The 57,671-nt window shown below is 70.9% G+C and carries 48 protein-coding genes (2 of these 48 running past the window's edge); 33 read left to right on the plus strand and 15 right to left on the minus strand.

Translation table 11 applies throughout. The annotated features are described in order from the left end of the window. From ACZ7L6_RS07850 to ACZ7L6_RS07860, 3 genes are all read right to left on the minus strand, one after another. On the minus strand, window positions 1–1,235 hold the 5' portion of the coding sequence (locus ACZ7L6_RS07850) for a carboxylesterase/lipase family protein (RefSeq protein WP_471921100.1). Its footprint begins 436 nt before the window's first position; only the first 1,235 of its 1,671 coding nucleotides appear in the window; the start codon lies at window positions 1,233–1,235; the stop codon falls past the left edge of the window. 109 nt (window positions 1,236–1,344) lie between these two features. Then, on the minus strand, window positions 1,345–2,250 hold the full coding sequence (gene surE / locus ACZ7L6_RS07855; RefSeq protein ID WP_471921101.1) for a 5'/3'-nucleotidase SurE: 906 nt from the start codon (window positions 2,248–2,250) through the stop codon (window positions 1,345–1,347). Window positions 2,251–2,356: 106 nt separating this feature from the next. Beyond that, window positions 2,357–3,604 (minus strand): MFS transporter, encoded by a 1,248-nt coding sequence (locus ACZ7L6_RS07860; RefSeq protein ID WP_471921102.1) that lies wholly within the window; start codon window positions 3,602–3,604, stop codon window positions 2,357–2,359. A gap of 470 nt (window positions 3,605–4,074) precedes the next feature. Here ACZ7L6_RS07860 and ACZ7L6_RS07865 point away from each other — a divergent pair, with 470 nt between their 5' ends. From ACZ7L6_RS07865 to ACZ7L6_RS07875, 3 genes are all read left to right on the plus strand, one after another. Beyond that, window positions 4,075–4,791, plus strand: a complete 717-nt coding sequence (locus ACZ7L6_RS07865; RefSeq protein ID WP_471921103.1) for a phosphatase PAP2 family protein — start codon at window positions 4,075–4,077, stop codon at window positions 4,789–4,791. Window positions 4,792–4,893: 102 nt separating this feature from the next. Further along, a complete protein-coding gene (locus tag ACZ7L6_RS07870; protein WP_471921104.1) occupies window positions 4,894–6,441 on the plus strand; it encodes a carboxylesterase/lipase family protein in 1,548 nt (515 codons plus the stop codon). Between the two features lie 161 nt (window positions 6,442–6,602). Beyond that, entirely contained in the window at window positions 6,603–8,477 is a 1,875-nt protein-coding gene (locus tag ACZ7L6_RS07875; RefSeq protein WP_471921105.1) for a glycoside hydrolase family 3 protein, read from the plus strand. A gap of 89 nt (window positions 8,478–8,566) precedes the next feature. Here ACZ7L6_RS07875 and ACZ7L6_RS07880 read toward each other — a convergent pair whose 3' ends face one another. Beyond that, window positions 8,567–9,934: a cytochrome P450 family protein gene (locus ACZ7L6_RS07880; protein WP_471921106.1), complete on the minus strand. Its 1,368-nt coding sequence runs from the start codon at window positions 9,932–9,934 to the stop codon at window positions 8,567–8,569. Window positions 9,935–10,046: 112 nt separating this feature from the next. On the opposite strand from ACZ7L6_RS07880, the gene ACZ7L6_RS07885 reads away from it, so the two are divergent. Next, window positions 10,047–11,054 carry a LacI family DNA-binding transcriptional regulator gene (locus ACZ7L6_RS07885; RefSeq protein WP_471921107.1) on the plus strand — a complete coding sequence of 336 codons (1,008 nt, stop codon included), beginning with the start codon at window positions 10,047–10,049 and terminating at the stop codon, window positions 11,052–11,054. On the opposite strand, the gene ACZ7L6_RS07890 is transcribed toward ACZ7L6_RS07885, so the two are convergent. Beyond that, a complete protein-coding gene (locus tag ACZ7L6_RS07890; protein ID WP_471921108.1) occupies window positions 11,042–11,785 on the minus strand; it encodes a phosphatase PAP2 family protein in 744 nt (247 codons plus the stop codon). The two genes, ACZ7L6_RS07885 and ACZ7L6_RS07890, sit on opposite strands and share 13 nt — an antisense overlap. A gap of 165 nt (window positions 11,786–11,950) precedes the next feature. After that, window positions 11,951–12,916 carry an alpha/beta hydrolase fold domain-containing protein gene (locus ACZ7L6_RS07895; RefSeq protein WP_471921109.1) on the minus strand — a complete coding sequence of 322 codons (966 nt, stop codon included), beginning with the start codon at window positions 12,914–12,916 and terminating at the stop codon, window positions 11,951–11,953. Between the two features lie 157 nt (window positions 12,917–13,073). On the opposite strand from ACZ7L6_RS07895, the gene ACZ7L6_RS07900 reads away from it, so the two are divergent. From ACZ7L6_RS07900 to ACZ7L6_RS07970, 15 genes are all read left to right on the plus strand, one after another. Next, a complete protein-coding gene (locus ACZ7L6_RS07900; protein ID WP_471921110.1) occupies window positions 13,074–13,691 on the plus strand; it encodes an ATP-binding protein in 618 nt (205 codons plus the stop codon). A gap of 124 nt (window positions 13,692–13,815) precedes the next feature. Then, a complete protein-coding gene (locus ACZ7L6_RS07905; RefSeq protein ID WP_471921111.1) occupies window positions 13,816–15,432 on the plus strand; it encodes a benzoate-CoA ligase family protein in 1,617 nt (538 codons plus the stop codon). A gap of 96 nt (window positions 15,433–15,528) precedes the next feature. Next, window positions 15,529–16,023, plus strand: coding sequence for an acyl-CoA thioesterase (locus ACZ7L6_RS07910; RefSeq protein WP_471921112.1), 495 nt, complete (start codon window positions 15,529–15,531; stop codon window positions 16,021–16,023). 97 nt (window positions 16,024–16,120) lie between these two features. After that, on the plus strand, window positions 16,121–18,511 hold the full coding sequence (locus ACZ7L6_RS07915; RefSeq protein WP_471921113.1) for a bifunctional salicylyl-CoA 5-hydroxylase/oxidoreductase: 2,391 nt from the start codon (window positions 16,121–16,123) through the stop codon (window positions 18,509–18,511). Window positions 18,512–18,524: 13 nt separating this feature from the next. Further along, window positions 18,525–19,565, plus strand: a complete 1,041-nt coding sequence (locus ACZ7L6_RS07920; protein ID WP_471921114.1) for a carbon-nitrogen hydrolase family protein — start codon at window positions 18,525–18,527, stop codon at window positions 19,563–19,565. Continuing rightward, window positions 19,562–20,674, plus strand: coding sequence for a cupin domain-containing protein (locus ACZ7L6_RS07925; protein WP_471921115.1), 1,113 nt, complete (start codon window positions 19,562–19,564; stop codon window positions 20,672–20,674). The genes ACZ7L6_RS07920 and ACZ7L6_RS07925 overlap by 4 nt, the downstream gene beginning before the upstream one ends. 182 nt (window positions 20,675–20,856) lie before the next feature. Then, entirely contained in the window at window positions 20,857–21,762 is a 906-nt protein-coding gene (locus ACZ7L6_RS07930; protein WP_471921116.1) for a fumarylacetoacetate hydrolase family protein, read from the plus strand. A gap of 46 nt (window positions 21,763–21,808) precedes the next feature. Further along, on the plus strand, window positions 21,809–22,594 hold the full coding sequence (locus ACZ7L6_RS07935) for a maleate cis-trans isomerase family protein (RefSeq protein WP_471921117.1): 786 nt from the start codon (window positions 21,809–21,811) through the stop codon (window positions 22,592–22,594). A gap of 82 nt (window positions 22,595–22,676) precedes the next feature. Further along, window positions 22,677–23,498: a PaaX family transcriptional regulator gene (locus tag ACZ7L6_RS07940; RefSeq protein ID WP_471921118.1), complete on the plus strand. Its 822-nt coding sequence runs from the start codon at window positions 22,677–22,679 to the stop codon at window positions 23,496–23,498. 320 nt (window positions 23,499–23,818) lie between these two features. Next, window positions 23,819–24,748 (plus strand): ABC transporter permease, encoded by a 930-nt coding sequence (locus ACZ7L6_RS07945; RefSeq protein ID WP_471921119.1) that lies wholly within the window; start codon window positions 23,819–23,821, stop codon window positions 24,746–24,748. Next, the gene (locus tag ACZ7L6_RS07950; RefSeq protein WP_471921120.1) at window positions 24,745–26,670 is read left to right on the plus strand and encodes a dipeptide/oligopeptide/nickel ABC transporter permease/ATP-binding protein; all 1,926 of its coding nucleotides are present in this window, start codon (window positions 24,745–24,747) and stop codon (window positions 26,668–26,670) included. The genes ACZ7L6_RS07945 and ACZ7L6_RS07950 overlap by 4 nt, the downstream gene beginning before the upstream one ends. Continuing rightward, window positions 26,667–27,671, plus strand: a complete 1,005-nt coding sequence (locus ACZ7L6_RS07955) for an ABC transporter ATP-binding protein (RefSeq protein WP_471921121.1) — start codon at window positions 26,667–26,669, stop codon at window positions 27,669–27,671. The genes ACZ7L6_RS07950 and ACZ7L6_RS07955 overlap by 4 nt, the downstream gene beginning before the upstream one ends. Window positions 27,672–27,680: 9 nt before the next feature. Next, window positions 27,681–29,249, plus strand: coding sequence for an ABC transporter substrate-binding protein (locus tag ACZ7L6_RS07960; protein WP_471921122.1), 1,569 nt, complete (start codon window positions 27,681–27,683; stop codon window positions 29,247–29,249). Between the two features lie 123 nt (window positions 29,250–29,372). Then, window positions 29,373–30,659 (plus strand): MFS transporter, encoded by a 1,287-nt coding sequence (locus tag ACZ7L6_RS07965; protein WP_471921123.1) that lies wholly within the window; start codon window positions 29,373–29,375, stop codon window positions 30,657–30,659. Window positions 30,660–30,841: 182 nt separating this feature from the next. Next, a complete protein-coding gene (locus tag ACZ7L6_RS07970) occupies window positions 30,842–32,557 on the plus strand; it encodes a hypothetical protein (protein ID WP_471921797.1) in 1,716 nt (571 codons plus the stop codon). 94 nt (window positions 32,558–32,651) lie between these two features. On the opposite strand, the gene ACZ7L6_RS07975 is transcribed toward ACZ7L6_RS07970, so the two are convergent. The 6 genes from ACZ7L6_RS07975 to ACZ7L6_RS08000 all read right to left on the minus strand — a co-directional run bounded on the left by ACZ7L6_RS07975 (window position 32,652) and on the right by ACZ7L6_RS08000 (window position 43,616). Next, the gene (locus ACZ7L6_RS07975) at window positions 32,652–33,293 is read right to left on the minus strand and encodes a cutinase family protein (protein ID WP_471921124.1); all 642 of its coding nucleotides are present in this window, start codon (window positions 33,291–33,293) and stop codon (window positions 32,652–32,654) included. A gap of 200 nt (window positions 33,294–33,493) precedes the next feature. Next, on the minus strand, window positions 33,494–34,714 hold the full coding sequence (locus ACZ7L6_RS07980) for a PucR family transcriptional regulator (protein WP_471921125.1): 1,221 nt from the start codon (window positions 34,712–34,714) through the stop codon (window positions 33,494–33,496). A gap of 122 nt (window positions 34,715–34,836) precedes the next feature. Continuing rightward, window positions 34,837–35,781: an alpha/beta hydrolase gene (locus ACZ7L6_RS07985; protein ID WP_471921126.1), complete on the minus strand. Its 945-nt coding sequence runs from the start codon at window positions 35,779–35,781 to the stop codon at window positions 34,837–34,839. Window positions 35,782–35,802: 21 nt separating this feature from the next. Then, complete coding sequence (locus tag ACZ7L6_RS07990; RefSeq protein WP_471921127.1) at window positions 35,803–39,903, minus strand: beta-ketoacyl synthase N-terminal-like domain-containing protein; 4,101 nt, start codon at window positions 39,901–39,903, stop codon at window positions 35,803–35,805. Continuing rightward, window positions 39,900–41,873: a fatty acyl-AMP ligase gene (locus tag ACZ7L6_RS07995; protein ID WP_471921128.1), complete on the minus strand. Its 1,974-nt coding sequence runs from the start codon at window positions 41,871–41,873 to the stop codon at window positions 39,900–39,902. Before ACZ7L6_RS07995 ends, ACZ7L6_RS07990 begins: the two co-directional genes overlap by 4 nt. Before the next feature lie 168 nt (window positions 41,874–42,041). Continuing rightward, window positions 42,042–43,616: an acyl-CoA carboxylase subunit beta gene (locus tag ACZ7L6_RS08000; RefSeq protein WP_471921129.1), complete on the minus strand. Its 1,575-nt coding sequence runs from the start codon at window positions 43,614–43,616 to the stop codon at window positions 42,042–42,044. 431 nt (window positions 43,617–44,047) lie between these two features. Here ACZ7L6_RS08000 and ACZ7L6_RS08005 point away from each other — a divergent pair, with 431 nt between their 5' ends. Next, window positions 44,048–46,030, plus strand: coding sequence for a CASTOR/POLLUX-related putative ion channel (locus ACZ7L6_RS08005; RefSeq protein WP_471921130.1), 1,983 nt, complete (start codon window positions 44,048–44,050; stop codon window positions 46,028–46,030). Between the two features lie 76 nt (window positions 46,031–46,106). On the opposite strand, the gene ACZ7L6_RS08010 is transcribed toward ACZ7L6_RS08005, so the two are convergent. Then, on the minus strand, window positions 46,107–46,514 hold the full coding sequence (locus ACZ7L6_RS08010) for a RidA family protein (RefSeq protein ID WP_471921131.1): 408 nt from the start codon (window positions 46,512–46,514) through the stop codon (window positions 46,107–46,109). 140 nt (window positions 46,515–46,654) lie between these two features. On the opposite strand from ACZ7L6_RS08010, the gene ACZ7L6_RS08015 reads away from it, so the two are divergent. The 5 genes from ACZ7L6_RS08015 to ACZ7L6_RS08035 all read left to right on the plus strand — a co-directional run bounded on the left by ACZ7L6_RS08015 (window position 46,655) and on the right by ACZ7L6_RS08035 (window position 50,299). Then, window positions 46,655–47,035 carry a winged helix-turn-helix transcriptional regulator gene (locus ACZ7L6_RS08015; protein ID WP_471921132.1) on the plus strand — a complete coding sequence of 127 codons (381 nt, stop codon included), beginning with the start codon at window positions 46,655–46,657 and terminating at the stop codon, window positions 47,033–47,035. 397 nt (window positions 47,036–47,432) lie between these two features. After that, a complete protein-coding gene (locus tag ACZ7L6_RS08020; protein ID WP_471921133.1) occupies window positions 47,433–48,173 on the plus strand; it encodes an SDR family oxidoreductase in 741 nt (246 codons plus the stop codon). 112 nt (window positions 48,174–48,285) lie between these two features. Beyond that, window positions 48,286–49,185, plus strand: coding sequence for an SDR family oxidoreductase (locus ACZ7L6_RS08025; protein WP_471921134.1), 900 nt, complete (start codon window positions 48,286–48,288; stop codon window positions 49,183–49,185). Window positions 49,186–49,257: 72 nt separating this feature from the next. After that, window positions 49,258–49,590 carry a nuclear transport factor 2 family protein gene (locus ACZ7L6_RS08030; RefSeq protein ID WP_471921135.1) on the plus strand — a complete coding sequence of 111 codons (333 nt, stop codon included), beginning with the start codon at window positions 49,258–49,260 and terminating at the stop codon, window positions 49,588–49,590. A gap of 88 nt (window positions 49,591–49,678) precedes the next feature. After that, window positions 49,679–50,299, plus strand: coding sequence for a TetR/AcrR family transcriptional regulator (locus tag ACZ7L6_RS08035; RefSeq protein ID WP_471921136.1), 621 nt, complete (start codon window positions 49,679–49,681; stop codon window positions 50,297–50,299). 43 nt (window positions 50,300–50,342) lie between these two features. On the opposite strand, the gene ACZ7L6_RS08040 is transcribed toward ACZ7L6_RS08035, so the two are convergent. Beyond that, on the minus strand, window positions 50,343–50,504 hold the full coding sequence (locus tag ACZ7L6_RS08040) for a hypothetical protein (RefSeq protein ID WP_471921137.1): 162 nt from the start codon (window positions 50,502–50,504) through the stop codon (window positions 50,343–50,345). Between the two features lie 206 nt (window positions 50,505–50,710). Here ACZ7L6_RS08040 and ACZ7L6_RS08045 point away from each other — a divergent pair, with 206 nt between their 5' ends. The 3 genes from ACZ7L6_RS08045 to ACZ7L6_RS08055 all read left to right on the plus strand — a co-directional run bounded on the left by ACZ7L6_RS08045 (window position 50,711) and on the right by ACZ7L6_RS08055 (window position 53,189). Further along, window positions 50,711–51,319 (plus strand): SMI1/KNR4 family protein, encoded by a 609-nt coding sequence (locus tag ACZ7L6_RS08045; protein ID WP_471921138.1) that lies wholly within the window; start codon window positions 50,711–50,713, stop codon window positions 51,317–51,319. A 328-nt stretch (window positions 51,320–51,647) separates the two neighbouring features. Further along, window positions 51,648–52,772: a PP2C family protein-serine/threonine phosphatase gene (locus ACZ7L6_RS08050; protein WP_471921139.1), complete on the plus strand. Its 1,125-nt coding sequence runs from the start codon at window positions 51,648–51,650 to the stop codon at window positions 52,770–52,772. Between the two features lie 39 nt (window positions 52,773–52,811). Next, complete coding sequence (locus ACZ7L6_RS08055) at window positions 52,812–53,189, plus strand: hypothetical protein (RefSeq protein WP_471921140.1); 378 nt, start codon at window positions 52,812–52,814, stop codon at window positions 53,187–53,189. 165 nt (window positions 53,190–53,354) lie between these two features. Here ACZ7L6_RS08055 and ACZ7L6_RS08060 read toward each other — a convergent pair whose 3' ends face one another. Beyond that, window positions 53,355–54,311: an AraC-like ligand-binding domain-containing protein gene (locus ACZ7L6_RS08060; protein WP_471921141.1), complete on the minus strand. Its 957-nt coding sequence runs from the start codon at window positions 54,309–54,311 to the stop codon at window positions 53,355–53,357. Between the two features lie 283 nt (window positions 54,312–54,594). On the opposite strand from ACZ7L6_RS08060, the gene ACZ7L6_RS08065 reads away from it, so the two are divergent. The 5 genes in view from ACZ7L6_RS08065 to ACZ7L6_RS08085 are tightly spaced (each overlapping or abutting the next) and all read left to right on the plus strand, a layout consistent with a single transcriptional unit that may run on beyond the window. Further along, on the plus strand, window positions 54,595–55,998 hold the full coding sequence (locus ACZ7L6_RS08065; protein ID WP_471921142.1) for an ATP-binding protein: 1,404 nt from the start codon (window positions 54,595–54,597) through the stop codon (window positions 55,996–55,998). Continuing rightward, window positions 55,995–56,408, plus strand: coding sequence for a roadblock/LC7 domain-containing protein (locus ACZ7L6_RS08070; RefSeq protein WP_471921143.1), 414 nt, complete (start codon window positions 55,995–55,997; stop codon window positions 56,406–56,408). Before ACZ7L6_RS08065 ends, ACZ7L6_RS08070 begins: the two co-directional genes overlap by 4 nt. Then, window positions 56,405–56,764: a DUF742 domain-containing protein gene (locus ACZ7L6_RS08075; protein ID WP_471921144.1), complete on the plus strand. Its 360-nt coding sequence runs from the start codon at window positions 56,405–56,407 to the stop codon at window positions 56,762–56,764. Before ACZ7L6_RS08070 ends, ACZ7L6_RS08075 begins: the two co-directional genes overlap by 4 nt. Next, window positions 56,742–57,380: a GTP-binding protein gene (locus ACZ7L6_RS08080; protein ID WP_471921145.1), complete on the plus strand. Its 639-nt coding sequence runs from the start codon at window positions 56,742–56,744 to the stop codon at window positions 57,378–57,380. Before ACZ7L6_RS08075 ends, ACZ7L6_RS08080 begins: the two co-directional genes overlap by 23 nt. Then, on the plus strand, window positions 57,377–57,671 hold the 5' end (the start) of the coding sequence (locus ACZ7L6_RS08085) for a cytochrome P450 (RefSeq protein ID WP_471921146.1). 1,064 nt of this gene lie beyond the right edge of the window; the window shows 295 of its 1,359 coding nt (coding positions 1–295); its start codon is at window positions 57,377–57,379; its stop codon lies beyond the right edge, outside the window. Before ACZ7L6_RS08080 ends, ACZ7L6_RS08085 begins: the two co-directional genes overlap by 4 nt.

Genomic DNA, 57,671 nt, shown 5'->3' on the forward strand with positions numbered 1-57,671 from the left:
TGCGCTGACAGGCTGCGCGCCGTGTCGAGCGTGGGGCAGGCGAATGTGGAATCGGTGAGGACCGTAGACATCGCGTCGTAGGGAGTCGAGTAGCCGGACAGCGGGTACCGCGCCAGGACCTGGGAAGCCGCTTGTCCGTACCTGGAGTCGATCTGGTCGATGTACTCCTGGGCGGTGAGATGCGGTTGGGACAGCGCGACGAAGAACCTGCCCTCGGCCCGGGTGCTGCCGATCAGGATCGGGACCTTGTTCCATTGCCCCGCGGCGATGGCCTCGGACGGCTGCACCGGCAGGACGCGGTCACCGAAGGCAGGTCCCGATGTGGGATGCGTGCGCGCGGCGGCGATGAGATCGGCGGCGGGCGCGTCACGAAGACAGGCGGCGCGGGTGGCGGGTTCCGGGCAGCCTGCGGCAGCCGAGAACGCCTGGGCCTCCTCGGCGGCCTGGCGGGAGCTGGGAGCGCGGAGCAGCGTGCAGGGCCCGCTCTGGAGGATGGCTCGGGCGAACAACCCCGCGGCTCGCGGTGAAGCGAGCATGGCGCAGATGGATCCGCTTCCGGCTGACTGGCCCCACAGAGTGATGTCGGCGGGATTCCCGCCGAACGCCGCGATGTTCTCGCGTGTCCATGTGAGCGCCGTGAGCTGGTCCATCAGCCCGAACGATCCGGAGCCGAACGCGTTGCCCCGGGTGAGTTCCGGTAGGGCGAGGTATCCGAGCCGGCCGAGCCGGTAGTTGATGCTCACCACGATGCTTCCGGTGAGGTCGGCCATGGTGCGACCCCCGAACTGGGTTCCGGTGCCCTGGCTGTATCCGCCACCGTGAACCCACAGCAGTACGGGCAGACGGTCACCGGGGCGCGTGTGGCGTGGCCGGTACACGTCCAGGTAGAGGCAGTCCTCGCTGACGTTGTGCGGGTCACGCAGTCCGAACGGTGAGAACTGCAGACAGGCGACAGCCTGGCGGGTGGCCTCCCGCGTCCCGCTCCATCGTGGGGCTGCCTGAGGCGGGCGGAACCGGCGGTCCGCCACCGGTGGCGCGGCGTAGGGAATCCCGAGGAACTCTTCGGCGCCGTCGTGGACTTGGCCGGCGAGTCGGCCCTGACCCGTGGTGACGACCGGGCGCGGGGTGGCGGGGGCCTCCCGGGCGGCGGCAGGAGCCGGCCACGCGAACAGTGCCGTGACGGCGAGGGCCAGAGCCAGGACCAGTGGGGGAACGGTCGCGCGCGATCGTTTCACTTCTCCTCCAACGTGCGGTGCCTGCAGGCGAGTCGGACGGTGCTGATGAGCCGAACGCCTCTCGCACGGGCCGCCTCGGCGGCCGGTACGAGAGGCGAGCAGGCGCGTCCTAGGGGCGGAGGCCGACAAGGAGCGATGCGGTCGTCGCGAAGTCCGCGGTGCCGGTGTTCCAGTTGGGGGAGATGGGCGTGATCGACACCTTGTCGTCGCCGATCGCCTCCACGTCGCCGCCCCGCTGGTCGGGCGCCGGGACGAGACCGACATTCACCTTCCAGGTCCCGTCCCCGGAGTCGGTGTAGTCCGCCTTGAGGATGGGCTGTGGATCCTGGGTGGTGACGGACGCGCCGCGCGCGGTTCCCTTGCCGTCGGCGCCGACCACCGGATGGTTGACGTTGAGGCCCACCCCTTGGGGCAGCAGCCTGCCGTCCCTGGCTCTGCCCTGCAGGCGTTCGATGAGCTTGACGACGAAGTCGTTGGTGGGACGCATCGCGTTGAAGATCGGCTCGGGGACGGGGACGGCCAGTCCTCCGGTGCTCACCGCGATCGCGGGCACCCCGTGCTCCAGAGCGGCCACCGCACCGCCGACCGTTCCGGAGTGGGTGGCGAGCACGGCCACGTTCGGCCCGAAGTTGGTGCCGGAGACCACCAGATCCGGCGCGCGGTCGGCGAACACCTCGGACAGCCCGAAGGACACCGAGTCGCCGGGCGTTCCGTCCACGGCCCACACGCGGGGCTCGGGATGCTTGACCGTGACAGTGGTGCCGCCCATCATCTTCGTCCCGGTGCCGCTCTGGTTGGTGAGCGGGGCGACGATGGTGACGTCGTGCCCGGCCGCGGTGAGCCGCTGGAACAGCATGCGGAGCCCGGGCGCGTCGTAGCCGTCGTCGTTGGTCAGCAGGATCCGCAGCGGGCCGTCCGACGCGGCCTGCGGAGCGGCGGCCGCCGGCAGCGTGCCGGAAAGAGCCGGCGTACAGAGCAGCAGAGCGGCCAGAGGCAGAACTCGCTTGCGTCTCAAGGAGTGCTCCTTCGATGAGGGAGTGGGCCGGGGGAAGGGGAAGGAAGCCGGCGGGCACATGACCCCCGGCACGCGCCCGCCGGGGCTTTGAGGACTCCGCGGCCGCTCAGCGCACTGAGCGGATCGGCAGGATGGCCAGTGCGCCCAGCAGGGACAGTGCGCCGCCGACGAGGAACAGCGGGGTGTAGCCGCCGAGTGCGGTCACGACGGCGGACGCCACGAACGGGGCGATGATCTGAGGTCCCGCGTTGGCGATGTTCAGCACGCCCATGTCGCGGGCGGCGTCCTCCGCACGGGGCAGCACCAGGGTGACCACTGCGGTGTCCACCGCCATGAAGCAGCCGAAGGCGAGACCGTTGAGCGCGCTGAAGGCGAGCATGCCGGACCACGTGGGACTGATGACCGGCACCACCATCACGACGCCCGCGAGCGCGGCCGACACACCGACGAAGACCTTGCGCCGGTCCCATCGGTCGGAGAGCAGACCTCCGAGCAGCGTGGACACGGCCATCGCGACCATCGAGACCGGTGTGAGGACGGCCATCGCCTCCGCCGGAGCCAGGCCGGCGGGCAGCTCGATGTGATCGTCGAGGATGTACAGCTGGTAGCCCACGACGGAGAAGTAGCCGAGGACCATCAACGCCCGTCCGATGAACGCCCACCGGAAGTCGTGGTGGCCCAGCGCAGAGAGGAAGGCGGCGACCCGTTCGCGTCGCGACACGGAGGAGCGGGGACTCGGTCGCCGTTTCGTCTCGCGGCAGAAGCCGGCCAGGAGCAGTGCCGCTCCGGCCACGACGGCTCCGAGCACCAGGTAACCGGTGGTCAGCTGCCCCGCCGTCGCCGAGGCGATCGCCACGCCGACGGTGCCGCCGATCGGCAGGCCCAGGCCCACCAGGGCGGAGGCGGTGCCGCGGCGGGTGGCGGGGATCCGATCGGGCACCACGGCGGTGACGGCGGCCTGGTAGACGTTCATCGTCGCCTGGACCAGGCACCATCCGATGCCGACGAGAAGCACGGTGTGGACACCGCCGAGGAACGCGAGCCCGGCGAACGAGGCGAGCGCGCCACCGACAATCCACGGGTTCCTGCGACCGGTTCGGTCCGACAGGGCTCCGGCGATCGGGTTGAACGCCGTGGCGAAGACCGCGCTCACCCCTCCCACGACACCCAGGATCGCCACCTTGTTCGCCGGGTCGATCTGCGCGATCTGCGTCGGCAACAGCACCGCGCCCACACCCATGTACACGGCCAGCATGGAGGAGTTGGCCACCAGGAGCAGTGTCATCAGGGCGCGGTGACGAGGCTGGGCGGGTGCATCGGAAGTCTTCGGCTGGATCAGGTCCTCAGTTGTCACGGTGACCACCTAGGAGCACTACGGGCGCGTGGTCCGCGCGGCAGGGAATCCGGGCATGCATGTCGACTCCTCGAGAACGGAGCTGAGCGCTGAGCTGCGAGCTGACGGTGATGAAAGGGAGAAACACCGAGGCGACGTGTCGAGCGTCGGCAACGACAGTCACGGGCTTGATTACACGTGTTAATCACCGGTGGTACGCCTTGTGTAGCACCTTGTTCAGCATTTGAGTAGTGCTCCGGGCGATCTGAAATGCACCAGAGGGTCAGTCCTGCATCACTCGCATTACACGTGTTGCTACTCGCGCGTCACTCTTGTGTGACGGATCTGATGTGCGCCAAGGTGGCCTGAAACCGCCGCCTTCAAGGTGCGTCGCCCCCCCGCGGCCGTCAGTGGAACCGTCCTCCCTGCGGCCGACGCCGCCCGGTATCTGCCTCTCGTGGCCCGCTCCCATGTCCCCGGAAAGGTCAGCCATGGCCCGTGCACGCGCCGCTGCCCCGCCGTCGCCACCGGACGAGAGTCCGCGCAGTCCCGTTCCGGCCGCCCCGTCACGCGCAACGCCGCTGACCGGTGCCGTGCTGCTGATCGCCGCACTGGCCGTCGGCTACGCCGCACTCGGTGAGGGGCGGCCGGTCTTCCAGGATCTCGACGACCGGTGGATGAGCTGGATGCGCGGGTCACCGGGCGGGGCGGTGACGGGGTTCGCCCACGCCCTGGACGCCCTGGGTGGACCCCTGGGCATGATCCTGCCCCTCGCGCTCACGGGGTGCCTCTGTGTCTACGGGCGGTGGAGATCCGCGGTCTTCGTGTTCTCCGCGGCGGTCGTCGCGAACATCGTCGTCGTGGCCCCGCTGAAGCTGCTCGTGGACCGCCCGCGTCCGCCGCGGCCGTGGGTCCTGGTGAACGAGGGTTCCTTCCCGTCCGGGCAGGTCTTCATGGTGACGGCCCTGGTGATCGCGGCCGGAGTGGTGCTGTTCCCGCCGGTGGCGCGGCGGTGCTGGTGGCTGTTCTCCGTCCTGCTGGTGGGCGCCGTGATGTGGAGCCGCACCTGGCTGCACGCCCAGTGGCTCAGTGACACCGTGGCCGGTGCGGCCGCCGGAGCCGGTGTCGTGCTGCTGCTGTGGTCGGCGTTCGACCGCCTCCTTGCCGAGGAGGCGCGGCGGGCTGCGACCGGCCGTCTGTGGTCCTGAAGGCGCACTCAGTGTATGTAGCAAAATTGACGACCGGCAAGTAGGCGCAATAGTCTCGCGCCGGAAGCGTATCTGGCGAATCGTTGACCGAGGAGGACTTCCATGGCTGAGACGCGAGGTCAGGCGCCGCCCGTCGTGCAGGTGCCGACCGGCCGGCTCCGCGGCGGCATCGAGAGCGGTGTCGCCGTGTTCAAGGGAGTGCCGTACGCAGCACCGCCGGTCGGCGAGCTGCGCTGGCGCGCCGCGCAGCCGCTTCCCGGCTGGAGCGGTACCCGGGACGCGACCGCCTACGGTCCGAGCGCACCGCAGATGTACATGGCGGGCGGTGACCCCGTCCTGGGCGGACACGGGTTCCCGCCCTTCGACGACGACTGCCTGACACTCAACGTGTGGACCCCGGCCGTCGATGACGCCCGGCGCCCCGTCCTGGTCTGGATCCACGGCGGTGGTTTCGTCTCCGGTTCCGGAGCGCTGCCCATCTACTCGGGCGAGACATTCGCACGCAACGGTGACTTGGTGGTCGTCACGCTCAACTACCGTCTCGGCCCGCTGGGTTATCTGTCGTTCGACGAAAAGGGCCCTGCGGGGCCGCAGCCGGCCAACCTCTGGCTCACGGACCAACTGGCCGCGCTGCGCTGGGTGCACGACAACATCGCCCGCTTCGGCGGAGACCCGGACAGCGTCACGGTCGCCGGACAGTCCGGCGGCGCCCTGTCCACCGCTGCCCTCGCGGGACATCCCGAGGCCCAGCGGCTGTTCCAGCGCGCCATCCTTCAGAGCCCCCCGATCGGCCTGCGCATCCCCACGCCCGACGAGTACCGCCCCCGGGTGTCCGCCTATCTGGAACTCGCCGGTGCCAAGAACGCCGACGACCTGCGGAACGTCCCCTGGCCCCGGCTCATCGAGGCCGCCGGAGGGTTGTTCGCGTCCACCATGCGCTGGGGATACTGGTCCACCCCCTTCCTGCCCGTATGCGACGACGTCACCCTCTTCCGGCACCCCGCGGAGACCCTCCTGCACGGCGCCGCCACCGATGTCGACGTCCTGATCGGCTGGACCCGGGAGGAAGCCGCCTTCGCGTTCGCGCTCGACCCCGGCTACGCGGAGGCCACCCGGGAGCAGGTGCTCGCACGGATCGCCGAGAGTTTGCCCGACGCCTCGGCCGCCGACGTGTATGACGCGTACGTCCGCAGCCGTCCCGGTGCCCGGCCGGTGGACGTCCTCATGGATGTGATCACGGACGAGCTGTTCCGGGCGCCCTGTGTGCAACTCGCGGAGGCCAGGGCGGCGTTGGGGCGCCCGGTGTGGGCGTATCAGTTCGACTTCCCCACCCCTGCCCACGGCGGCAGGCTCGCCGCCGCCCACTGCCTGGAACTGCCCTTCGTCTTCGCCAACTTCGACAGCTGGTCCCACGCTCCCCTGGTCGAGGGGATCGACCCGTCCGTCGGTGAAGGGCTCGCGCAGGCCATGCACCGGGCTTGGATCGCGTTCGCCCGGACCGGCGATCCGAACCACGCCGGCCTGCCGGCCTGGGAACCGTACCGCTCGGACACCCGCACCACGATGCGCTTCGACTCCGTCACCCATCCCATCGGCGACCTGGCCGCAGACGCGCGGCGCCTGTACGAGGGGACGTCGGCGGGCGAGTAGCCCAGGCACACTCCCTTCGCGTGATTCCCGCACCTCTGCTCAGTTACACGTGTAATTAGGGTGCTACCGAGTCGGGGACGGGCGGCCGACCGGTCGCGGGCAGCCACCCGCCCGCGACCGGCGACCGTCCGGCGCCCCGCCGACGAAACGGAACAGAACCCATGACCCAGCCCGCGCCGGCCCGGCCGCGCACCCTCACCGCCCCCGACGGCACCGTCTTCCGCGACCTGAACGGCAACGGCGTGATGGAGCCCTACGAGAACCCCCGTCTGTCCGTCGACGAGCGCGTCGCCGACCTGCTCGGCCGGATGACCCTGGAGGAGAAGGCCGGCCTGCTCCTCCACACCATGATCGGGATCAATCCCGACGGCTCGCTGGTGGAGCCGGAGCCGGGCGCCCCCGACGACGACCCGATGCGCGCCGCCACCTCCGCCATGGTGACCGGCAAGCTCATGAACCACTTCAACCTCTTCGGTGCCGCGGCCCCGCGCCGGATGGCCGAGTGGCACAACCGGCTCCAGGACCTGGCCGCGACGACCCGGCTGGGCATTCCGGTGACCCTCTCCACCGACCCGCGCCACGGCTTCGTCGACAACCCGGCCGCGAGCGCGCACACCGAGGGCTTCTCCCTGTGGCCGGAGCCGCCGGGCCTGGCCGCGATCGGTGACGAGGAACTCGTGTACCGGTACGCCGACATCGTCCGCCGCGAATACCTGGCCGTCGGCATCCGCGTGGCCCTGCACCCCATGGCCGACCTCGCCACCGAACCCCGCTGGGCGCGCATCCTCGGCACCTTCGGCTCCGACGCGCAGGTGGCGGCCCGCATGATCGCCGCGTACATCAAGGGCCTCCAGGGCGAGACCCTGGGGCCGCACAGCGTGGCCGCCATGACCAAGCACTTCCCCGGCGCCGGCCCGCAGCTGAACGGAGAGGACGCCCACTTTCCCTACGGGCGCGAACAGGTCTACCCCGGCGGCAACTTCGACTACCACCTGATCCCCTTCGAGGCCGCCTTCGCCGCGGGGACCTCGCAGATCACGCCCTACTACGCCATGCCGGTCGGCACGCCCTACGAGGAGGTGGGCTTCGGCTTCAACAAGGGTGTCATCACCGGCCTGCTCCGCGAGAAGTACGGCTTCGACGGCATCGTCTGCACCGACTGGGGCCTGGTCACCGACAGCCGGATCTTCGGGGCCCCTTTCCCCGCGCGCGCCTGGGGCGTGGAGGACCTGGACCGGCTCACCCGCGTGGAGCGCATCCTCGACGCCGGAGCCGACCAACTCGGGGGAGAGGCCGCGCCCGAACTCGTCCTGGAACTCGTGCGCAGTGGCCGCGTCGCCGTCGAACGTCTCGACGTCTCGGTGGCCCGCCTGCTGCGCGAGAAGTTCGTGCTCGGGCTCTTCGACGACCCGTACGTCGACCCGGAGGCTGCCGAACGCCTCTGCGGCAACCACGAGTTCACCGCGCAGGGCCGGGCTGCCCAGAGCCGCTCGGTCACGGTGCTCAAGGACCGCCCCGCCGACGCGTCCGCATCCCTGCTGCCCCTCCCGGTCGGCACCCGCCTGCACGTTCAGGGCGTCGACCGCGAGACCGCAGGACGGTACGCCACCGTGGTCGACAGCCCGGAGGAGGCCCATGTCGCGCTGATACGGATCGCCACGCCGTGCGACGAGCGGACCGAGGGGTTCGAGAGCTTCTTCCGCGCGGGCCGGCTCGCCTTCACCGAAGAGGAGGTGCGGCCCCTCCTGGAGACCGCCGGGAACGTGCCGACCGTCTTCGGTGTCTTCCTCGACCGCCCCGCGGTGATCCCGGAGATCGCGGAGAAGGCCGCGGCCCTCGTGGCCGACTACGGCGCGTCGGACACCGCTCTGCTGGACGTGCTCTTCGGCCGGGCGACGGCCGAGGGGCGCCTTCCGTTCGAACTCGCCCGCACGATGGACGCGGTCACCGCCGGTCAGGAGGATGTGCCGAACGATTCGGGAGACCCGCTCTTCCCCTACGGTTACGGGCTGGACCTGGATCCGCCCACCGACTGACCCGGAACGAGGGGGACCGCCGGACCACAGCCGGGTCCGGCGGTCCCCCTTTTCCGGTACGGAGATTCACAGTTCGCCGGTACGGAGATTCACCAGCCGCCCAGCGAGTGCCACCAGTTCCAGCGCTGTGGCGGCGCCTCCCGTACCACCGGGTCGGAGCGCGTCTTCTCCGGAGTGTTCATGAGCGCGAGCACGTCCGGCCGAGCCGCCCCCGCGTGGCCGAAGTCCGCCTCGAGGGACGGGGAGAAGACCACCGGCAGTTCGGCAGGTGCTCCGCACCACGGTGACGGCCGCCGGCGCAGGGCCACGTCCGCCCGGGCCGGCTGGATGTCGGGGATCCGGTTCACCAGCACCTCGATCGCCGTCTCCGCGATCACTCGGGCCTCGTCCTTGGCCGGGCAACCGTGCGCGCCGGTGCCCCAGGCCAGGTGGGCGCGCGTCCGGGACAGCGATGTGCTCTGCGGACCGAGCTCGGCGTTGGCGGCGGCGAGGCTGGGGATGACCAGGTCACCTGCGGGTATCCGGTATCCCGCGAGGGTCACGTCGCCCGTGGGCCACCGGCCGGCGATGTTCGGCATCGGCGCTGCGGCCCGCAGCGCGTGCTCGACCGCGTAGAACACGAGATTTCCGCCGGCCGTCGCGGGGAGCGGCCCTTCGTGCCGGAACAGCAAGCACATCGCGTTGCCGATCCAGCTCATCGTGCTCTGCGCCCCGATCAGCACCAGCGCCACCAGATTGTGAGCGATCTCCTCATCGGTCAGCCGGCCGGCCTGGGCCAGCCAGGACGCGAGGTCCGGCCCCGGCGCCACGCTCCGCTCGGCCACCAGACGCCGCATGGCGCGCGACAGCTCCGCCTCGGCTTGTGCCGCTTCGGGCGAGCCGTGCAGGACGGCCCGGGTCAGTGAGTCGAGCGTGCTGACCGAGTTCTGCGACAAGCCCAGCAGAAGGGTGAGGACGTCCCACACCAGAGGCCGGGCGTACGCGGTCATGAGGTCCGCCGACCCTCCTGCCGACCAGGTGTCCACCAGAGCGGTGGCTCGATGCCGCACCATGCGAGTGAGGCGTTGCGGATCGATCTGGCGCAGGGCCGCGGACAGGGCGTGGCGATGCCGCCGATGCTCATCGCCGTCGAGCCGGGACGCCACCGGGCGGGGCCCGAGAAGAGCGAGCAGGGGTGCCTCATCGGGCAGCAGCCCGCGGACGGCGGCCCTCCAGCGGCGCGGGTCGCTGGAGAAGTCCTGTGCGTTCCAGATGACGTCGAGCACCTCCCGGTGGCCCAGCACGAGCCAGGCCGGGACGCCCGGCGCGATCTCCACGGGAGCGACCGGGCCCCGGTGACGCCGCAGGTGCTCGTACAGGGCGCCGGGGTCCTGCCACGCCGCGGTGCCGTACAGCGGGGTGAGGGCCGACCGGCACGGGCTCACCGGCCCGGGATCGTCATGGCTCTTCGGGTCCATCGGACTCCTTCGGTCAGGGGCCAGGCGGGCCACCGAGGGCGTGCGGGGCACGGTTCGGTAACGCGTGTAACCTGGAGGTCAGCGGATGGGCGTGAGCGAGAGTGGGGTCCGAATGGCCAAGGAGCCGACGGCACCGGCAGCCGTCACCAGCGCGGATGTGGCGCGCCTGGCCGGGGTGTCGCGGGCAACGGTGTCGTTCGTCCTCAACAACACCCAGGCGCACCGGGTCAGCGACACCACGCGTGCGCGGGTGCTGACGGCGGCCGAACAGCTGGGATACGTGCCGCATGCCGCCGCGCGCTCGCTGCGGGCGGGCCGGAGCAACCTCGTGCTCATGCCGGCGGCCGTCTCGGCGGTCGGGCGCCTGGTCAGTACATGGATCGACGACCTGCAGAGCGAACTGGAACGCCACGGGTACGTCACCGTGCTGCACGCCGGCCGTTTCCCCAACCCGGTGAGTGCCGCGCGGGCCTGGGCGGAGCTGCGCCCGGCGGCGGTGGTGGCCCTCGACGGTGACAGCCTGACCGGTCAGGCGGCCGACGTCCTGGGCAGGGCCGGGGTGCGGGGCGTGCTGGCGTTCGCCTCCCGGGATGTCGAGGGCGTCCACAGGATCGACTTCGACCACGCCCGCGTCGGCGCCCTCGCCACCGAACACCTCGTCTCCCGCGGACGACGCGGGATCGGCGTGATCATGCCGCGGGAGCGCGGCCTGGACACCTTCGCGCGGCCACGCCTGGCCGGCGCCCAGAGCGTCGCCTCCCGCAGCACGGCCACCGTCACGGCGGTGGAGATGTCCTACACACACGAGTCGGCCGCCGAACTCGCCAGGCGCTGGCCCGAACTGAACCTGGACGGGGTCTTCGCCTACAACGACGAGTACGCGGCGCTGCTGCTGCACGCGCTGCGCACCGCGGGCATCTCCGTCCCCGAGCAGGTCTCCGTGGTCGGCTGCGACGACCTGCTGGTGTCGGCCTTCCAGCAGCCGCCGCTGACGACCGTACGACTGGACCTGCCCAGGACCGCGCACGTCGCGGACGCCCTGCACGAACTGGTCGACCGAGAGGTGCCGCCCGAAGTGCCGGGCATGACGCCGGTCCTGGTGCACCGTCAGTCCTCGTGACCCGACATGGCGCCGGGTGCCGCGCACCCTCGTGAGTCGCGCTCACGGCCGAGCAGGGGGGTGAAGACCCACCACAGCAGGAGTGCGGTACCGGCCCCGGAGGTGGCGCCGGCCAGTGTGTCACTGAGCCAGTGCGCGTGCAGCCAGGCACGGCTCCACATCATCGCCACGGTGAACATGACGCCGGCGGCCCACCACGTCCGCCGCCGTGCCGCCGGGACGAACAAGGCGCCCACGACCACCACGAGCAGCGCTGTGCCCGCCACATGTCCGGAGGGGAACGAACCGTGGTCCACGCGGACCAGCGGGTTGTCGGGCCGCGGCCGGTCCACCCAGAGCTTGAGGGACTGGACGACGAGCATGTTGCCCACGACGTACGTGGTGAGCAGGCAGACCAGTGACGGCCATCGTCTGCCGACCGCCAGGTGGATCAGCAGCCCCACGGGGACCACCACACCGAGCGGCCCGCCGAACCAGTCGAGGGCGGCGGCGACAGCCGCGTACGGCCCGTCGTGCGGGCCACCCGTCCAGCGCAGCCAGATGTCGTCGAGGCTCTGGAATGCCGGTCGCGAGGGGTGGGCGAGGACGACTGCGGCCAGCGCGGCGGTGACGAGCAGGAAGAACGCGCCGAGGGCGAGGACTCCCGGGCGCGGGGGAGCGGGGGAGCGGGGGCGGTGCCGCGTCGGCGTCGCAGCGGAAGCGCCGAGCGGGGCGGCGGACGTACCGGTCATGGGGTTCCTCTGGCGGTGGAGTGCCGCCGGTGAGCAGGGATCGGATGCGGTGACCGACTCGGCGCGGGATCCGGACGCGATGGGCGCGGACACGGTGTGCGCGAGCGGGAAGCGCGTGGGACGCCGGCGTGACGGCGTCCCACGCACGGATCGGCGGCTGCTGGGTCAGCCGGCGAGGTGCCGGGCCAGGAACGCGACGCTCTCGGAGACGATGGGTGTCACGTCCGGGGCGCCGAGGAAGATGTGGTCCGCGCCCTCCACCGGCCGTAGGGTGACGTCGGCGCCGACGCGTTCGAGGGCCTCGGCGAGGACTTCGCTCTGGCTGTACGGCACGAGGCCGTCGGCGGTCCCGTGGATCAGCAGGAATGCGGGAGCGGCGGCGCGGCCCACGTAGTGGAGCGGGCTGGCGGCACGGGCGAGCTCCGGCTGCTGGTCGGGGGCGCCCCCGAGGAGCGCGGTGAACGGGTTGGGGTACGCGGCACCGGACGGTGCGGGCGGCAGCGCGTGCGAGAGCAGCGGGCCGATGTCCGAGACTCCGTACCAGTCGACGACCGCCCGCACGCCGGTGTCCTCGTCCCGCACGCCCTCCGTGCCCTCCAGCGCCGACGCCTCCTCGCTCCCGTCCGCTCGGACGAGCCCGGCGAGGGCGGCCAGGTGACCTCCCGCGGACTCTCCCCAGACGCCGATCCGGTCCTTGTCGATGCCCAGGTCGTCGGCGAACCGGCGCACATAGCGGATGGCCGACTTCACGTCGTGCAGCTGCGCCGGGAAGGGCGCCTCCAGGCTGTGCCGGTAGTCGATGCTCACAAGGGCCAGGCCGGCCTCCAGGACCGCGCCGTGCAGCAGCTCGACGGGCACGGTCGGCGGCGGGAAGCGCCGGTCGCCCTCCAGCCAGCCGCCTCCGTGGATCCACACCACGCCCGGTACGGGCGTGGTGGACACCGGAACCTGCGCGTCCAGGAGGCGCGGCCGGAACCCGGGGGTGCACGCGTAGGTGAGTCCGTCGAAGCGGCGCACGCCGTCCTGGGCGACCAGTGGGGGAGGCGGCGCGAGGAAGGGAGGCGGCGGCCAGCCCATGTCGAGGTCGACGGGCGGTTGTACGGAAGGGGATGCCGGAGGTGATTGCGTCATGTCCGCCTCTTTCTGATGGGCGTGATGGCAACAGGTGCCGGGGCGCCGTGGTCCACCTGCACGCTGAGGAAATTTTCGACAGATGTCCGAATTGCCTTGTGCTCGCGCCGGGCGCCTTCTAGGCTGTTACACGTGTAACAGAACCCGATGCGACGCAGTGTACGACATCAGCCGGGTCATTGAGCTGATCGGCGATCTGAAAGTTGCACGAGTCAGGTTCCACGGATCAGCAGAGGCGTTTCCGCCCTTCCTCACCGGGGAGTCCCTCATGATCAGCGCCATCTCGTCCACCGTTCCGCCGGCTCGTGTCTCGCCGGACACGGTCTCCATGTCCTCCGCTCCGCCTCGCGACTGCTCCTCGGTCGGCTGGGCGGTGAAGCCGAGGGCGGATGCGGTCCCGCGGGTGCGCGCGTTCCTGCGGTCCGCGCTCGAAGGCTGGGAAGTGGAGCCGGGCCGGGTGGATGTCCTGCTGCTGGTGGCCACGGAGCTCGTCTCCAACGCCGTCCGTCACGCCGGTGCCGTGACCCGTCGGCTGTGTATCACGCTGGCGCTCGATGAAGAGTGGCTGCAGTTCGATGTCGCCGACGGGGACCCTGTCCTGCCGCGCATCGGTTTGGATGCGGACCGGCCGGCGCTGGAGGCGGAGAGCGGGCGGGGCCTTGTGATCGTGGGCCTGCTGATCCGCGAGTCCGAGGGTGAAGTGGCCGCCTTCCGGGCGGGGTTGGGGAAGGTCGTCCGGGCGCGCATTCCTGTCCGCGGCGGCTGTTCGCGCTGAGTGGGCGGGGCTGTGGGCAACGGCTCGTCGCGGGAAATTGTGTAGAGCCATCTTGACGGCCGTCAATTTGACGCAATACTTGCCGCACTCCCTTCGCTGCCCCCGAGACCGAGGTGTGCGCCCCATGGAGCTCTCCCTGTCCGCCCATGCGGACACGTTCTGCCGTGACCGGCTTCCACCGGTTTCCCTCTGGCCCGAACTCCACTTCGACATGCCGGAGTTGCGCTATCCCGACCGCCTGAACTGCGCTGTCCGCCTGCTCGACGACGCCGTCGAGCGCTGGGGAGCCGACCGGCCCTGTCTGCTGACACCCACCGACCGCTGGACCTACGGCGACCTGTTGCGGCACGCCAACCAGGTTGCCCAGGTGCTCACCGAGGACCTCGGGCTGCGTCCCGGCAACCGCGTTCTGTTGCGCGGTCCCAACAACCCCTGGCTGGTGGCCTCCTGGTTCGGTGTCCTCAAGGCGGGAGGTGTCGCCGTCACGACGATGCCGATGCTCCGCGCCTCGGAACTGGCGCAAATGCACGACATCAGCCGCCCTGCCGTCGCCCTGTGCGACCACCGGTACCTCGAGGAACTCGCGGCCGCCGACACGCCGGGCCTGGTCGTCGTGCCCTACGGCGGACCAGGTGACGACGACCTGACGCGCAGCTGCGCGGCCAAGTCCGGCGCGTTCGCGAACGTCGCCACCGCCGCCGACGATGTCGCTCTGATCGCCTTCACCTCCGGTACGACGGGGCGACCCAAGGCGACGATGCACTTCCACCGGGACGTGCTCGCCAACGCCGACACGTTCTCCCGGCACATCGTCAAGCCCCGCCAGGACGACGTGTTCACGGGGACGCCGCCGCTCGCCTTCACCTTCGGACTCGGCGGCCTGGTCGTCTTCCCCCTTCACTCCGGGGCGGCGACGCTGCTGATCGAGCAGGCGTCGCCCGAGAAGCTGGCCGACCTCGTCGCCGAGCACGGTGTCACGGTCCTGTTCACCGCGCCCACCGCGTACCGGGCGATCATGGCCGCCGGGGCCGTGGACCGCTTGGCGGGACTGCGCCGGTGCGTGTCCGCGGGGGAGGCGCTGCCGGCGCCGGTATGGGAGGACTTCCGCGCGGCGACCGGACTGCGCATCATCGACGGCATCGGCGCGACCGAGATGCTTCACGTCTTCATCTCCGCCGCCGACGACGACATCCGCCCCGGATCCACGGGCAGGCCCGTCCCCGGCTACCGCGCGATGGTCGTCGACGAGACCGGGGCACCCGTTCCCGACGGGCAGCCCGGGCTCCTCGCCGTCACCGGCCCCACCGGGTGCCGTTACCTCGACGACCCGCGTCAGACGACGTACGTCAGGAACGGCTGGAACATCACCGGCGACACCTACATACGCGACCGCGACGGCTACTTCTGGTACGTGGCCCGCAGCGACGACATGATCGTCTCCTCCGGCTACAACATCGCCGGACCCGAGGTCGAGAAGGCCCTCCTCGCCCACCCCCACGTGGCGGACTGCGGTGTCGTCGGCGCGCCCGACGACAAGCGCGGCATGGTCGTCAAGGCGTACGTGGTGCTGCGCGAGGGCGTCGCGGCCGACGACGTGACCGTCAAGGAACTCCAGAACCACGTCAAGCGGACCATCGCGCCCTACAAGTACCCGCGCGCCATCGAGTTCGTCACCGAACTGCCGCGCACGAGCACCGGAAAGCTCCAGCGCAGCGCCCTGCGCCGACGGGCCGTCGGCTAGTACCTCCGCGGCCGTGACGAAGAGTGCTTCTCCTCGCCCGCCCCGGCCTCATCTCCCGCACTGCGCCGGCCTGATCGCCGGACGAAAGGCACCCCCATGGACACATCCAGCCCCGCAGGGGCGACCTCGACCGCCGGCGCCCGCGCCGGTGGATCCGGGGGAGCAGGTGAGACGAACCTGCCCAGCGTCGTCATCGAGCGGCGCGTCGAGTGGCCCGACACCGACGCCGCGGGTCACTACCACCACTCCACCGTCGTGCGCTGGGTGGAGGCGGCCGAGGCCGTCCTGCTGCGGCGCCTCGGCCTGGATCACCTCTTCGGCAGCACGCCACGCGTCCACTTCGAGGCCGACTACCGCGCGCGGCTGTGGTTCGGGGACCTGGTCCGCGTCGAACTGCGGGTCACCAAGGTCGGGACCGCATCCCTGCACTACGCCTTCACGGTGCGCGGCAGTGGTGACACGGAGGCGGCCGCCGGGCGGATGACGATCGCCCACTCCGCCGCGCGTGCGGGCGGCGCCACGCCGTGGCCGGACCAGGTGCGCGACCTCCTGACCAAGGCGGGTCCGCAGGCCCCCGAAGTCCTGGCCTGAGTCGGCGATCCATGCGAGCCATCAGCATGTATAGAGTTTTCTTGACGAGCGCAGGAATTACGACATACGTTCTTCCTCGAACCACAAGGAGGACGCCGTGCGCGTAGCAGTCATCGGCGGAGGGCCTGGCGGGCTGTACTTCGCGGCCCTGGCCAAGCAGCTCTCCCCGCACTGGGAGATCACCGTGTGGGAGCGCAACGCGGCGGACGACACCTTCGGATTCGGCGTCGTGTTCTCCGACGAGACCCTCGACGGCGTCGCGCAGGCCGACCCGGAGATCCACGAGGCCATGTCGGCCGAGTTCGCCCGCTGGAGCGACATCGACGTCCGCTACAAGGGCCAGGTCCTCACGTCGGGCGGCCACGGGTTCGCCGCCCTGGGCCGCAAGCGCCTGCTGCAGATCCTTCAGGAACGGTGTGCGGCACTGGACGTGGACGTCCGCTACCGCACGCAGGCCCCTCCCGCCGCCGAACTCGCCGCCGGGTACGACCTGGTGGTGGCGAGCGACGGCGTACGGTCGGCGACACGGAGCGCGTACGCCGGCACCTTTGTGCCCGACCTCGACGAACGGCACTGCCGCTACATGTGGCTCGCCACGGACAAGGTGTTCGAGGCGTTCACCTTCATCGTCGCCGAGCGGGACTTCGGCACCCTTCAGGTGCACGCGTATCCGTTCGACGCCACCCGCAGCACCTTCATCGTCGAGATCGACGAGGACGCGTGGCGGCGCGCGGGGTTCGACGCGTTCGCCGCCCGTGAGTATCCGCCCGGGACGAGCGACGAGGACAGCATCCGGTTGTGCGAGGAGATCCTCGCCGACCACCTCGACGGCCACCGGCTCATCCCCAACAGCTCGAAGTGGATCCGCTTCACCACCGTGCGGAACAGGACCTGGCGCCACGAGAACGTGGTGCTCCTCGGGGACGCCGCCCACACCGCGCACTTCTCGATCGGCTCCGGCACCAAGCTCGCCATGGAGGACGCGCTCGCCCTGACGGCCTGCCTCCACGAGCACGCCGATGTGCCCAGCGCGCTCGCCGCGTACGAGGCCGAACGCAAGCCGGTCGTCGAGTCCACGCAGCGGGCCGCCCAGGCCAGCCTCGAATGGTTCGAGAACGTCGGCCGCTACACCGGGCAGGAACCTCTCCAGTTCGCGTTCAACCTGCTCACCCGCAGCCGGCGGGTCACCTACGACAACCTGCGGGTACGCGACGAGGCGTTCACCGACGCGGTGGACACCTGGCACGCGGACCGCTCGGCGATCGGTGGACAGGCCGCTGCCACCGCACCTCCCATGTTCCGGCCCGTCCAGGTGGGCGGTCTGCGCCTGCGCAATCGCGTGGTCGTACCGCCGATCGCGCTGTACTCCGCGCGGGACGGTGTGCCGGGGGACTTCGACCTCGTGCATCTGAGCACACAGGCGCTGGGCGGCTCCGGTCTGGTCGTCGCCGGCATGACCGCCGTCAGTGCCGACGGGCGGGCCACACTCGGCTGTCCGGGCCTGTACACCGACGAACAGGAAGCGGCCTGGCGCCGGATCACCGACTTCGTCCACCGGCAGTCGGACACCTGCCTCGGCATTCAGCTGACGCACGCCGGACGCCGAGCCGCGACCAGCACGCCACGAGCGGACGGCCGGTGCGCCCCTCTCGGCGCCGACGGATGGCCCCTGGTCGCCGCGTCCGCCCTGCCCTGGGACGAGGCGAGCGCGACACCCCGCGAAGCCACCCGCCAGGACATGGAGACGATCACACACGACTTCGTCACCGCGGCCCGCCGCGCCGACCGGGCGGGCTTCGACGCACTGGAACTGCAGTACGCCCACGGCCACTTGATGTCGGGCTTCCTGTCGCCGCTGACCAACGCGCGGACCGACTCCTACGGCGGCAGCCTCGCCAACCGGCTGCGTTTCCCCCTGGACGTGCTCCGCGCGGTCCGCGCCGTGTGGCCCTCCGGCAAGGCGCTCATCGTACGGATCTCGGCGGACGACTGGGCGGACGGAGGTGTCAGCGCATCCGACGTGGTCGAGATCTGCCGTGCCCTGGCGGACGCCGGAGCGGACGCGATCGATGTCTCCACCGGTGAGGTCGTCGCCCACGAGCGGCCCCGGTACGGGCGCAGCTACCAGACGCCGCACGCCGACCTGATCCGCAACACCACCGGCATACCCGTCATCGCGGTGGGCGCCATATCGACGTACGACGACGTCAACTCCCTCATCCTGGCCGGCCGGGCCGACCTGTGCGCCGTCGGCCGTGCCCAACTGCACGACCCGCTCTGGACTCTGCATGCCGCTGCCGCCCAGGAGTACACGGGCCCCGCGGCCCCCTGGCCCGCGTCATGGCAGGCGGGCCGCGGCAGACCACCGGGCGCTCGCACCGACCGCGTACCGCCCCGCCTGAAGCTGCTGCGGGACCTTCCCCTACCCGTGCACCAGCGATGGCTTCCGCGGCCCGAGTCGCCCGCCGCCGCGGCAGCGGCTGTCTGACATGGAGGAACAGATGACGCATCTGCCCCGCTTCAAGGCCGCCGCCGTTCAGTCCTCACCCGTCTACCTGGACCCGGCGGCCACCGTGGACAAGGCCGTCGCGCTCCTCGCGGAGGCGGCCGCCCAGGGCGCCGAACTGGTCGTCTTCCCCGAGGTGTTCGTCCCCGGCTACCCGTACTGGAACTGGACCATGAACCCGGTCCAGGGAGGACCGTGGTTCGAGCGGCTGTGGCGGGCCTCGGTCGACGTCCCCGGACCACACGTGGACGCCCTGCGCGCGGCGGCCCGTCAGCACAACGTCGTCGTGGTCATCGGCGTCAACGAACGCAGCCCGCACAGCCTCGGCGTCCTCTACAACACCCTGCTCACCATCGGGGCGGACGGCGAACTCCTCGGCGTGCACCGCAAACTCGTCCCCACCTGGGCGGAGAAGCTGACCTGGACGGGCGGCGACGGCAGCTCCCTCAAGGTCCACCACACCCCCGTCGGGCGGCTCGGCGCGCTGGCGTGCGGTGAGAACACCAACACCCTGGCGCGTTTCACCCTGCTCGCCCAGGGCGAGCTCGTCCACGCGGCGAGCTACATCGCGCTGCCGGTCGCGCCGGAGGACTACGACATGGCGGACGCCATCGCCGTGCGTACCGCCGCCCACAGCTTCGAGGGCAAGGTCTTCTCCGTCGTAGCCTGCTCCACGATCTCCGCGGAGATCGTGGACACCGTCGCCGGCGACGACGAGGACGTGCGCCGGATGCTCGCCCGCCGGCGCAGCGCACTGTCCGGCGTCTTCGGACCCGACGGCCGTCCCGTCACCGAGCCGCTCATCGACGACGAGGGAATCGTCTACGGCGAGATCGACCTGGCCAGGTGCATCCAGCCCAAGCAGATGCACGACATCGTGGGCCACTACAACCGTTTCGACATCTTCCGCCTGCACGTCGACAACACCCCGCGCACCCCCCTCGCCTTCGCGGCCGATCCGGCCCAGCAGACCGTCGCCACCCCGCTCGCCACCGACTGCGTCCCCGAGGCCGCCCCCACGAAGGAGGAGTCATGACCACCGAGTACGACGACAACCGGCTCGGCCGGGCCCGTGTGTCCGACACCCCTGAACTCACCGCCTACTACGGCGAACTCGCCGAACTGGAAGCCGGAGCGCTCTGGACCGTCGCCAACGACATCGAGCCGTGGTACCCGCAGCCGAAGTCCGTGCCCGTTCTGTGGCGCTACGAGACCCTGCGCCCCCTGGTCCGCAAGGCGCTCGACCTGGTCAAGGCCGACGACGCCGGCCGTCGCGTCGTGATGCTCGTCAACCCGGAGCGCAGGGACGTCAGCGCCGCCGTCGGCCTGCTCTACACCGGCCTGCAGATCATGGGGCCGGGGGAGTCCATGACCGCCCACCGCCACCAGGCCGCCGCCCTGCGCTTCGTGCACGAGGGCACCGGCGCCTGGACCATCGTGGACGGCCAGAAGCTCAAGGTAGGTCCCCGGGATTTCGCCATCACCCCCAACGGCACCTGGCACGAACACGGCAACGAGTCGGACGACGCCCCCGTCATCTGGCAGGACGGCCTCGACATCCCCCTGGTCAACGCCCTGGACGCGGGCTTCTACGAGGTGCACCCGGAGCTCCACCAGAAGCCCGGCAAAGTGATCAACTCCTCCGTCCTCACCTACGGCGCCAACCTGCTTCCCTGCGGCGCGCAGAAGTGGACCCGGCCCTATTCGCCGCTGCTCGCCTACCCCTGGGAGCCGACCTACGCCTCCCTGTGCAACCTCGCAAAGGCCACGGAAGGCTCCCCGTACGACGGCGTCATCGCCGAGTACACGAACCCCATGACCGGGGACTCCGTGATGCCCACCATGGGCGCCCACATGCAGCTGCTGCGGCCGGGCCAGGCCACCCAGGCCCACCGCCACACCGGCTCGGTCCTCTACACGGCGGCAAAGGGCCGGGGTTACTCGGTCATCGCCGGCCGGCGCTACGACTGGCAGCAGGGCGACATCTTCTGCGTCCCCTCCTGGGCCTGGCACGAGCACGTGAACCTCGACCAGGGCGAGGACGCCTGCCTCTTCTCCTTCAACGACTTCCCCGTGATGCGCTCCCTCGGCTTCCACCGCGAAGAGGCATACACCGACAACGGCGGGCACCAGCCCACCGCCTGAACCGCCGCCGCGCCGGAACCGCCTGCTCCGGCACCGGTGACCGGCGCGGCGGCTGTGGACCGGTGGCGATCCCACACCGCCCCGCATCGCCCCGGCCCCCGCCGGGCGGCGGTGAGGAGACCTGGTCCTCACCGCCGCCCCGGTACCCCCTGCTTCCCCTCCCTCCCACAAACGGAGCAGTCATGCGACTGGTGACCTACACGATCAGCAACGCCCCCGCCCGCCTCGGCGCGCAGATCGACGACCGTGTGATCGACCTCCCCACCCTGGCCCGGCACCACGACACCGAGCTGCCCCAGGACCTGCTGTCCTTCATCCGGGCGGGCGCCGACGTGCAGGAGAACGCGCGGCGCCTGCTGGCGTGCGATCCCTCCGGGTGGCCGGCCGACGCCGTCCACGGCCTGGACGAGGTCGCCCTGCGGGCCCCTCTGCGCCCCGGCAAGATCATCGGCGTCGGCCTGAACTACGTCGAACACGTCGAGGAGTCCAGCCGCAGCCTGGACACCGACAAGGAACTGCCCCCGCGCCCCGTGCTGTTCAGCAAGCCCGCCACCGCCGTCACCGGCCCCGGACAGCCGATCCTGCACAACGGCGACCTGACCGAGCAGCTCGACTGGGAGTGCGAACTCGCCGTCGTCATCGGCCGCACGGCCTTCCGCGTCAGCGAGGAGGACGCCTACGGCCACATCTTCGGCTACAGCATCGTCAACGACATCAGCGCCCGCGACCAGCGGCGCTCCGGACAGTGGTTCTTCTCCAAGGGTCAGGACTCATACGCGCCCTTCGGCCCCGCCGTGGTGACGGCCGACGAGATCCCCGATCCGATGGCGCTGGACCTCGAACTCCGAGTCAACGGGGTCACCAAGCAGAAGTCGAACACCCGCCACATGCTGTTCCCGATCGCCCGCCTCGTCGCCGACATCTCCTCCGGAGTGACACTGGAACCGGGCGACGTCATCGCCACCGGATCCCCCTCCGGTGTGGGCGCCGGCATGGTGCCTCCGGAGTTCCTCGTCCCGGGCGACACCGTCGAAGCCACCGTCGCGGGCATCGGCACCCTGACCAACCCCGTCGTCGACGCCCGCTGACCCCGCACCCCGCCGCACACCGCCGGGCCCACGAGGAGCCTCCGCCATGTCCCACCGCACCTACCGCATCGGCCAGATCGTGCCGAGCTCCAACGTCACGATGGAGACCGAGATCCCCGCCATCCTGCGCGCCCGCGAGAGCGTGGCGCCGGAACGCTTCACCTTTCACTCCAGCCGCATGCGCATGACCCATGTCACGCCCGAACAGCTCAAGACCATGGACGCCGACTCCGACCGCTGCGCCGTCGAACTCTCCGACGCGCGCGTCGACGTACTCGGCTACGCCTGCCTCGTCGCCATCATGAGCATGGGCCTCGGCTACCACCGCACCTCCGCGGGCCGCCTGCACACCCGTACCGTGGAGAACGGCGGCCCCGCGCCCGTCGTCACCAGCGCCGGTGCCCTCGTCCACGGCCTGCACACCCTCGGCGCCAAGAAGATCGCCCTCGTCGCCCCGTACATGCGGCCGCTCACCAGGACCGTGGTGGACTACCTCACCCATGAGGGCATCGACGTACTCGACTACGAAGCACTCGAGATCCCCGACAACCTCGACGTCGCCGCGCACGACCCCGCCGAGTTGCCCGGCATCGCCCGCGCCCTCCGGCACAGCGAGGCGGACGCCGTCGTCCTGTCCGCCTGTGTCCAGATGCCGTCCCTCGGGGCCATCGAGGAGGCCGAGCAGCTCCTCGGCAAGCCCGTCGTCTCCGCGGCCGTGTGCACCGCGCACCAGATGCTGCGCGCCCTCGACCTCCCGGCCGTGGCACCCGGGGCGGGCCACCTGCTGTCCGGGGCGTACGCCGAGACGCCCCTGCCGCGCCTGCCGGAGTGACCGGCCGGCCGCACCCCGGCTCACCGGGCCGGCGCCCGAGGGTGCTCGATAGGATCGCCACCGCAGCGAACGGAAGGCGATCATGTCGGACAGCCCCATCAGGCCCAGCTCGTTGATCAACACGGTCTACGGAGCCTTCCTCCGCGGTCTCGGGGGATGGATCTCCATCGCCGATCTGATCGTCCTGATGGCCGAGCTGGACGTGGACGGGCCGGCCGTGCGCTCGGCCATCTCCCGGCTCAAGAAACGCGGCGTCCTCGAACCCGAACGGCGGGAGGCGAACGGCTACAGGCTCAGCCCGGCCGTCCATCCCGTCTTCGACGAGGGCGACCGCCGCATCTTCGGCAGCCTGGAGCCGGCGGACCTCGCCGACGGCTGGGTGATGGCCGTCTTCTCCGTACCCGAGTCCGAACGCGCCCACCGCTACCAGCTGCGCACGCGCCTGACCTGGCTCGGTTTCGGCAACATCACCTCCGGTGTGTGGCTCGCCCCTGCCCGCCTCCTCGACGACGCGCGCGCCACACTGGACCGGCTCGGCCTCAGCGCCTATGTCCACCTCTTCACGTCGCAGTACGTGGCGTTCAGCGATCTGCGCGCCTCGGTCAGTTCCTGGTGGGACTTTCCGGCCATTGAGGCCCAATACGCGGCGTTCACCGACACCTACGCCCCCGTGGCGGCGCGGTTGACCCAGGAGCCCGGCATCGCCCCGGCGGAAGCGTTCCGTCACTACGTCCCCATGCTCACTCAATGGCGACGGCTGCCCTATCTCGACCCGGGGCTGCCGAAGGAACTCCTTCCCGACGACTGGAACGCGGTCGCGGCGCGCGAGGTCTTCCAGCAGCTGCACGCCGTGCTCCAGGAGCCGAGCCTCCGGCACGTCCAGCGTGTGACCGGCCTGGGCTAAAACGTGTAACTCCGAGCGGCTGACCTGCGTGCTATCCGAGGATCGACACGTGTAACCCAATCTTTATGCACTAATTCTGGCGTCGGTAAAATTGTCGCTATATTCTCCTGGCGTCGCCCAGCCACAGCGCTCGGGCACTCCGCCTTTCACCCCAGTCGTCCCGGCCCTCCGCGCTCTCGCCGCACAACGGGACGCAGCGCACAAGTCGTCGCCCGGCACCTCGCATCGGGGCACCAATTCGGGCGTTCCACCTCGACTCGACATGTCCGTCGTTGAGTTGCACTCCTTCCGACGAGGTGAGCATGGCAACCTTCCGACTAGTGATCAGACGGCTCCTGTCGTCAACTCCACTCCTCTTCCTGGTCTCCGCCCTGACGTTCGTCCTCGTGTCGCTGGTCCCCGGGGACCCGGCCCGCACGGTCGTCGGGCAGCACGCCACGGTCGAGCAGTACGAAGCCGTCCGCGGTCGACTCGGCCTGGACGAGCCGTTGCCGGTCCAGTACTGGGACTGGCTCGGCCGGGTCTTCCACGGCGATCTCGGCACCTCCCTGTTCAGCGGCGAGCCAGTGACGTCGCTCCTGAACAACCGGCTCCTCGTCTCCCTTTCGCTGATGGTCGCCGGAACCGTCGTCTCCGGACTCCTCGGGGTGTCGCTCGGACTGCTCAGCGCCCGGCGCGGGGGCTTCCTGGTGAAGGCAGTGGACGGCTTGGCGCTCCTCGGCCTGGCGGTGCCGACGTTCTGGTTCGCCCTCGTCCTGATCGCCGTCGGGGCCGTGCAACTGCGCTGGTTCCCCGTCACCGGATTCGTGCCGTTCGCCGACGATCCCGCCGAGTGGGCGCGCTCGCTGGTCCTCCCGGTCCTGTCCCTGTCGCTCGGCGCGGTGGCCGTCATCGCGAAGCAGACCCGCGACTGCGTCCTGGACACCATGAGCCGGGACTTCGTCCGGGTCCTGCAGGCCAACGGCTTCTCCCGGCGCTCGATCCTCTACCGGCACGTACTGCGCAACGCCGCCCTGCCTCTGGTGACCGTGCTGGGAGTCGTGCTGGTGAGTCTTCTCGCCGCCGCCGTGTTCGTGGAGACGGTGTTCGCCATGCCGGGTCTCGGCAGCCTCACCCAGCAGGCCACCGTGCAGCACGACATCCCCGTCATCCAGGGAGCCGTCCTGTACATCACGGTGCTGGTCGTGCTCGTCAACCTGCTGGTGGACCTGCTCTGCAGCCGCCTCGACCCGAGGGTGCGTGCCTCATGAAGCAGACCGTGACCACAGGCGCCGGCTGCCCGCCCAGCAGACCCCGGCTGATCCGCCGGGTACTGCGCCGCCCCCTCGGGGCGCTGGCCCTGGGCTGGCTGATCCTGCTGACGGCGGCCACCCTCGCCGCACCCCTCATCACGGCCCACGGCCCGCTGGACCAGGACCTCGGCCACGTACTGGCCGGCCCCACGCCGGACCACCTGCTCGGCACGGACAACCTGGGCCGAGACCTGCTCAGCCGCCTGCTCCACGGCGGCCGCTCCACCCTGCTGGCCGTCGGGGAGGCCCTGCTGGTCTTCCTGGCCATCGGCGTCACCCTCGGCCTGGCCGGCGGATTTCTCGGTGGCTGGGTGGACTGGCTGACGGTGCGCACGGCCGACCTGCTCTTCGCCCTGCCGGGCATCATCATCGTCCTGGTCGTGCTGTCCGTGTTCCCGGGCAATCTGCACGCCGCGATGATCACGTTCGGGGTGCTCGGCAGCCCTGGGATCATCCGCATCCTCCGAAGCCAAACGCTCAGCATTCGCGAGGAGCTGTACGTCGCCGCGGCCAAGGTCGCCGGTCTGAGAAGTCATCAGATCCTGCGTCGCCACATCCTTCCCCGGATGACCAGCATGGTCATCGTGCAGGCGGCCCTGTTCGCGGCGATCGTCGTCACCATCCAGGCAGGACTCGGTTTCCTGGGCCTCGGTGCCCAGCCTCCCCATCCCTCCTGGGGCGGGCTGGTGGCCGACGCCTCGCAGGTCCTCGACCGTGCGCCGTGGATGCTCGTCCCTTCGGGTGTTCCGCTGGTTCTCACCGTCATGGCGCTCGCACTGCTGGGCGACGCGGTGCGCGACGCGGCTGTCGAGGGCTGGTCGGTCTCGAGGGTGGCGGCGCCCGCCGCGCCCCATGCCGTCACCGCCGGGGCAGCCACCACTGCGGAGGATGCGCCGCCGGCGGAAGAGAGCGGCCTGCTGTCGGTCCGGCACCTGTCCGTGGAGATCGGCGGACTCCCCGTCGTGCAGGACGTGAGCTTCGACGTCACGGCGGGGGAGACCCTCGGCGTGGTCGGCGAGTCCGGCTGCGGCAAGTCCGTGACCGCGCTCGGCATCCTGGGACTCGTCCCGGGAGGCGGCAGGATCACACACGGCCAGGTGCTGTTCGACGGAGTCGACCTCGTCCGCTCACCCACCGCTCTCGGCGCGGTGCGCGGGGCCGGTGTCGCGTACGTCTCCCAGGAGCCGATGGTCGCCCTCGACCCCACCTTCACGGTGGGGCACCAACTCGCCGAGGCGGTGCGCCGTCACCAGAGGTACGACCGCCGCGCCGCCCGCAGGCGCGTCACCGAACTCCTCGACCTGGTGAGGATCCCCGACCCCGCAGCCGTGGTCCGGCGGTATCCGCACCAGCTCTCCGGCGGAATGGCACAGCGCGTGGCCATCGCGCTGGCCCTCGCCGGCCGCCCCCGGCTGCTGATCGCCGACGAGCCGACCACCGCGCTGGACGTGACCGTCCAGGCCGAGATCCTGACACTGCTGCGCACCCTCCAGGCCGAGACCGGCATGGCGGTGCTCATCGTCACCCACGACTGGGGTGTGGTGGCGGACCTGTGCCACCGCGCCGTGGTGATGTACGCAGGCCAGATCGTGGAACAGGCAGAGGTCGAGCAGATGTTCACCCGACCCCTGCATCCGTACACCGCCGGCCTTCTCGCCGCCAACCCCTACCACGCGGTGGAGGGTGAGCCCCTGCCGACGATCCCGGGAACCGTTCCCGCTCCTCGTGACTGGCCACTCGGCTGTCGCTTCGCCGCCCGCTGCACGCTCTGCGACGAGACCTGCACGACCCGGCCGGTGCCCCTCACGGAGCCCCGGGACGGCCGGCTCACCCGGTGCGTCCACTCCCAGCGGCTCCTCGTGGAAGGCACCCCCGCATGACCCAGCGATCCCTCCTGGACGTCGAGGCCCTGACGGTCGAGTTCCGTCAGGGCCGTCGCACCCCGCCCCTGCGGGCCGTGGACCGCGTGTCCCTCGGCATCGCGCCCGGCGAGACCGTCGGTCTCGTGGGCGAGTCGGGCTCCGGCAAGTCCACCATCGGACGCGCCGTCCTGGGACTGAACCGCGCCCACTCGGGCCGTATCCACTTCGAGGGCCGCGACATCACCCACGCCTCCACCCGTATCCGCCGCGAACTCAGCGCCCGCCTGCAAGTCGTCTTCCAGGACCCGTACTCCTCCCTCAACCCCGCCCGCACCATCGGCCAGACCCTCGCGGAACCGCTGTTGGTGCACGGCGGGACGGACGAGCGGTCCATCGAGGAACGCGTGACGGCAATGCTGGAGCGAGTCGGCATGCCCACCGACACGGCGGACCGCTACCCCGGTCAGTTCTCCGGCGGACAGCGCCAGCGCATCGCCATCGCCCGCGCGCTCATGCCCGAACCACGCCTGGTCATCTGCGACGAGCCGGTCAGCGCGCTGGACCTGTCCGTCCAGGCCCAGGTCATGAACCTGCTGGCCGACCTGCAGCGCGACCTGGATCTCAGTTACCTCTTCATCGCCCACGACCTGCCCGTGGTACGCCATCTCTCCCACCGCATCGTGGTCCTCCACCGAGGCCAGATCATGGAGAGCGGGCCGGCCGAGACGCTGTACGCCTTCCCCGTCCACCCCTACACACGGGCCCTCCTCGACGCCGTACCCCAGCCCGATCCACGCGCCCAACGCGCCCGCACGACGCACCGCACGGCGGCGACAGCGCCGTTGGTGCCCTCCCCGGCCGGCTGCACCTTCGCCCACCGCTGCGCCCACGCCCTCGACCTGTGCCGCACCGAGCGGCCGCCCCTGCTGTCCCTGCCCGGAGGCCGCGCCGCGGCATGCCATCGCAGTACGGAACTGCACCCCCTCCCCACCGCCCCGGAGTCCCAGCCGCACACCTAAGGACGCCCCATGCCCAGAAATGCCTCACTCACCAAGCCCATGACCCGCACAGTGGCGATCCTGGCGGCCCTCACCGCCACGGCCACCACCGCCTGCAGCGGATCCAGCACCTCCGGCGCCGGCGGCGGCCGCGGAGACACCCTCACCGTCATCGCCGCCGGAGCGCCCGCCAGTCTCGACCCCGCCAAGGCCAACGTCGGCTCCGACAACTGGTTCGTCAACCTCACCTACGACACCGTCCTGAGACTGGGCCCGAACGGCAGGGTCTCGGCCGGCCTCGCCGGCAAGTGGGGCTATGTCGGCACGGGCAACACCGAGTTCGAGTTCACCCTGCGCAAGGGGCTGAAGTTCGCCGACGGCACGCCGCTGGACGCCGAAGCCGTGGCGGCGTCGCTGAACTACAGCCGCAACAACGGCCTCAACTTGTCCTGGACCTCCGCCATCGAGTCGGTCGAGGCCACCGGTCCGCTCACCGTACGCATCAAGTGCTCCAGCCCGCACCCCAACCTCCCCCAGCTGATGACCCAGGTGCTGATGGTCGGCTCGGTCATCAGCCCCAAGGGCCTGGCAGCCCCGGCCAGTATGGGCACCCAGTCCTTCGGCGCCGGCCCGTACGTCCTGGACACGGCACGCACGGCGACCGGCGATCACTACACCTACACGCCCAACCCCCACTACTGGGACAAGAAGAAGATCCACTGGAAGAAGGTGGTCATCAAGGTCGTGTCCAACCCCAACTCGGCGCTGCAGGCGGTCAGGACGGGTCAGGCCGACGTCATGGTCATCGGTGCCAACCAGGTCGGCACCGCAAAGTCCGGCGGACTGAAGGTCGTCGGTGCCCCGAACGTCTTCACGGGCGTCAACCTGGCCGACCGAAAGGGCACCATGGCCAAGCCGCTGAGGGACCTTCGGGTACGGCAGGCTCTGAACTACGCCGTGGACCGGGCCGCCATCGCCAAGGCCGTCGCACAGGACCACGGAGAGCCGACGAGCCAGATATCACTCCCGGGCCTCGACGGCTTCGCGGCCGACTACGACAACCGCTACGCCTACGACCCGGCCAAGGCCAAGAAGCTCCTCGCCGAAGCCGGCTATCCCGACGGTTTCTCGCTGAAGATGGAGACCCAGAGTCTGTTCGGCATCGACCTCGTCACCCAGGCCGTGGTCCAGCAGTGGAAGAAGATCGGCGTCACCGCCGACGTCACCACCGACACGAGCGTCGGCCAGTGGCTGGCGAACGCAACCTCGAAGAAATTCCCGGTACTCGGCTTCGGCTACGGCGGCGCGACCAGCTACGCCCTTTCCCTGGACTGGATGCTGCCGCACGCCACGGCCTTCAATCCCTTCGCCACGTCCGACCCGAAGCTCACCCGCATGCTGAAGGCGGCCGCGGCAGCTCCCGCCGACCAGCAACCGGCCCTCTACCAGGACGTCATGCGGTACGTCGTCGACCAGGCGTGGTTCGTGTCCGTCATGCGCATGGACGGCCTGTACGCGTACCAGGACAAAAAGCTGACGGGCTTCAAAGCGGCACCCAGTTACCTCCCCGACCTCGCATGGAGTGTCGCCCCCCGCTGACCGAGGGCCGAACCCCCGTCCGAGCGACGAGCCGACCGTCCGGCCGCTCGGATCGCCGCTCCCTCAACTCCCCGCCCCGCCGGGCCACCAGACAGCCCATCACCGCACCGTGCCGAGGTCCTCATGGCAGCCACACCCACGCAGTCATCAGCCGCTCCCGCGGAGAGCGGAAGTTCCCGCACGACATCCACCGGCCGGCGCGTCATCGCCCTGGTCTTCGCCGTCCTCCTCCTCGACGGATACGACACCACGTCCCTCGGTTTCGTCGTCCCGTCGCTCGCCGACGCATGGAGCCTTCCCCCCGCCTCCTTCACCCCTGCCCTGGTCGCCACGAACGCCGGCGTGGTTGCCGGCTACCTGCTGTGCGGCGCTCTCGCCGCGCGCATCGGGCGCCGTAAAGTGATCGTGACAGGGACGGCGATCTTCGCCGCAGGCTCCGCACTCACCGTCCTGGCCGACGACGTCCCGCAGTTGACAGCGGTGCGCGTGCTGACGTCACTGGGCCTCGGCATCGTCCTGCCCACCTCCATATCCCTCGCCGCAGACCATGCGCCCAGGCCCCGGCGAGCCATGATCACCCTCGGCGTCACCCTGGCGCTCAGCGCCGGCGCCATGGCGGGCGGACTGCTCGGCGGCCGCCTGATCGCGGGCTTCGGCTGGATCTCGGTGTTCTGGCTCGGCGCCGTCCTTCCTCTCGCCCTGCTGCCCGCCCTCCACTGGGGCCTGCCCAGCTCCGACACGGACTCCTCCACGGTGCCCTCCGGACGTCACCGCCCCCGGGCCTCGGTGGCCACCCTCTTCCGGCACGGCGCGGCCACGGCCACCGTCCTGTTGTGGGCGTTCGCGTTCCTCGCCTTCACGGCCACCTTCGCGCTCCAGGCATGGCTGCCGACCCTGCTCACCACGGGGTATGGGCTCGATCCCGCACAGGCGCCGCTGGGATCCGCCGTACTCGGCTTCGGCGGTGTCACCGGCGGCATCCTGCTCGCCGCCTGTTCGGCACGCTACGGCCTGCCCCGGTGCCTGGTGGCAGCACTGATCGCCGGTGCCCTCTTCCTCATCGGCGCGAGCCGGTTGCCGTCCGCGGGTACGGCACTCTTCCTCGCCCTGGCGGTGGCCGGCGCAGGTCTCACGGGCGGTGTCATCGGCCAAGCCGCCCTCGCGGTCACCCTGTACGAACCGGCCGCGCGCACCCAGGGGATCGCCTGGGCCGCCGCCTTCGGCCGCGCGGGCTCCGTGGTCGGCCCGGCAGCCGTCGGCGCCCTGGTCGGGGCCGGGCTCGCAGGCCAGACGGTCATCCTCCTCACCGTCGTACCCGTCGCACTGGCGGTGGCGGTCGCTGCCACCATCGCGATGAGACCGCAGCGACGCGTGACCGGCGACAAGGGGGTTGACGAACACGAACTCTGAAACGGTTGGGCTCGGGGGAGCCGGAGGCCCGGCTCAGGGCGAGGCCCAGGAACGCCCTGGGCAAGGCGGCATTCGTACGGCACGCCCTGTGCGTCGGTGACAAGCCGGCGCGGGAATCCTGAGTTCCTGTCAGCACTCCCTGAGTTCGACCTGCCCGAGTCCCTAGCGTCCGTGGCATGGACATGAGCCGCAGCAGAAGAAGGACATGGCGCAATGCCGCGCCGGCGGTGCTGTTGGCCGCGGGGACGCTCACCGCGGCAGCCCCCGGAGCCCGGGCGGACGGTGCGCGGACCGAGACTCCCGTGTCGTCGACGTCTCCGGTCGCCGGGGTGGTCGAGTCGGCGGTGCGGGTGAAGGCGCCGTTGCCGGAGTCGGCCGGCCCTCGCCCGGCCGCGTGCGACTGGCTGTCGTACCTGCGCTACCGCGCCGCCGACGGCCCGGACGCCGCGGCCGACGCGGACCGGATCCTCGTCGCACAGCCGGGCATCCTGGAGGGGGCCGGGGCGTTCGACAGCGTCGCCCGCAACACCGTGGCGGCGGCCGCCGCGCAGGGCCGGCACATCGAGTTCTGGGCCCTGGACCGGCGCTCCAACTGTCTGGAGGACCGCACCGGCATCGCCTCCGGCGACCAGCACACGGCCGTCGACTACTACTACCGGGGAGAGGAGGTCGGCGGGCGTACCTTCGACGGGTACACCGGCAACGGGCAGTTGGGGTGGATGGCGCGACTCGGTATCGAGCAGACCGTCCGGGACCAGTACGACCTGCTCGCCGCCGAACTGCCCGACCAGGGCCTGCGCAAGCGAAAGGTGCTGTGCGGCGGTCACTCGCTCGGCGGCGTCATCACCGGCTACTTCGCCACCGCCGACTTCGACGGGAACCCGGCCACCACGACCGACGCCGGACACAACCAGTGCGCGGGCTACTTCGCCCTCGACACCACCGTCTCCACCTCGCTGGCCGACCTCAGCGGCAGCATCCCGGACGACACCAACGTCCCCGATGTCGGGCTCGGTTACGGCGTCGTGCAGGCCGGCCTCGACAGCGGGACGCTGCCACGCTCGCTGTCCGCGCCGGTGCTGCTCAACCCGGAGACGATGACGCTGCTCGCCATCGCCGGCCTCGGCGCCCTGAAGGCCCCTTCAGCCGAGGCCGACCTGCCCCGCTACCTGCCCTCCAACCTCAACATCGAGGCCACCAACCGCTTCCTGTTCTCCAAGGACGCCGCCACCTTCCTCACCGGCTCACCCGGCGTGAAGGACTTCAGGCTCACCAACGCGGCGGTGCTCGGCGCGCTGCTCGACGACAACTCCGTACCGCTGGCGTTCCTGCAGAGCAGCGTCGGATTCCTCGACGGCGGGCCGGTCGCCGACAAGAACTTCCCCGCAGCCAACGGCAGTGCGCAGCAGCCCGGCCTGTACGGCACCGAGTACAAGGCGATCCCGGACCGGCCGCACGGGCCGCTGTACACGTGGCGCAATTACGACCGTGTCGGCGACGCCGACGACCCCGGGTACCGGTCGGCCGACGGCACGCCGTTCACCGCCGCCGGCAAGGAGGTCACCGACATCCAGGAGCTGGCCCGCAGTCTGGCCGAGCAGCCGTTGGACTTCACCGAGCAGTACTTCCCCACCAAGCTGGTCACCGACCTCCAACTGGCGACCTCACCGCAGGTGAAGAAGCTCGTCGTCCATCCGGACGGGCTCACCGCCAACCCGACCCTCACGATCCTGGCGGGCGACGGGCTGCTCGCCGGCCGCGTCCCGCCCGACCTGCACCCGCTGATCGCCGACGGCTACCAGCACCTCGACGTGCTGACCGCCGCGCCCGTGCAGAACAACGGCCGGGCCGAGCCCGTCTCCACCGGGCTCGCGCGGTTCGCCGACTCGCCGAACTGACTTCCCGGAGCACGTACTTGGGGCCCGGGAGGAACGTCTCCTCCCGGGCCCCGAGCGTGCGCGTGGTGCGCGGTCCCGTTCGCGCCGCTACGGCTCAGACCTTGCCCGCGGCGAACGCGGCCGCCGCGTCGGCGTTCGCCGTGTAGCCGAGGTGCGCTCCCACGTCGGTCCCGCCGTTCTCACAGATGGGGTCGCCCTTGGCGCAGAAGTCGATCGTGCGGCTCTGGTAGACGCCAGTAACGCTTTTGCCCAGGGCCCGGATGGGGTTTCCGAACAGCAGCACCGCGGCGACCTTAGGCTCGACCGCGGTCGGCAGGGTGGCCACGATGGGGCTGCCGACCACCGCGCCCTCGCTGCTGATGCCGATGGAGTTGTCGACGACGTTCGCGCCCTGCGAATAGCCGACGAGGACGAAACGCTGGTTCGGGCAGGCGGCGGCCTGCTGTTTGACGTGGTTCACCAGATCCGCGTTTCCCTGTGCGGCCGACGTGAGGGAAAGATCCGCGGGGTAGTTCACCTTGTAGCTGGAGAGGGTTTTTCCGGTGATTTTCCTCTGCAGCGCGGAATACACGGGGTCGCCGACGATGAAGCCGAGCGTGCCCGGTTCGAACGTGCCGCGGGCCGCGACGACGTCGATGTCCGTGCAGGCCGCGGCCGAGACCGTGGGCGCTGAGAGGGTGACGAGTCCGGCTCCGCCGACCAGCGAGAGCGCGGCCAAGCACATACGGATACGCATGGGATCCTCCGCGATGGGGGCGCGGGATGCGCCTGCGAGATGACTTCCCGAACGTATTCGCGGTGCTTGACGGAGCGTTATGGACAGGATTATGGAAGTGCCGCGCTTTTTTGTTGTCGAATGAGTACGGGATGAGTACGGGATGAGCGCGGGGGGAGTACAGGAGGAATGCCGGATGAGTGCCGGATGAGTGCTGGAAATCAGTCCTGCCGGGTGTGCATCGATTCCGCGCGCAGCGCCAGGATCAGTTCGAGGCGGGTGTCCGGGTCGTGCAGGGCGTCGCCGAACAGCTTCTCCAGCTGGCGCAGCCGGTAGCGGACCGTCTGCGGATGGATGTGCAGCCGGGCGGCGACGGCCGGGACGTTGCTGCCGCTGAGCAGCCAGGCCAGCAGCGTCTCGGCGAGCCGGGCGCGCTGCCCCGCCGACACCGAGTCGAGCGGGGCGAGGGCGCCGGCCCGCAACCGGCCGAGCAGAGGCTCGTCGGCGTGCAGCAGCAGCGTCGACAGATGGTCGGCGCACCGCACCACGTCCTGCCGGGGCAGGACTCCGCGCCCCATCAGCCCCAGCGCCCGGGTGGCCCAGCGCAGCGACTGCGCGGCCTCGGTGAGCGGCACCGTCGGGCCGATCGCGGCCGGGCGTCCCCGCAGGGCGAGCGTGAAACTGCGGCCGGCCCACCGCCCCGAGCCGTCGGGATCGGGCACGAGCATGCGGGGCGGCCGCGACTCCATGTCCACCAGCGCCCCCGCCGAGGCCAGCGGCCGGTCCTCCTCGCGCCGGTCGGGGGCGGCCGCGAGCGCGACGACGGCGACCTGCCGCGGCACCGTCCACCGTGCGCTGTGCGCCAGCTTCTGCACCGCTTCCAGGACCACAGGGCCCTCGCCGACCAGCAGGTCGAGCAGTCGCCGGCGGCGCCGCTCCAGCTCGTCGGAGCTGCGCAGCTGCCCCTCCGCGAACCCGGCCGCGGCCGCCTCGGCGACCTCGTGCACCGTCCGGAACGCCAGCTCGCCCAGCGCGGCCACGACCGTCGAGTCCAGCCCGAGTGTCTCCGCCGTGCGCCCCATGCACCGCCAGGCGTGCATCCCGCCCACGCGCAGGGCGGACTGCAGCACGTCCAGGCTCCGGCCCTCCTGGGCCACGCCGCGCCCCAGGGCGTAGTACGTCGCGGCGATCGCCTGGCCGTCGTCGCGCGGATCGGCGATGTGGTCCACGAACAGGGTCAGCGCCTGCACCACCCCGTCCCGCAGGTTCCTGCCGTACGGGCCGTCGGGCGGCTGCGCGTACTCGGGGACCTGGCGGCGGACCTCCGCCTCCACCTGGTCGGCGACTTCGGCGAGTTGGGCACGCAACAGCCCGGCCAGCTCGGCCGGCACCGGTGTGGCCCCGGCACCGTTCGTCAGGTCGCGCGGGGTGGGGAACGCCATCGCGGACACTCCTTTCGCCCGGAGTCGGCTCGCCCGCGCGGTGGTGCCCGTGGGGCGAGTGGGGCGTCCCTGGTTGGACGGATGCCCCCTCCGGTCCGTTCCGTGCCCCCACGGCACCGACATCACTCCGGTACGCCCAGGGCACGGGCGAGCATCGGCCACGACGCGCTGAACTCCCGTTTCCAATAAGCCCAGTTGTGGCCTCCTCCCGAGTAGAAGTGACGGTCCACCGGGATACCGAGTCGCGCCAGCGCGTCGGTGAAGCCGTGCGCCGAAGGCCACAGCGCGCTCTCCAGCGCCTCCGGCAGCGGATCGCCGCCACCCCCGAACAGACCACTGCCCTGCGAGACGTACAGGGCGGTACCGCGCAGCCCTTCGGCACGGGCGCGGGGATTGAAGGCCCGCCAGGTCGGGAGGTTCAGGACCGGATGGCCCCACAGGGAGGCGGCCGGCAGGTTCTCCCGGGCCACGATCGCGTCCACGATGGCGGGCACGCCGGGCGCGGTGGTGTCCAGGACCCCGCTGTAGGAGGCCGCCGCGGCGAACACGCCCGGATGCCGGGCCGCGTGCGCCATCGCCCCGTACCCTCCGGTCGAGACACCGGCGACGGCCCGTACACCAGAGGCCCGGTAGTCACGGGCGAGCAGCGCGGGAACCTCCTTCACCTGGAAGGTCTCGTAGTCGGAGCCGTCGCGCCAGACGCTGGGAATGCCGGTCGGCCCCGCGTCCGGGATCGCCACGATCAGATCGCGGTCCGCGGTGAAGGCCTCGATGTCAGTCTCCCGAGTCCAGGACGTGTGGTCGTCGTGGGCGCCGTGCAGCAGATACAGGACCGGATACGTCCGCCGCGGCTCCGTGTCGAAGCCCGACGGCAGGATCAGCCGCACCGGTGCGTTGCGGCCCAGGGCGGCGGAGGACACGGACAGTTCGAACGTGCGCGGTCCCAGCCGCGTCGCCGCCCGGGCGCGACCGGTGCCGGTCGTGGCGCCGAACACAACGGCCAGACCGGCGGCGGTCGCCGCCTTGGCGACGGTGCGCCGGGACACTCCGATGGTGCGGTCGGACATGGCGGCTCCTCGGGTTCCGGTTCAGGGGGCGGGGGTGCGCTCGGCGAGCGCCCGGTTCAGATGGGTGGCGATCTCGTCGACGTACGGCGGGTCGAGCAGCGCCAGATGGTGTCCGGTCACCCGTACGACCTCCAGGCCCGGGCACACCTCGTCCCAGCCCAGCGCCTCGTCGTCGCGCTCGTACGCCGGATCGCGCACCGTGTGCGGCGCCGGCTCGATGGCCCGGTAGAGCACCACCCGGCCGTCGTAGCGGCCCGGCCGGTGTGCCTCGCCGATCCTCAGATCCAGGTAGGAGGCGCGCTGGTGCTCCAACACGGCGCGCGGCACCTCGGCCGCCTCCCGCAGGGCCCGCAGCACGGCGTCGATACGGTCCCTGTCGTCGTCCATCGCGACCAGGTCGTCGTACGGCAACTCCAGCGGCACACCGTAGGTTTCGGCGACGTGCCCCGCGAACCCCTCGAAGTGGGCCCGGAGCCGGTCGGCCGACGTCAGACCGGGCCCGGGGAGGGGCCGTACGGAGTCGATGAGCACCACGAGCGGTACGTCCCGTCCGGCGGCGGCCAGCTGCCGTGCGGTCTCCTGGGCGACGAAGCCGCCGAAGGACCAACCGCCCAGCAGCACGGGCCCGTCGGGATGCGTGGCACTGATCGCCTCGGCGTAGCGGCACGCCTTGTCCGCCACCGTGTGGGCCCCGTCGATCCGGTCGAGCCCGAAGACCGGCTGCTCGGCGCCCAGGCGTTCGGTGAGCGCCCGATAGACGGTGGTCGGACCGCCGGCCGCGTGCACGAGGAACAGCGGGGGCCGGGAGCCGGTGGCGCGCAAGGGACGCGGGGACACGCCACCGGCCGACTGGGGGAGGGCCTGCTCGATACGGGTGGCCGCCTCGGCGGCGGTAGCGGCACCCAGCAGGTCGCGCAGGGGCAGTTCGATGCCGAAGTCGCGCTCCACGGCCGTACGGATACGGACCGCCATGAGGGAGTCCAGGCCGAGGTCGGCGAGCGCGGCGGTGGGGGTGATGCGGGTTGGCGGGTGGCCGGTGACGGCGGCGATGTGATGGGTCAGGCGGGCCAGGAAGGGGGAGTGGCCCGCCAGGCGCGCGTGACTGTCGGGACCGTCGACGGGCGGGGTCGCGCCGATCTGCGTTTGGCTGCCGCCAGGTTCCGCCGTGTCCGCGTCCCCACCGGCGTGCCGTTCGGCCGACGCCGGCACACTCGCCGGCCGCGAAACCGCCGGCACGCCCACCGCACCCGCCCGCGCTCTCCCGTCCGTCCACCAGTGCCGCACATGCCGCCAGCGCGGACCGGGCAGGTCGACGACCCGGCCGGGCGGCAGCGGCAGCCGCTGCCCCGCCGTGTACAGGGCGCCCAACTGCCCGGCGAACGCCGTCGATCCGTCCGCGTCACGGCGCAGCGTGGGCAGGGCGAGCGCCCCCGGCACAGTGTCGGTGACGGCGCCCGTGAGTACCGGATGGGGCGAGATCTCGACGAACGCGGTGTGTCCGTCGGCCGCCGCTGCCGCCAGGGCCCGGTCCAGGTGTACCGGCCGCCGCAGGTTGGCGGCCCAGTGGGCGGCATCGAACGCGCTCTCGCCGCGCGGGTCGTCGAGAACGGTGGAGTACACGGGCACGCGCGCCCGACGCCCCCGCACACCGGCCAGCGCATCGGTCAGCTCCGGCAGCAGCGCGTCGACCTGCGGGGAGTGCCCGGCGCCCACGACCCGCATCGCCCGGACGGCCCGGCCCTCCTTCTGCAGACGGCTCACCAGACGGTCCACCGCCGCCTCCGCTCCGGCCACGACCTTCAGCCGCGGCGAGGAGTGAACGGCGACATGCACCCCCGGGAAGTCCCCTTCCAGGTGGTCGAGTTCGGAGTCGTCCAGGTCGACGACGGCCATCGCACCGCCGCGCAGCCCGCTCAGCAGACGAGCGCGTACGGCGATGACCCGCGCCCCGTCGGCCACCTCCAGGGCACCCGCGCACACACTTGCCGCCACCTCGCCCATGGAGTGGCCGATCACGGCCGCGGGCTCGACACCGTACGAGCGCCATAGATCGGAAAGCGCCAACTGCAAGCCGAACAGAAGCCGTTGGGCGGTGTCGAGACGCTCCAGGCCGGTGCCAGATGCCAGGTGGTCGTACAGCGACAGTCCGCCCCACTCCGCGGCGAGCTGCGGATCGAGCTTCTCCACGGCCGCGGCGAACGCCGGTTCCTCGGCGAGCAGCCGGCGTCCCATGCCGGGCCACTGGGTGCCGTACCCGGAGAAGACCCACACGGTGCCGGGCCCCACCAGGTCCCGGTCGCCGGTCGTGACCCGCCCGTCCGGGCGACCGGCCGCCAACTCGCCTATTGCCTCAGCGAGTTCGTCACGCTCACGGGCCACGACCGCGGCACGTACGGGCCCGCGGCCCGTGCGCCCGGCGAGGGTGCGCGCCATGTCGGCGGGGTGCGCGGCGCGGCCCTCGGGCGTTCGGAGCCATGCGGCGAGCCGGCCCGCGGTGTCGCGGATCCGCTCGCTGTCGGCGTCGGAGAGGAGGTGCAGGCGGGCGGCGGGCTCGTCGGCCGGGGGCGAGGGCGGGCTGACGGGCCGCCATTCCTCCAGCACAGCATGCGCGTTGGTGCCGCCGAAGCCGAAGCCGGAGACTCCGGCGGTGGCGGTGCCGCTGTAGCGGGGCCACGGTTCGGGCTCGCTCACGACGCGCAGCCGGTCGTCGTGCAGGGCGCTGCCGTCCGCGCAGTGCAGGGAGGGCGGGATGAGGTCGTGGTGCAGGGCGAGCACGGTCTTCACCAGGCCGGCCACGCCCGCGGCGGACTCCAGGTGACCGAGGTTGCCCTTGACCGAGCCCACCAGCAACGGCTGATCGGGGTCGCGGCCGGGCCCGAGGACCGCACCGAGTGCGCCCGCCTCGATCGGGTCGCCCAGCGGGGTGCCGGTGCCGTGCGCCTCGACGTGGTCGACGTGCGCGGGAGTGAGCCCGGCCCGCGTGTAGGCCGTCTCCAACAGGGCCCGTTGGGCTGCCGGATTGGGGGCCATGAGACCGTTGGACCGGCCGTCGGAGTTGACGGCCGTCGTACGGATGACCGCCAGCACCCGGTCGCCGTCGCGCTCGGCGTGGGACAGTCGTTTGAGGACCACGGCCGCACAGCCCTCGCCGCGCCCGATGCCGTCGGCCGCCGCCGAGAACGGTTTGCACCGCCCGTCCGGTGCGAGGGCGCCCGCCCTCCGGAAGGCGACCGTGATGGCGGGCGAGAGTAGCAGATTGACCCCGGCGGCGATCGCTGTTTCGCTCTCACCTGCCCGCAGGCTGACACAGGCGTGGTGCACCGCGACCAGCGAGGACGAGCAGGCGGTGTCCACGGCCAGGGACGGCCCGCGTGTGTCCAGGACGTACGCCAGCCTGCCCGCGGTGACACTCAGGGCCGCGCCGGCGGGGGCCCATGGGTCGACGGCGGCCGGATCCGCGCCGGTCAACTGCCCGTACTCCGGGGCGGAGACCCCGACGAAGACGCCTGTGGCGGTGCCCGCGAGGGACGCGGCCGGGACGGCGGCGTGGTCGAGCGCCTCGTGGACGACCTCCAGCAGGATCCGCTGCTGGGGATCCATCACCGCGGCCTCGCGCGGCGTGATGCGGAAGAAGTCCGCGTCGAACCCGGCGATGTCGTCGAGGTAACCGCCGTAGGGATGCGCGTCGGCGGGCGGGAAGGCGGTGAAGTCCCGCCAGCGGTCCTCGGGTACGCGCCGGATCGCGTCCACGCCCTCGCACAGCAACCGCCAGTAGTCGCCCGGCCCGTGCACCCCGCCGGGCAGCCGGCAGCCGACGCCGATGACCGCGACTGGCTCGCCGGGCGATCCCGGCACCATGACGAGCGGCGCGGGCCCTGGCGCCGTACCGCACAGCCGCGCCACCAGCGCCTCCCCGGTCGGCGCCTCCCACAGCAGTGTCGGCGGCAGTTCGCAGCCTGTGACGCGGGACAACTCCCCGGCGAGGGCGACCGCGTCCCGCGACGACATGCCGAGGTCCGCGAGCTGCTGGTCCATCGGGACGTCTTCGGGAGCGGTGCCGTGCCAGGAAGCCACCCGCTCGGCGATCACCCGACGTAGCGTCGCCGCGTCGACGGGCCTCATCCGGCGGCCCCCGACGTGGTGCCGGTTGCGGTGTCGGCTGGTGGCGTGCCGGCCGGTTTGCCGTGCGTCGTGTCGGCTCGGCGTGTGTCGCCGTGCGCTGTCTCGCCCCGAGGTGTGCCGTCCTGCGCCGCTCCTCCCCGTAGTGCGGCGCCCACGTTCGCATCGGCCCGTGACGTGCCGCCCCCCTCCCCGTCACCCCCCTCCGTGTCGCCCCCCTGCCCGTACGCACCCTCCAGGTACCGCGCCCGGGTCAGAGCCCGCGACACCTTGCCGCTGGAGGTGCGGGCGACCGTGCCCGGCGGCACGAGCACCACGTCGGCGAGCCGCAGCCCGTGCCGCGCGGAGACGGCGCCGCGCACGGCACGCACCACGTCCCGGACATCGAGCTCGGCCAGGGACACGTCCCGTACGTGCTCGGCCACCACGACCGCCCGCTCACCCGCGGCACCGGGCACGGCGAAGGCGGCGAGCCGGTCGCGGCGTACAGCCGGATGCGCTTCCTGGGCCGTGGCCTCCAGGTCCTGCGGGTAATGGTTGCGACCGTCGACGATGACGAGGTCCTTCAGCCGCCCGGTGACGACCAACTGCCCGTCCAGCACCGCGCCCAGATCGCCGGTACGCAGCCACCGGCCACCCGGCGCGTCCGAGCCGCCGGCGAACTCCGCCCCGAAAACCAGCTCGCTCTCCTCCGCCCGACTCCAGTAACCGCGGCCGACGTTGGGCCCCTGCACCCAGATCTCCCCGACCTCCCCCTCGAACAGGACGGCACGGGTGACGGGGTCGGCGATCCGGACCCGCTGGCCCGCCGGAGTGCCGCAGCCGGCCAGCAGAACGGCCCTGGGGTCGTCGGGCCGTGCGGGCAGGGCCTTCCCGGCGGCGAGGGCGTCCCGGTCGAGAGCGAACCGGCCGAGCGGCTCGCCGGGCCGGGCGGCACTGACGAAGACGGTGGCCTCGGCGAGCCCGTACGAGGGACAGTGGGCCGTGGCGGGCAGGCCCCGGTCGGCGAAGGCGGCGTGGAAGCGGTCGGCCGTGCCCGGGCGGACCGGCTCGCTGCCGTTGATCAGCGCGGCGACACCGTCGAGGCGCAGGTCCGCCTTCTGGCTTTCGGTGACGGCGCCGACGCAGTAGTCGTACGCGAAGTTGGGCGCGGCGCTCACGGCCCGCGGATGCGCGCCGAGCAGCCGCAGCCACCGTACGGGCTCGTTGAGGAAGGCGGCCGGGTCCATCAGCACCGAAAGCACACCGCGCACCACGGGTGCGGCCACGCTGAGCACCAGCCCCATGTCGTGGTAGAGCGGCAGCCAGCCCACACAGGTCACCGGATGGGCGTCGGCGCCGTAGGCGGTCAGCGCCTGCCGGGCGTTGGCGACGACGTTCGCGTGGGTGATCTCCACGCCTGCCGGAGCACGCGTCGAACCGGACGTGTACTGGAGATAGGCGATCGCCCCCGCATCCGGGTCGACCGGCCGCCACCCCCGGGCGTCGTCGTCGGGCACCTCGTCGGCACAGACGATCCGCATCCGCCCCTCGGCACCGTCTACCGCCCGCTCACAGAAGTCCCGTACCTCCTGCCGTACGCGACTCGTGGTCACGACGGCCGCGGGGCGTGCGTCGGCCAGGACACCCGAGAGCCGGTCCGAATGCCCGGGCAGCCCGGGCGGATACAGCGGTACGGCGACCATCCCCGCCGTGAGCGCCGCCAGGAACCCGGTGACGTACTCCGTGCCCTGCGGACACAACAACGCCACGCGCGCGCCCGGTTCGGCCTGTTCGGCGAGGCGGGCGGCGAGCGCGCGCACGCGCAGGTCCAGGCGCCGCCAGGTCAGGGTGCGGTGGACGCCGCGGGAATGCGGCGCCGGGTACTCGACGAAGGTGAACGCCCGGCGGTCGGGGGTGGTTTCGGCCCAGTGACGTACGTACTGCGGCAGGGTCCGACACGAGGGCGCTAGCGGGGGGCGGCGGCTGTCCATCTGGTGTGGCTCCTGAGGTCGCGGGATCGGCCGGCGGGTACGAGGCCGGCCGGATGCGGTTCTTGCGGGGGATGTGCGCGTCTTCGCGGACGGGGTTGCGCCTTCTTCGCGGATCGTCGGGAGGCCCCGGCGGAGCGGTGGGGGAGGCCCCGTGGGGCCCCTCGGGTCTCAGAGCGGGATGTTGCCGTGCCTGCGCTGGGGCAGTGGCGCGCGTTTGCCGTGCAGGGCGTTCAGGGCGCGGCAGATGTGGTCGCGGGTGTCGCGAGGGGCGATCACGGCGTCGACGTATCCGCGTTCGGCGGCGAGGTAGGGCGTGCCGTGGGTGCGTTCGTAGGCGGCGACCAGGCGGGCGCGCAGCGCCTCGGGATCGTCGGCGGCGGCCAGCTCGCGCCGGTGCAGGACGCCCACCGCCCCCTCGGCTCCCATCACGGCGATGCGGGCGGTGGGCCAGGCGAGGTTGATGTCGGCCCCGAGGTGCTTGGAACCCATCACGGCGTACCCGCCGCCGTACGCCTTGCGCACCACGACCGTGACCTTGGGGACGGTCGCCTCGGCATAGGCGTACAGCAGCTTGGCGCCGCGGCGGATGATGCCGCCGCGCTCCTGTCGTACGCCGGACAGATAGCCCGGGACGTCGGCGAAGGTCAGCAGCGGAATGCCGAACGCGTCGCAGAACCGTACGAACCGCGCGGCCTTCTCGGAGGCGTCGATGTCGAGGACCCCGGCGGCGTGCAGCGGCTGGTTGGCGACGACGCCGACCGAGCGGCCCTCGACCCGCGCCAGGGCGCAGACGATGTTCGGTGCGAACAGCTCCTGCACCTCCAGCAGTTCACCGTCGTCGACCACCGCCCGCAGGATCTCCCGCATGTCGTAGGCCTGCCCGAGCCGGTCCGGGACGACGGAATCGAGCCTGTCCCCGGTGAAGACCTCGCCGGGCGCGTACTCCGGGGGCCGCTCCAGGTTGTTGGCCGGCAGATACGACAGCAGATCGCGTACGACGTCCATGGCGTCCTCCTCGTCGGCCGCGAGGAAGTGCGCGTTGCCGTTGACGGTGTTGCTGGTGAGGGCGCCGCCCAACTCCTCGGCGGTGGCGCGCTCGCCGGTGACCGTCTCGATGACGTCGGGGCCGGTGACGAACATGTGCGAGGCGCCGTCGACCATCACGGTGAAGTCGGTGATCGCCGGAGAGTAGGCCGCCCCGCCCGCGCACGGCCCCAGAACGACCGAGATCTGCGGAATCACGCCGGACGCCTGCACGTTGCGTCGCACCAGCTCGGCATAGAGGGCCAGCGAGGCGACGCCCTCCTGGATCCGGGCGCCGCCGCCGTCGTTGAGCCCGACGACCGGGCAGCCGGTCTTCAGGGCGAGGTCCATGAGGGCGACAGTCTTCTCGCCGAACGCCTCGCCCATGCTGCCGCCGAAGACCGCGGAGTCCTGGGCGAACACGCACACCCGGCGCCCGTCGACCGTGCCGTACCCGGTGACCACCCCGTCACCGTGGGGCCGTCGGCCGCCGTCCCCGGTGGGCCGTGCCCGCACGAACAGGCCGGTCTCGGCGAAGGATCCCTTGTCCACCAACCGCTCGATCCGCTCCCGGGCCCCGAACTCCCCGCGCCTCCTCGCCCCGCCCGGCACCAGGGCCTGTTGATGGCGGTGGGCCAGGTCGGTGATGCGTTCCGCGGTGCTCCGGGGCGCGTGGTCAACCACCTGCGCCGGACCGGATGTCGTCGCCTCTTTGGTCACAACCACCTCCGAAGTGGTTGTCGAATATGGCAGCGCGAGAGCGAATGCCTGAGCGAATCGCCTTTGGCTTTGGGGGAGTTGAGTCCTCCGGAACGGAATTTCATCCCCGTGTGACAAGGGACTGTCTCCCACCCGCCGTTCGTCGTCGGGGCCTGCGGCACGGCCCGCGGCGTTCCCGGCTACCGACGGTGCGGGTCGGCCGGGCCCGGTACGAGCCGATGACCGCGCCCACGATCACGTAGCGGGGCCGGCCGCCGGACAAGGGCGGTGTCAGCGCGGGGCCGCGTGGCTCATCCGCTGCTGTCTGCATCTCTGCGCCCCCTCCATCATCTGCGCCCCCTGTGTTCCCGCGATTGGATGATCGTGTCGACGGTAGGAATCACCCGGTGCTCAGGGGAGGGCCACCGGCAGCGGAGGGAAGGTCTTCGGCAGTGCACGCGAGACTGCGGGAGCGGTTGCGGTACTGGTTCGACGGGACGATGGACCGGGGGACGCAGGCCTTGATCGGCTGGCTGGCCCTGGCCTCCGTCGTGCTGATCGTCCTGGTGACGTCTCTGGTGGTCGCGTTCACCGACGAGGACACCGAGAAGAACGGCGGCTGGCTGGGCGTGGCCTGGATGAGCCTGCTGCGTACGCTCGACCCCGGCACGATGGGCGGGGACGCCGGAGGCCCGCTGTTCCTCGGCCTCATGCTGACCGCGACCGTCGGCGGGATCTTCATCGTCAGCGCCCTCATCAGTGTGCTGACCGCCGGCCTGGAGGCCCGCATCCACGAACTGCGGCGGGGCAAGTCCCGGCTGATCGAGCGCGGGCACACCGTGGTGCTCGGCTGGTCGGAACAAGTCTTCACGGTGATCGCGGAGTTGGTCGAGGCCAACCAGAGTGAGCGGCGTTCGTGTGTCGTGATCCTCACCGAGCGCGACAAGATCCAGATGGAGGACGAGATCCGCAGAAGGATCCCGGACACCGGACACACACGGGTGATCTGCCGCTGCGGCAGCCCCCTTCAGCGGGCGGATCTGGAACTGGTGAGCCTGGACGCGGCCAAGTCCATCATGGTGCTGCCCCCCGTCGCGGACGACGGCGACACCGATGTCATCAAGACTCTGCTGCTCCTGAACAACCGGCCGTGGAGCGGCCCGCGCCCGAACATCGTTGCAGCCGTGCGGAGGTCGCCCAATCTGGCGGCTGCCCGCCTCGCCGCCGGCGAGGACGCCCTGGTGATCGACGTCGACGACGTCGCCGTGCGCCTCATCGTGCAGTCGCACCGGCAGACCGGCCTGTCCACCGTCTTCAACGAAATGCTCAGCTTCGTCGGCAACGAGATATATCCCTACCCCGTAACCGGGCTGGCCGGCACCACGTACGGGGAGGCGCTCAACGGATTCGACCTCGGCATCCCGGTCGGTCTGCGCAGGAAGTGCGGTGAGTCACTGGTCAACCCGCCGATGAACACGGTCATCGCCCGCGATGACGAGATGCTCGTCCTGGCCGAGGACGACCTGCTCATCCGGCCGGCAGACACCCGGCCCACGATCGTCGGCTCGGCGATCACCTCCGCCCCCGGCCGGCCTCCGACACCCGACCGCACGCTCATGATCGGCTGGAACTCCCGCTCGGCAAAGATCATCAGGCTGCTGGACTGCCTGGTCGAGCCCGGATCACTGATCGACATCGCGGCGACGCAACGCCCCGAGAACGACCTCCAGGAGCACTTGGAGAACCTCACAGTGGACTACAAACCCTGCGAGCCCACCCTCCGGCCCTCGCTGGAGTCCCTGGGACTGGACGGCTACCGGAACATCATCGTTCTGACCGATGACGACATCGACCCCGAATGGGCCGATGACCGCACCTTGGTGACGCTGCTTCACCTCCGCGACATCGCCATCCGCCACGGCAGCCCGTACTCGATCGTCACCGAGATGAACAACGACGCCAACCGCGAGATCGCCCAGGTCACCAAGGCGGACGACTTCATCGTCAGCACCAAGATAATCAGCCTTCTGCTGACGCAACTCGTCGAGGACCGTCACCTCTACGCCGTGTTCACCGATCTCTTCGATCCGGCGGGATCGGAGATCTACCTCAAGCCGGCCACCAATTACGTCCTTCCGGAAACACCGGCGAACTTCGCCACGGTCATCGAGGCGGCCCGGCAACAGGGAGAGACAGCCATCGGCTACCGGATCGCGCGGCACAGCGACGAACCTCCGACCTACGGCATCTTCCTCAATCCCCCCAAGACCGCGCCGCTGACCCTGGGCGAGGACGATGCCGTCGTGGTACTCGCCGAGGACGGCCGCCCGGCCGTCAACATGCCCGCGGCCAGAGACGGACACGGCACGGGTGGCGCGGCGGCGGCACCGCCGTTCAGTTCCGGCCGCGGGCCGTCCGCACCGGGTCCTTCTTGAACGCCGAGATCCGAAGTTCGCCCGGTAGGGCGTAGCCGACTCGACGGCCGGGCGCTCCGGTGCTCGGTGGCCCTGTTCAGCCGAGGACTGCGGTGGCTTCGATCTCGACCAGATGCTCGGGGAGGTCCAGCGCCGCGACGCCGATCAGCGTGGCCGGCGGCACCGGAGTGACCCCCAGCTTCGCGGCCGCCCGGGAGACTCCCTCCAGGAGCGCAGGCATCTTGTCGGCGGTCCAGTCGACGACGTAGAAGGTCAGTTTCGCCACGTCGTCGAAGGAACCGCCGGCCCCGGCCAGCGCGGTGGCGATGTTGAGGTAGCACTGCTCGACCTGCGCGGCGAGGTCGCCCTCGCCGACCGTGACGCCTTCCGCGTCCCAGGCGACCTGCCCGGCGATGAAGACCAGTTTCGAACCGGAGGCGATCGCCACCTGCCGGTAAACATCGATTGTCGGCAGTCCGTCGGGGTTCTTCAGGGTGATGGCCATGCTGTCCGCCTCCTCGTCCGGGCTCCGGTGAGCCCGTGCTCGTCGAACCAGACCCTTGTGGTCTCTTGTGGTTACTAAGGAACCGTAGGAGAGTGTGCGTTGACATGGAAGAACGCACTTTCCAGTGACTGGGGAACCTGATGGTGACCAAGCAGTTCAGCGGCTCGGACGAGGATGCAAACCTGCGGCGTGCCGACTCCCTGGCGCGGGAGATCTTCTCCGACGTCGCCAACAAGTGGGCGCTGTTGATCATCGAGGCCCTGGGGGAGGGCACCCTGCGCTTCAGCGAGCTGCGCGGCCGGGTCGAGGGCATCAGCCACAAGATGCTCACCCAGAACCTGCGCATGTTGGAGCGCAACGGCCTGGTCGAGCGGACCGTCCACCCCACGGTCCCGCCCCGCGTCGAGTACACCCTCACCGAAGCGGGCCACGGACTGCGGGCGACGGTCGACGGGATGTGCGAGTGGACCTACCGCTACTTCCGGCACATCGAGTCCGCCCGGCAGCGCTTCGAGGGCTGACGGCCGGCGAACACGGAGCTGGGCGCCCCGGCGTCATCGCCGTCACCGTCGTGCCGCCAGCCCAGACCGCTGTTGACGTTCACACGCACGTCTTCCTACCGCTGCTGGAAGCAAGCAAGCCCCGGTCGTCGCCAACGTAGGCAGCGGTCGGGGCTCTCTGCGGCAATCTCCGGCCCCAGCCGGGCGGAGATCCACGTAACGCCAGGCCAGTTCGTACTCGGCGTCGGAGTGGTGCAGTGTCCGTGCGAGCGCCCGCAGGACGGCACCGTTGGGACGTGCGAGGCCCGGCGTTCGTCCTCGCTCGTCCGGAAGAATCTTGCCCACGGATATGGACGACGCGTTCATTAAGTGTTTATATGAACGTGCCGTTCATTTGCAGGGTCGGAAGGAGAACACCATGAGTACCCCCACCACCAACCGCGTCGCACTGGTCACCGGCGGCTCGGGCGGCATCGGCCGTGTCGTGGCCGAGCGGCTTGCCCAGGACGGTTTCGCGGTCGCCGTGCAGTACGCGGGAAACAAGGCCAGGGCCGAGGAAACCGTCGACGCGATCAACGCGGCCGGCGGCAGGGCCTTCGCCGTGGGAGGCGATGTGGCCGACGAGACCGCGATGAGCGCGGCGTTCGACGCGGTCGAGTCGGCCTTCGGTGGCGTCGACGTCGTCGTGAACACCGCCGGCATCATGATCCTGGCGCCGATCGCCACGTTCGACCTCGCCGACCTGGACCGGATGCACCGCACGAACATCCGCGGCACGTTCGTCGTGTCCCAGCAGGCGGCGCGCCGCGTCCGCCCGGGTGGCGCGATCGTCAACTTCTCGACCTCGGTGGTCCGCACCCAGCTGCCGACCTACGGCGCCTACGTCGCCAGCAAGGCCGCGGTCGAGGGCCTCACCCTCACCCTGGCCCGTGAGCTGCGCGGCCGGGACATCACCGTCAACGCCGTCGCGCCCGGCCCCACCGCCACACCGCTGTTCCTGGACGGCAAGGACGATGCCACCATCGCCAACTTCGCCAAGGCGACCCCGCTCGAGCGGCTGGGCCGGCCCGAGGACATCGCCGAGGTCGTCTCATTCCTCGCGGGCCCCGCACGCTGGGTCAACGGACAGATCCTCTACGCCAACGGCGGCCTCGCCTGACCCCTGCCGCACCCGGAGATCCCGCGCCCGGAGCTCCCACCTCTGCCGCACCCGGAGATCCCGCACCTGGACCTCCCACCCCTGGCTCTCACTGCTGAAAGGAACCACGTCCATGTCCACCACCGGCACCGTCGTCGTCATCACCGGCGCCTCCAGCGGTTTCGGGGCCCTCACGGCCCGCGCGCTGGCCGACGCCGGCCACACGGTCTACGCCGGCATGCGCCAGACCACCGGCCGCAACGCGCCCCAGGTCCGGGCCGCCGCCGACTACGCCGGCGAGCACGACGTCGAACTGCGCTCCATCGAGCTCGACGTGAATTCCCAGGACTCGGTCGACACCGCCATCGCACGGATCGAGGCCGAGCACGGCCATATCGACGTGCTGATCCACAACGCCGGGCACATGGTGACCGGTCCGGCCGAGGCGTTCACCCCCGACCAGCTCGCCGAGCTCTACGACGTGAACGTGCTGTCCACCCAGCGCGTCAACCGCGCCGCGCTGCCGGGCATGCGGCGACGTGGACAAGGACTGGTGGTCTGGGTGTCCAGTACCAGTGTCAAGGGCGGCACCCCGCCGTACCTCGCCCCCTACTTCGCCGCCAAGGCCGGCATGGACTCCCTCGCGGTGTCCTACGCCGCAGAACTCGCCCGCTGGGGCGTGGAAACCTCGATCATCGTCCCCGGCTCGTTCACCAGCGGCACCAACCACTTCGCCCACTCCGGCCGCCCCGACGACACCGCCGTAGAGGCCGAGTACGAGACCAGATACGCCGGCCTGATGGACCAGGTGGCGACCAAACTCGCCGCTCTCGCCCCCGAGGGCGCGACCGCGTCGCTGGTCTCCGACGAGATCGCCCGTATCGTCGCCCTGCCCGCCGGGCAGCGCCCCTACCGCGTTCACATCGACCCCGCCGACGACGGATCCGAGGAGGTCTCCGAGATTGCGGACGGCATCCGCCGTGAATTCCTCACCCGCATCGACCTCGCCGACCTGCTCACCGTCCAGCGCTGAAACCCTGGGCCCGGGTCGGGGAGGGACGCCAGCCCTCCCGTCCCGGCTCCCTTCACCACCGAGGCAGTCACCATGACCAGCATCGAAACGCCGGCCGCCATCAGGACGTTCATCGACGCGACCAACCGCGGCGACGCCGAGGCCTTCGCCGCCGCGTTCACCCACGACGCCCACCTCGACGACTGGGGCCGCGAGTACCACGGCCGCGACGGCGTGCGCGCCTGGGACCGCACCGACAACATCGGCGTCCAGGCGCACTTCGAACTGCACGCGATCGAGCCCGGCTCATCCCCGGACACCTGTGTCGCGACCCTGACCGTGACCGGCAACGGCCACAACGGCACCGGCCCGATGACATTCCATCTGCGCGACGGGCTGATCGCGAGCCTGCGGATCACCCCGTGACACCGGCCGCGACGCCGCCCACCGACTCGACCGCGGGCGGCGCCCGCCTGGAAACTGACACGATCCCCGCAACCGAGCAGGAGCACACGTGGTGAACAAGGTGAACGGCCCCGCCGCCAAGGAAGGCAACGGCCGCGGACGAGGGCGTAGGCCGGCGGACGAGGTCCGAGCAGACGTCCTGCGCACCGTCGGCGACCTGCTGCTCACCGAAGGCATCGCCGACCTCACCTTCGAACGCGTCGCCAGGGCATCGGGCGTCAGCAAGACCACCCTCTACAAATGGTGGCCCTCCAAAGGTGCGCTCGCCCTGGACGGCTACTTCCACGCCGTCGAGGAAACGCTCGCCTTCCCCGACACCGGAGACATCCGCGCCGACCTGCTCACCCAACTCCGCGCCTTCGCCCACGTCATGACCAAGACCCCAGGCGGGCGTGTCCTGGCCGAGCTGATCGGCGAGTCACAGACCGACGAGGACCTGGCCACCGCCTACCGCAAGATGTACTCCTCGCACCGACGCCGGCTGGCGGCGGAGCGCCTCCACCGGGCTCAGGAGCTCGGCCAGATCCGCACCGGCATCGACGTACAAGTCCTCGTCGACCAGCTCTGGGGCGCCGTTTACCATCGACTGCTCATCCCCGACGAACCGGTCACCGACGATTTCATCGTCGCACTCGTCAGCAACCTCCTCGACGGAGTCCGCCCGACGTAGAAGCCTGAGCAGATCGCGTCCCATCACCGGCGCTTCAGCGGACTCAGCGTGCGAACGGCCCGCCCAGTCGCGAATACGACAGCTTCAGCGACGTCACGGAGTAGGCCTTCGAGCCCGTCGTCGTGATGCCCGAGCCGGAGCCCTTCAGCAGGTGGACGAGGCCCCAGCGGTCCTCGTGGCCCAGCTGTTCGTTGGTGTCGATCATGAGGTCTGCGCGGCCGTCGCGGGTGTAGTCGGTGAGCTTGAGGGAGGCGCCGAACTGGTCGTCGGTCTCCGGGGTGCCGGTGATGCCGGAGGCGTCCTGGGAGTAGGACTTGGCACCGGTACCGGACAGGCCGCCCGCGCGGCCGAGGAGGACAGTGACCGTGCCGGCGTTGCGCTTGGTGTTCCGACCAGTTCGAGCATCGGCACGTGGCTGTCGGGGAGGGCGTCGGCGATGATGCGGCGGTGGGTGACTTTGATGAGTTGATCGGCCGTGTTGCGGCCGCAGCTACAGGAAGTGAGTTGTTGCGGCCTCCGGTGACTGCAGCTGAGGTGACCAATGCCGAGCGGATGCTGGGCTTCAGGCTGCATCCCCTGCTCGCTGCCCTCTATCTGAGGGTGGGCAATGGGGGCTTTGGGCCTGATGACTCCGTGCTGCCTCTCTGCGGCGAGCCGGATTCGGATTTCGAGTCGTCGCTCGTGCGGGAGTACCTGGGCAGGATTCCGTCGGAAGGTACGACGACCTGGTGGTCCTGGCCCACGGGGGTCGTGCCGGTGCTGGACTGGGGCTGCGCGATGTTCGCGTGCGTGGACTGCCGCACGGAAGCGGGAACAGTTCTGCTCTTCGAACCCAACGCCATCAGAGGTCAGGACGTTTCCACGGCGTGGTTCGTCGAGGCAGCCAGTCTCACCGAGTGGCTGGAGACCTGGCTGGATGGGCGCGGCCGGTACGAAGAGGATGCCGTGGGCGGCCGCTTCGGCATGGGTGCATGGACAGACGCCTCCGCCCGGCTGTGGCCGGGAACGGGAACCTCATGACCGAGATCCACGGGGTGATCTTGTGACCTCGGCGCCGGGATGCTCGCGCAGCCAGGCGCCGAAGGCTTCGGCGTCCCGATCCGGCAGCGCGTCCACCCCCTGTGCGCCACGACGTGGACGAGAAGGGTTCCGTACCGTCGGCCCTTGCGGCGCGAAGGAGATCCCCGGGAGGAACGTTCCCGTAGCCGGCCTCTGACCTGCGGATTCACGCGATCGTGATCAGAATGCCGTAAGCGGTCACCTGCGCCCGTTGCATCCGGCCACCCCGCGCTGAAACCTGCACTGGTCAGGGGAGGTGCAAAGCGTCACGGGGGTGTATCCAGGTTTCATGGGCGCTCGAGGACTGCGCGGCAGTCATCGCCGATCACGGGAGCCGCATCTGGCTTTGCTGGCGGTACCGTTCGGGCTGATCGTCATCGTCGCGGTGGGCGACATCCTTGCTCCCGCCGAAGTGCACCTCGGCCCTTTCCTGGCCGCCGCTCCCGCCATCACCGCATCGTTCGCGGGCCCCTGGACCACCGGGTGCGTCGGAGCGGTCGCGGTGCTGGCCCAGGCCGTTGTGGCGATCGTGCGCACCAGCCTCGTCGACCTCAACCACAGCTTCCAGCTCACCGCGCTTGTTCTGATCTCGGTGTTCGTCACGCTGTTCGCCCACCGGCGCGAGCGACACGAGAGAGAACTGATGCAGTTGCGCTCTGTGGCGGAGGCTGCACAGCAGGTCGTCATACGACCGCTGCCGCACCGGATCGGCCCGCTGCGCATCGCCTCGGTCTACCTGGCCGCCGAGGCCGAGGCGCAGATCGGCGGTGACCTGTTCGCCGCGGCGCGTGCCAAGCAGGGGACCCGGTTCATCGTCGGTGACGTCCGGGGGAAGGGCCTGGAGGCGATCGGTGACGCCGCCCTCCTTCTCGGCGCCTTCCGCTCCGCCGCCCACCGGCAGGCCGACCTTGCCGCGCTGGTGGCCTATCTGGAAGGAACGGTCTCCTCGGACCTGGACGACCCGGCAGCGGCCCTGTCGGAACCCGGATCCCACAGCGAAGCCTTCATCACCGCCGCCGTCCTCGACATCCCGGACGACACACCGGTCCTGCACCTGATCAACTGCGGACACCCACCGCCTCTGCTGCTGCACAACGGACAGGTCATCTCGCTCGAGGTGAGCGATCCGGCCCCGCCCCTGGGCCTCACCGACTTCAGCGCCTCCCCCTTCGCCGCGAAGACCTTCCCGTTCGAGCCCGGCGACACTCTCTTGCTGTACACCGACGGCGTCATCGAGGCCCGCGACGGCTCGGGGGCCTTTTATCCGCTGCCCGAGCGTATGGGCGCCGTTCCCGAAGGCGAGCCTCAGGGACTCCTGCGTCATCTGCAGGAAGACCTCCTCGCCCATACGCCTGGAGGGCATCTGGGCGACGACGCTGCCATGGTGGCGATCGAACGCGATAGTCGCCGCTAGGGAAGGTCTCTGAGTTCGGTCCGTGAGATCGTCGTGCTCGTGATCGAGTTCTGGGTGATCGATAGCGACAGCCCTGTCCCTGTGTCGTCCGAGGTGGTGCTGGAGGCTCTTCGGTCTAGGATCGAGGGCGGGCAGCTTGAGACGTGGCTGACCAGTTCCTCCGGACGGTCGCTGGCCTTCGTGACGAATACCGAGCGGGCGATGGTGATGCTGCTCGAAGAAGAGGGCGATCCCGGTGAGCATGCCGTGGACCCGGGGGCTGAGGGATCGAGCGGCGGGTTCGTCCTCTCCAACGGGCAGGACGACGAGTATCCGAATGAGGACACCGTTCCCATCGGTGAGGCATTCGGGCTCGTGGAGCACATCGTTGGCACGGGCTCTTGGCCTGCGGATGCGCGTTGGGTGGTCGTTCGCTGACAGCGGCCCCCGTTTCGTGGCTGGCCAGCAACCGGCATGCGCCTGGTCAGGCCCGCTCGCCGGGGAGTGACTCCAGAGGGGCCTGCCGCGCTGGACGTTGGACTGTCCTCCTCGTTCCTTATTAAGCCGACGGCGAGCCCGCAGGCCGACCCGGTGGGCGTGGGATCAGCGGCCCTTGTGGCGCATCTCCCGGGGGCTCACCCCGAAGCGTCGGCGGAAGGCCGTGCTCAGGGCGCTGCCCGAGGAGAAGCCGGAGGCGTACGCCAGATCCGTGATCGTCATGTGCTCGCAGTCGGCGCACAGGAGACGCTCGCGGACCAGACGCAGGCGCTCCTCGCGGATCAGGTCGCGGGGCGTGGTGCCCGCGTGCTGGAGTGCGAGCTGTACCTGGCGCAGGGACCAGCCGAGGGCGCGGGCCATGGAGTTGCCGGAGAGGTCGGGATCGGCCGCGTGATCGCGCACGTAGCGGCGGACCACCGCCTCGACCTCGGTCAGATGCCCCGGTGCGTCGGGACGGTCGTCGCCGCAGGCGAGCATGCAGAGCAGTTCGACGACGCGATCGCAGACGGCGTCGAACTGCCGGGTGTCGAGGTGGTCGCGCTCCTCGTTCAGACTGCGCACCACGGAGTGCAGCACGCGGCCCAGCCCCTTGGTCAGATCGAGCCCGGTGGCCAGCGGCGCCTTCCGGTTCAGCGGGCCGTCGATCTCCTGCGCCGGGATCGACATGATGACCCCGCGCAGGGACGCGTCGTGAAGTATCTCGAAGGGCGCACCGAGTGTGATCAAGCTGCCCGTGCCCGGCGTCAGCCGCACCTCCTGGTCGTCCTGCCGCAGCTGCAGTTCGCCGGAGAGCGGGAAGAGCAGCCGGTAGTCGGGGTCCGGCATCTGGCGGATCAGGCCCGGCGTACGGGCGTACTCGATCTGGTCGCTGTCCCACGTGACGACCTGGTACGTGTCACTGCGCTGCCGGACCATCTCGCCGCGGAAGACCTCGGCACGGGCATACCTGTAGTCCATCCGGGTCTGGTACGCCGCGACGCGCTCACTCCACAGATCGGTCTGCTCGCGCGCTTCGACCTCGGCGGTCCTCGTCGTCTCCACGACATAGCTTCCCGTGGGCAACGTATCCCCTTCACTGCGACGTGTCCCGACGGCCGTGAGAGCAGCCCGGAACTCCCTTGTGCCCGCGGGCTGCCACTCGGCGCAGACTAGGGACCAGCAATCGGTTTCCGGAACTCGTCCCGGCCGCATTGGCCTACGCCAGGGGCAAGATCGTCGCGATCGGCCGGTCCCACGCACGCGCCTGCGTCCCACGACAACTTCTCTGCGCGCACGGACAAGTGGGCAAGCGGAGGCGGCACTACCGTCGTGCGCTCGTCGACCCGCCACCTGCTGTGAGGACTTGATGACGGAACGGATACCGGAGGCGGTGTTCTGGTGCCTGGCCGTGGCTCTGTTCGCCGTAGCCGTGCTGCTGCTGCGCGAACGCGGCATCAGCGCACGGCAGCGCAGACGGAACGCCGAGCTGAGGGACGGTCTGCGGGCGCGGGACGAGGAACTCCGGCACCTCGTCTCGGCCCGGCTGCCGGCCCTGGAGGACGCGCCCCGCGAGCAGGTCCCGGCCGTCGGTCTGCTCGACGACCGGCTCGCCGACACGGAGTTCGCGAAATGCCTCGACGCGGTCCTGGAGCGGTTCGCCGGCGCGGCCGAGTACGCCCGGTCGCGTGCCGACCAGTCGGCGAAGGCCGCCCTGAAGGCGTCGATGCGCTCCATCCAGGCCCTGGCCAACGAACAGCAGGTGTCCATCTCCGAGATGCAGGACCGGCACGACAACCCCGGCGTGCTGCGCGACCTGCTCGAAATCGACCACACCAACGCCCAGTTCGGCCGCCGCGCCCAGGCCATCGCCGTGCTGTGCGGCTCGTGGCCCGGCCGCCAGCGCGCCACCTCCGCGCTCGTCGAGGTCGTACGCGGCGCCACCTCCCGCATCCGCGACTACCGGCGCATCCGTATCAACGGCGAGGTCGACATCGCCGTGCGGAGCCGGGCGGTCGAACCGGTGGTGCTCGCGGTCGCCGAACTCCTAGACAACGCGGCACGTCACTCGCAACCGGGCACGACCGTCGAGGTCACCGTCCAGACGGTGCACAACGGCGCCTGCGTGGTGATCGACGACGCCGGAGTCGGCATGGACGGCCGGGCGGCCGAGCACGCCGCCGAACTGCTCGCCGGCGCAGACGCGGTCGACATCACCCGGCTCGGCGACCCGCCCCGCTTCGGCTTCGCCGTCATCGGGGCGCTCACCAATCGCTACGGGTTCAGCGTCTCCGTGGACACGCTCTCTCCGTACGGCGGTGTACGCGCCGTGGTGTTCCTGCCGAGCGCCCTGCTCACGCACCTGGACGCTGTCCAGGCGCCCGCGCCGTCCGCCGAACAGCCCGCACCCACCAACGCCGCGGTCCCAGCGCCCACGTCCGCCGCAGCGCCCGCGCACTCACCTGCGCACGTGGCCTCGTCCGGCACAACGCTCACCGCCGATCCGGTTGCCCCCGCACCCATCCCCGATCTCGATCCCGAACCCGAACCCGCTCCCGGACCCGCGGAGGCGACCACGCCAGGGGGCCTCCCCAGGCGCCGTCGCCGCTCCGCACGGCGACCGGCCGCGGAGCAGCCCGCACCGGCCGACGATGTCGGCGGCCGCTCGGCCGAGGAGAACGCCCGGCGCATGGGCGCCTTCGCACGCGGCACCCGCTCCGGCAGGGCCGCCCAGCACCCGCTCCACGACGACGAAGGGAACAGCCACGAATGACCGGGCCCACCAACAACACGTTGGGCTGGATGCTGGACGAGGTGCTGAAGGTCCCGCAGGCGCGGCACGCGATCCTGCTCTCCGCCGACGGCATGCTCCGCGCCTTCTCCAAGGACATCGACCGGGACGACGCCGAACGGCTGGCCGCGGGCCTGTCCGGCGTCCAGTCGATCAGCCGCAGCACGGCCGAGTTCTGCGGCACCCCGCACACCCCGTGGCGGCAGACCCTGATCGAGTTCGCGGACGGCTACGTCTTCCTGGTCGCCGCCGGCGAGGGCGCCTACCTCGCGGTCTCCACCGGCGCGGACGTCGACATGGAGGCGGTCACCTACCGTATGCACAAACTCGTCGACCGGCTCGGCAAGGAGCTGACCAGCCCCGCCCGGCAGGACACCGGCAGCCCGGCATGACCCCGCGGCGCCGCCCAGGAGACAGGCTGGTGCGGTCGTACGTCGTCACGGACGGCCGCGCCCACCCCACCCGCAACACCCTGGACCTGGTCACCCTGCTGATCGCGACCGGCGATCTGCCGCTGACCGGTCTCAACCCGGAAAAGCGCAGGCTCATGGAGCTGTGCCGGCCCGGGGCCCTGTCCGTCGCCGAGGTGGCCGGCCATCTGTCGCTGCCGGTGGGCGTGGCCAAAGTGCTGATCGCCGACCTCATGGACAGCGGCCACATCGTCACCCGCGCGCCGATTCCCGCCGCCCGGCCGACCGACGCCCGAATCCTCCAGGAGGTGCTCGATGGACTCCGCGCCCGCCTCTGACGGCGTCTACCTGCGGCCCAGTGTGCAGACGGCGGTCAAGCTGCTGATCGTGGGCCACTTCGCGGTCGGCAAGACCACGTTCGTCGGCACGCTCTCCGAGATCCGGCCCCTGCGCACCGAGGAGGTCATGACCGAGGCCGGCGCCCTCGTCGACGACCTGGCGGGCACGCGGGACAAGACGACCACCACGGTCGCCCTCGACTTCGGCCGGCTCACCCTCAACGACCGCCTGGTGCTCTACCTCTTCGGCACCCCGGGCCAGCAGCGCTTCACCCGGCTGTGGCAGGACATGACGCAGGGCGCGCTCGGCGCGCTCGTCCTCGCCGACACCCGCCGCCTCAGCCAGTCGTTCGAGGTCATGGGCCTGCTGGAGGAGCACGGACTGCCGTACGCGGTCGCCCTCAACCAGTTCCACGACGCTCCCGCGTACGAACTCGACGAGGTGCGCGAGGCCCTCGACCTGCTGCCCGAAACCCCCCTCGTGCGCTGCGACGCCCGCGACCGGGTCTCGTCCACGCGGGCCCTCATCCATCTCGCCGAGTACCTCCTGACCCTCTCCCACGCTCGGCCCCGCCCGAGCGGGGAGACCCCCGACGGCCACCTGGAGCACGCGTGACCTCCGCATCCCCCGTACCGTCTTCCCCGCCGCCGGGCTGCCCCGCGCACGAGTCCTTGTACGGGCCCGACTTCGCCGCCGATCCGGCCGCCGTGTACCGGCGGTTGCGTGACGTCGGCCCGATCGCGCCCGTCGAGCTGGCGCCCGGCGTGCGCGCCTCGCTCGTCGTCGGATACGACGCCGCCCTGCACGTGCTGCGCAGCACCGAGACGTTCTCCAAGGACCCCCGCCGCTGGAAAGACCTCGCCGACGGCACCGTCCCCCTGGACAGCCCGGTCGTGCCGATGATGA

The organism is Streptomyces sp. NPDC107522 (genome assembly GCF_055657525.1).

Bases quoted from the DNA above. Each gene is read 5' to 3' on its own strand.
- ACZ7L6_RS07865 (WP_471921103.1), top strand. From the start codon at position 4,075: ATGGCCCGTGCACGCGCCGCTGCCCCGCCGTCGCCACCGGACGAGAGT.
- ACZ7L6_RS07870 (WP_471921104.1), top strand. From the start codon at position 4,894: ATGGCTGAGACGCGAGGTCAGGCGCCGCCCGTCGTGCAGGTGCCGACC.
- ACZ7L6_RS07875 (WP_471921105.1), top strand. From the start codon at position 6,603: ATGACCCAGCCCGCGCCGGCCCGGCCGCGCACCCTCACCGCCCCCGAC.
- ACZ7L6_RS07880 (WP_471921106.1), bottom strand. From the start codon at position 9,934: ATGGACCCGAAGAGCCATGACGATCCCGGGCCGGTGAGCCCGTGCCGG.
- ACZ7L6_RS07885 (WP_471921107.1), top strand. From the start codon at position 10,047: ATGGCCAAGGAGCCGACGGCACCGGCAGCCGTCACCAGCGCGGATGTG.
- ACZ7L6_RS07890 (WP_471921108.1), bottom strand. From the start codon at position 11,785: ATGACCGGTACGTCCGCCGCCCCGCTCGGCGCTTCCGCTGCGACGCCG.
- ACZ7L6_RS07895 (WP_471921109.1), bottom strand. From the start codon at position 12,916: ATGACGCAATCACCTCCGGCATCCCCTTCCGTACAACCGCCCGTCGAC.
- ACZ7L6_RS07905 (WP_471921111.1), top strand. From the start codon at position 13,816: ATGGAGCTCTCCCTGTCCGCCCATGCGGACACGTTCTGCCGTGACCGG.
- ACZ7L6_RS07910 (WP_471921112.1), top strand. From the start codon at position 15,529: ATGGACACATCCAGCCCCGCAGGGGCGACCTCGACCGCCGGCGCCCGC.
- ACZ7L6_RS07920 (WP_471921114.1), top strand. From the start codon at position 18,525: ATGACGCATCTGCCCCGCTTCAAGGCCGCCGCCGTTCAGTCCTCACCC.
- ACZ7L6_RS07925 (WP_471921115.1), top strand. From the start codon at position 19,562: ATGACCACCGAGTACGACGACAACCGGCTCGGCCGGGCCCGTGTGTCC.
- ACZ7L6_RS07930 (WP_471921116.1), top strand. From the start codon at position 20,857: ATGCGACTGGTGACCTACACGATCAGCAACGCCCCCGCCCGCCTCGGC.
- ACZ7L6_RS07935 (WP_471921117.1), top strand. From the start codon at position 21,809: ATGTCCCACCGCACCTACCGCATCGGCCAGATCGTGCCGAGCTCCAAC.
- ACZ7L6_RS07940 (WP_471921118.1), top strand. From the start codon at position 22,677: ATGTCGGACAGCCCCATCAGGCCCAGCTCGTTGATCAACACGGTCTAC.
- ACZ7L6_RS07950 (WP_471921120.1), top strand. From the start codon at position 24,745: ATGAAGCAGACCGTGACCACAGGCGCCGGCTGCCCGCCCAGCAGACCC.
- ACZ7L6_RS07955 (WP_471921121.1), top strand. From the start codon at position 26,667: ATGACCCAGCGATCCCTCCTGGACGTCGAGGCCCTGACGGTCGAGTTC.
- ACZ7L6_RS07960 (WP_471921122.1), top strand. From the start codon at position 27,681: ATGCCCAGAAATGCCTCACTCACCAAGCCCATGACCCGCACAGTGGCG.
- ACZ7L6_RS07965 (WP_471921123.1), top strand. From the start codon at position 29,373: ATGGCAGCCACACCCACGCAGTCATCAGCCGCTCCCGCGGAGAGCGGA.
- ACZ7L6_RS07970 (WP_471921797.1), top strand. From the start codon at position 30,842: ATGAGCCGCAGCAGAAGAAGGACATGGCGCAATGCCGCGCCGGCGGTG.
- ACZ7L6_RS07975 (WP_471921124.1), bottom strand. From the start codon at position 33,293: ATGCGTATCCGTATGTGCTTGGCCGCGCTCTCGCTGGTCGGCGGAGCC.
- ACZ7L6_RS07980 (WP_471921125.1), bottom strand. From the start codon at position 34,714: ATGGCGTTCCCCACCCCGCGCGACCTGACGAACGGTGCCGGGGCCACA.
- ACZ7L6_RS07985 (WP_471921126.1), bottom strand. From the start codon at position 35,781: ATGTCCGACCGCACCATCGGAGTGTCCCGGCGCACCGTCGCCAAGGCG.
- ACZ7L6_RS07990 (WP_471921127.1), bottom strand. From the start codon at position 39,903: ATGAGGCCCGTCGACGCGGCGACGCTACGTCGGGTGATCGCCGAGCGG.
- ACZ7L6_RS07995 (WP_471921128.1), bottom strand. From the start codon at position 41,873: ATGGACAGCCGCCGCCCCCCGCTAGCGCCCTCGTGTCGGACCCTGCCG.
- ACZ7L6_RS08010 (WP_471921131.1), bottom strand. From the start codon at position 46,514: ATGGCCATCACCCTGAAGAACCCCGACGGACTGCCGACAATCGATGTT.
- ACZ7L6_RS08015 (WP_471921132.1), top strand. From the start codon at position 46,655: ATGGTGACCAAGCAGTTCAGCGGCTCGGACGAGGATGCAAACCTGCGG.
- ACZ7L6_RS08020 (WP_471921133.1), top strand. From the start codon at position 47,433: ATGAGTACCCCCACCACCAACCGCGTCGCACTGGTCACCGGCGGCTCG.
- ACZ7L6_RS08025 (WP_471921134.1), top strand. From the start codon at position 48,286: ATGTCCACCACCGGCACCGTCGTCGTCATCACCGGCGCCTCCAGCGGT.
- ACZ7L6_RS08030 (WP_471921135.1), top strand. From the start codon at position 49,258: ATGACCAGCATCGAAACGCCGGCCGCCATCAGGACGTTCATCGACGCG.
- ACZ7L6_RS08040 (WP_471921137.1), bottom strand. From the start codon at position 50,504: ATGATCGACACCAACGAACAGCTGGGCCACGAGGACCGCTGGGGCCTC.
- ACZ7L6_RS08050 (WP_471921139.1), top strand. From the start codon at position 51,648: ATGGGCGCTCGAGGACTGCGCGGCAGTCATCGCCGATCACGGGAGCCG.
- ACZ7L6_RS08065 (WP_471921142.1), top strand. From the start codon at position 54,595: ATGACGGAACGGATACCGGAGGCGGTGTTCTGGTGCCTGGCCGTGGCT.
- ACZ7L6_RS08070 (WP_471921143.1), top strand. From the start codon at position 55,995: ATGACCGGGCCCACCAACAACACGTTGGGCTGGATGCTGGACGAGGTG.
- ACZ7L6_RS08075 (WP_471921144.1), top strand. From the start codon at position 56,405: ATGACCCCGCGGCGCCGCCCAGGAGACAGGCTGGTGCGGTCGTACGTC.
- ACZ7L6_RS08080 (WP_471921145.1), top strand. From the start codon at position 56,742: ATGGACTCCGCGCCCGCCTCTGACGGCGTCTACCTGCGGCCCAGTGTG.